Origin of the sequence: Actinophytocola xanthii (genome assembly GCF_001921205.1) — a bacterium.
GTDB classification, from domain to species: domain Bacteria; phylum Actinomycetota; class Actinomycetes; order Mycobacteriales; family Pseudonocardiaceae; genus Actinophytocola; species Actinophytocola xanthii.
In genome coordinates this window covers 1-56906 of record NZ_MSIE01000013.1, presented here as the reverse complement: position 1 = coordinate 56906, position 56906 = coordinate 1, and the positions used below count along the sequence as shown (strand labels likewise).

General features: G+C 72.7%; 51 protein-coding genes and 1 pseudogene (1 of these 52 running past the window's edge). 28 read left to right on the top strand and 24 right to left on the bottom strand.

The window, feature by feature from the left end; all coding sequences use genetic code 11:
• The 8 genes from BU204_RS08850 to BU204_RS08815 all read right to left on the bottom strand — a co-directional run.
• Positions 1–686 carry the 5' portion of a lysine N(6)-hydroxylase/L-ornithine N(5)-oxygenase family protein gene (locus BU204_RS08850; RefSeq protein ID WP_075125101.1) on the bottom strand. 616 nt of this gene lie to the left of the window's left edge, so only the first 686 of its 1302 coding nucleotides appear in the window; its start codon is at positions 684–686; its stop codon lies off the left edge, out of view.
• A complete protein-coding gene (locus tag BU204_RS08845; protein WP_075125100.1) occupies positions 683–2242 on the bottom strand; it encodes a pyridoxal phosphate-dependent decarboxylase family protein in 1560 nt (519 codons plus the stop codon). The genes BU204_RS08850 and BU204_RS08845 overlap by 4 nt, the downstream gene beginning before the upstream one ends.
• 50 nt (positions 2243–2292) lie before the next feature.
• Positions 2293–3240 carry an LLM class F420-dependent oxidoreductase gene (locus tag BU204_RS08840; protein ID WP_075125099.1) on the bottom strand — a complete coding sequence of 316 codons (948 nt, stop codon included), beginning with the start codon at positions 3238–3240 and terminating at the stop codon, positions 2293–2295.
• Entirely contained in the window at positions 3237–5360 is a 2124-nt protein-coding gene (locus BU204_RS08835; RefSeq protein ID WP_075125098.1) for a S9 family peptidase, read from the bottom strand. Before BU204_RS08835 ends, BU204_RS08840 begins: the two co-directional genes overlap by 4 nt.
• Before the next feature lie 36 nt (positions 5361–5396).
• On the bottom strand, positions 5397–6311 hold the full coding sequence (locus BU204_RS08830) for a S1C family serine protease (RefSeq protein WP_075125097.1): 915 nt from the start codon (positions 6309–6311) through the stop codon (positions 5397–5399).
• A gap of 100 nt (positions 6312–6411) precedes the next feature.
• Complete coding sequence (locus BU204_RS08825; protein ID WP_075125096.1) at positions 6412–7281, bottom strand: alpha/beta fold hydrolase; 870 nt, start codon at positions 7279–7281, stop codon at positions 6412–6414.
• A gap of 3 nt (positions 7282–7284) precedes the next feature.
• Positions 7285–8781, bottom strand: coding sequence for a CoA-acylating methylmalonate-semialdehyde dehydrogenase (locus BU204_RS08820; RefSeq protein ID WP_075125095.1), 1497 nt, complete (start codon positions 8779–8781; stop codon positions 7285–7287).
• A complete protein-coding gene (locus BU204_RS08815; RefSeq protein WP_075125094.1) occupies positions 8778–10079 on the bottom strand; it encodes an aspartate aminotransferase family protein in 1302 nt (433 codons plus the stop codon). The genes BU204_RS08820 and BU204_RS08815 overlap by 4 nt, the downstream gene beginning before the upstream one ends.
• Before the next feature lie 75 nt (positions 10080–10154).
• On the opposite strand from BU204_RS08815, the gene BU204_RS08810 reads away from it, so the two are divergent.
• From BU204_RS08810 to rocD, 7 genes are all read left to right on the top strand, one after another.
• Positions 10155–11762 (top strand): PucR family transcriptional regulator, encoded by a 1608-nt coding sequence (locus BU204_RS08810; protein ID WP_075125187.1) that lies wholly within the window; start codon positions 10155–10157, stop codon positions 11760–11762.
• Positions 11759–12595: an NUDIX domain-containing protein gene (locus tag BU204_RS08805; RefSeq protein WP_075125093.1), complete on the top strand. Its 837-nt coding sequence runs from the start codon at positions 11759–11761 to the stop codon at positions 12593–12595. Before BU204_RS08810 ends, BU204_RS08805 begins: the two co-directional genes overlap by 4 nt.
• A 173-nt stretch (positions 12596–12768) precedes the next feature.
• Entirely contained in the window at positions 12769–14310 is a 1542-nt protein-coding gene (locus tag BU204_RS08800) for an NCS1 family nucleobase:cation symporter-1 (RefSeq protein WP_075125092.1), read from the top strand.
• Positions 14303–15145, top strand: coding sequence for a nitrilase-related carbon-nitrogen hydrolase (locus tag BU204_RS08795; RefSeq protein ID WP_075125091.1), 843 nt, complete (start codon positions 14303–14305; stop codon positions 15143–15145). Before BU204_RS08800 ends, BU204_RS08795 begins: the two co-directional genes overlap by 8 nt.
• A gap of 11 nt (positions 15146–15156) precedes the next feature.
• The gene (hydA, locus tag BU204_RS08790; protein WP_075125090.1) at positions 15157–16542 is read left to right on the top strand and encodes a dihydropyrimidinase; all 1386 of its coding nucleotides are present in this window, start codon (positions 15157–15159) and stop codon (positions 16540–16542) included.
• An 11-nt stretch (positions 16543–16553) separates the two neighbouring features.
• A complete protein-coding gene (locus tag BU204_RS08785; RefSeq protein ID WP_075125089.1) occupies positions 16554–17549 on the top strand; it encodes a TIGR03842 family LLM class F420-dependent oxidoreductase in 996 nt (331 codons plus the stop codon).
• Positions 17550–17657: 108 nt separating this feature from the next.
• Positions 17658–18857 carry an ornithine--oxo-acid transaminase gene (gene rocD, locus BU204_RS08780; protein WP_075125186.1) on the top strand — a complete coding sequence of 400 codons (1200 nt, stop codon included), beginning with the start codon at positions 17658–17660 and terminating at the stop codon, positions 18855–18857.
• Between the two features lie 226 nt (positions 18858–19083).
• Here rocD and BU204_RS08775 read toward each other — a convergent pair whose 3' ends face one another.
• Complete coding sequence (locus tag BU204_RS08775; RefSeq protein ID WP_075125088.1) at positions 19084–20706, bottom strand: ABC-F family ATP-binding cassette domain-containing protein; 1623 nt, start codon at positions 20704–20706, stop codon at positions 19084–19086.
• A 135-nt stretch (positions 20707–20841) separates the two neighbouring features.
• On the opposite strand from BU204_RS08775, the gene BU204_RS39960 reads away from it, so the two are divergent.
• Together BU204_RS39960 and BU204_RS08770 are read left to right on the top strand one after the other, a co-directional pair.
• Positions 20842–21012, top strand: coding sequence for a hypothetical protein (locus tag BU204_RS39960; RefSeq protein ID WP_158073421.1), 171 nt, complete (start codon positions 20842–20844; stop codon positions 21010–21012).
• Between the two features lie 34 nt (positions 21013–21046).
• Positions 21047–21796, top strand: coding sequence for a dihydrofolate reductase family protein (locus BU204_RS08770; RefSeq protein ID WP_075125087.1), 750 nt, complete (start codon positions 21047–21049; stop codon positions 21794–21796).
• Here BU204_RS08770 and BU204_RS08765 read toward each other — a convergent pair.
• Positions 21789–22850, bottom strand: coding sequence for an ATP-dependent DNA ligase (locus BU204_RS08765; protein WP_075125086.1), 1062 nt, complete (start codon positions 22848–22850; stop codon positions 21789–21791). The two genes, BU204_RS08770 and BU204_RS08765, sit on opposite strands and share 8 nt — an antisense overlap.
• An 87-nt stretch (positions 22851–22937) precedes the next feature.
• Between BU204_RS08765 and BU204_RS08760 the strand changes: the two genes are divergently transcribed.
• Positions 22938–24482, top strand: a complete 1545-nt coding sequence (locus BU204_RS08760) for an alpha/beta hydrolase (RefSeq protein WP_075125085.1) — start codon at positions 22938–22940, stop codon at positions 24480–24482.
• A gap of 56 nt (positions 24483–24538) precedes the next feature.
• Positions 24539–25372 (top strand): endonuclease/exonuclease/phosphatase family protein, encoded by an 834-nt coding sequence (locus BU204_RS08755; RefSeq protein WP_075125084.1) that lies wholly within the window; start codon positions 24539–24541, stop codon positions 25370–25372.
• On the opposite strand, the gene BU204_RS08750 is transcribed toward BU204_RS08755, so the two are convergent.
• Positions 25360–25566 (bottom strand): hypothetical protein, encoded by a 207-nt coding sequence (locus BU204_RS08750; RefSeq protein ID WP_075125185.1) that lies wholly within the window; start codon positions 25564–25566, stop codon positions 25360–25362. The two genes, BU204_RS08755 and BU204_RS08750, sit on opposite strands and share 13 nt — an antisense overlap.
• Positions 25567–25771: 205 nt before the next feature.
• Between BU204_RS08750 and BU204_RS08745 the strand changes: the two genes are divergently transcribed.
• Positions 25772–26242 carry a hypothetical protein gene (locus tag BU204_RS08745; RefSeq protein ID WP_075125083.1) on the top strand — a complete coding sequence of 157 codons (471 nt, stop codon included), beginning with the start codon at positions 25772–25774 and terminating at the stop codon, positions 26240–26242.
• A gap of 1 nt (position 26243) precedes the next feature.
• On the opposite strand, the gene ligD is transcribed toward BU204_RS08745, so the two are convergent.
• Positions 26244–27299 carry a non-homologous end-joining DNA ligase gene (gene ligD, locus BU204_RS08740; protein ID WP_075125082.1) on the bottom strand — a complete coding sequence of 352 codons (1056 nt, stop codon included), beginning with the start codon at positions 27297–27299 and terminating at the stop codon, positions 26244–26246.
• Positions 27300–27369: 70 nt separating this feature from the next.
• Here ligD and BU204_RS08735 point away from each other — a divergent pair, with 70 nt between their 5' ends.
• Positions 27370–27690 (top strand): hypothetical protein, encoded by a 321-nt coding sequence (locus BU204_RS08735; RefSeq protein WP_075125081.1) that lies wholly within the window; start codon positions 27370–27372, stop codon positions 27688–27690.
• A gap of 9 nt (positions 27691–27699) precedes the next feature.
• Positions 27700–28125 carry a peptide-methionine (R)-S-oxide reductase MsrB gene (gene msrB / locus BU204_RS08730; RefSeq protein WP_075125080.1) on the top strand — a complete coding sequence of 142 codons (426 nt, stop codon included), beginning with the start codon at positions 27700–27702 and terminating at the stop codon, positions 28123–28125.
• Between the two features lie 24 nt (positions 28126–28149).
• Here msrB and BU204_RS08725 read toward each other — a convergent pair whose 3' ends face one another.
• The gene (locus BU204_RS08725; protein ID WP_083661135.1) at positions 28150–30543 is read right to left on the bottom strand and encodes a CHAT domain-containing protein; all 2394 of its coding nucleotides are present in this window, start codon (positions 30541–30543) and stop codon (positions 28150–28152) included.
• A 134-nt stretch (positions 30544–30677) separates the two neighbouring features.
• Between BU204_RS08725 and BU204_RS08720 the strand changes: the two genes are divergently transcribed.
• Positions 30678–31028 (top strand): hypothetical protein, encoded by a 351-nt coding sequence (locus BU204_RS08720; protein ID WP_143229385.1) that lies wholly within the window; start codon positions 30678–30680, stop codon positions 31026–31028.
• 92 nt (positions 31029–31120) lie between these two features.
• A complete protein-coding gene (locus BU204_RS08715) occupies positions 31121–31744 on the top strand; it encodes a DUF3558 domain-containing protein (RefSeq protein WP_075125077.1) in 624 nt (207 codons plus the stop codon).
• Positions 31745–31749: 5 nt separating this feature from the next.
• Here BU204_RS08715 and BU204_RS08710 read toward each other — a convergent pair whose 3' ends face one another.
• Entirely contained in the window at positions 31750–32502 is a 753-nt protein-coding gene (locus tag BU204_RS08710) for a group II truncated hemoglobin (protein ID WP_233159815.1), read from the bottom strand.
• 72 nt (positions 32503–32574) lie between these two features.
• On the opposite strand from BU204_RS08710, the gene BU204_RS08705 reads away from it, so the two are divergent.
• Positions 32575–32940, top strand: a complete 366-nt coding sequence (locus BU204_RS08705; protein ID WP_143229384.1) for a winged helix-turn-helix transcriptional regulator — start codon at positions 32575–32577, stop codon at positions 32938–32940.
• Here the strand turns inward: BU204_RS08705 and BU204_RS08700 are convergent.
• Complete coding sequence (locus BU204_RS08700) at positions 32927–33451, bottom strand: PadR family transcriptional regulator (protein WP_075125075.1); 525 nt, start codon at positions 33449–33451, stop codon at positions 32927–32929. The two genes, BU204_RS08705 and BU204_RS08700, sit on opposite strands and share 14 nt — an antisense overlap.
• Complete coding sequence (locus BU204_RS39955) at positions 33436–33942, bottom strand: hypothetical protein (protein ID WP_075125074.1); 507 nt, start codon at positions 33940–33942, stop codon at positions 33436–33438. The genes BU204_RS08700 and BU204_RS39955 overlap by 16 nt, the downstream gene beginning before the upstream one ends.
• 87 nt (positions 33943–34029) lie before the next feature.
• On the opposite strand from BU204_RS39955, the gene BU204_RS39950 reads away from it, so the two are divergent.
• Positions 34030–34590, top strand: coding sequence for a DUF4232 domain-containing protein (locus BU204_RS39950; protein WP_075125073.1), 561 nt, complete (start codon positions 34030–34032; stop codon positions 34588–34590).
• Between the two features lie 64 nt (positions 34591–34654).
• Here BU204_RS39950 and BU204_RS08685 read toward each other — a convergent pair whose 3' ends face one another.
• The 3 genes from BU204_RS08685 to BU204_RS38970 all read right to left on the bottom strand — a co-directional run bounded on the left by BU204_RS08685 (position 34655) and on the right by BU204_RS38970 (position 38967).
• On the bottom strand, positions 34655–35842 hold the full coding sequence (locus tag BU204_RS08685) for a murein hydrolase activator EnvC family protein (RefSeq protein ID WP_083661132.1): 1188 nt from the start codon (positions 35840–35842) through the stop codon (positions 34655–34657).
• A gap of 86 nt (positions 35843–35928) precedes the next feature.
• A complete protein-coding gene (locus tag BU204_RS08680) occupies positions 35929–36930 on the bottom strand; it encodes an ArsR/SmtB family transcription factor (RefSeq protein WP_075125071.1) in 1002 nt (333 codons plus the stop codon).
• A 93-nt stretch (positions 36931–37023) separates the two neighbouring features.
• Positions 37024–38967: a pectate lyase family protein gene (locus BU204_RS38970; protein WP_143229382.1), complete on the bottom strand. Its 1944-nt coding sequence runs from the start codon at positions 38965–38967 to the stop codon at positions 37024–37026.
• Positions 38968–39208: 241 nt separating this feature from the next.
• On the opposite strand from BU204_RS38970, the gene BU204_RS08670 reads away from it, so the two are divergent.
• Positions 39209–40474: a pectate lyase family protein gene (locus BU204_RS08670; RefSeq protein WP_075125069.1), complete on the top strand. Its 1266-nt coding sequence runs from the start codon at positions 39209–39211 to the stop codon at positions 40472–40474.
• 114 nt (positions 40475–40588) lie between these two features.
• Complete coding sequence (locus BU204_RS08665) at positions 40589–41101, top strand: hypothetical protein (protein WP_075125068.1); 513 nt, start codon at positions 40589–40591, stop codon at positions 41099–41101.
• A 59-nt stretch (positions 41102–41160) separates the two neighbouring features.
• Here BU204_RS08665 and BU204_RS08660 read toward each other — a convergent pair whose 3' ends face one another.
• Complete coding sequence (locus BU204_RS08660) at positions 41161–42981, bottom strand: PQQ-dependent sugar dehydrogenase (protein ID WP_075125067.1); 1821 nt, start codon at positions 42979–42981, stop codon at positions 41161–41163.
• A gap of 198 nt (positions 42982–43179) precedes the next feature.
• Here BU204_RS08660 and BU204_RS08655 point away from each other — a divergent pair, with 198 nt between their 5' ends.
• The 6 genes from BU204_RS08655 (at position 43180) to BU204_RS08630 (ending at position 49054) form a co-directional block, all read left to right on the top strand.
• Entirely contained in the window at positions 43180–43992 is an 813-nt protein-coding gene (locus tag BU204_RS08655; protein WP_075125066.1) for an endo alpha-1,4 polygalactosaminidase, read from the top strand.
• A 120-nt stretch (positions 43993–44112) separates the two neighbouring features.
• Positions 44113–45954 carry an asparagine synthase (glutamine-hydrolyzing) gene (gene asnB, locus BU204_RS08650; RefSeq protein ID WP_075125065.1) on the top strand — a complete coding sequence of 614 codons (1842 nt, stop codon included), beginning with the start codon at positions 44113–44115 and terminating at the stop codon, positions 45952–45954.
• Positions 45951–47378: an MFS transporter gene (locus BU204_RS08645; protein WP_075125064.1), complete on the top strand. Its 1428-nt coding sequence runs from the start codon at positions 45951–45953 to the stop codon at positions 47376–47378. The genes asnB and BU204_RS08645 overlap by 4 nt, the downstream gene beginning before the upstream one ends.
• 18 nt (positions 47379–47396) lie before the next feature.
• Positions 47397–48113, top strand: a complete 717-nt coding sequence (locus tag BU204_RS08640; RefSeq protein ID WP_075125063.1) for a DUF899 domain-containing protein — start codon at positions 47397–47399, stop codon at positions 48111–48113.
• Positions 48114–48118: 5 nt separating this feature from the next.
• Positions 48119–48538: a DUF3224 domain-containing protein gene (locus BU204_RS08635; RefSeq protein ID WP_158073420.1), complete on the top strand. Its 420-nt coding sequence runs from the start codon at positions 48119–48121 to the stop codon at positions 48536–48538.
• A 51-nt stretch (positions 48539–48589) separates the two neighbouring features.
• Entirely contained in the window at positions 48590–49054 is a 465-nt protein-coding gene (locus tag BU204_RS08630) for an RDD family protein (RefSeq protein WP_083661131.1), read from the top strand.
• Here the strand turns inward: BU204_RS08630 and BU204_RS08625 are convergent.
• Entirely contained in the window at positions 49047–49697 is a 651-nt protein-coding gene (locus tag BU204_RS08625) for a response regulator (RefSeq protein WP_075125061.1), read from the bottom strand. The two genes, BU204_RS08630 and BU204_RS08625, sit on opposite strands and share 8 nt — an antisense overlap.
• Positions 49697–50926, bottom strand: coding sequence for a sensor histidine kinase (locus BU204_RS08620; RefSeq protein ID WP_083661130.1), 1230 nt, complete (start codon positions 50924–50926; stop codon positions 49697–49699). Before BU204_RS08620 ends, BU204_RS08625 begins: the two co-directional genes overlap by 1 nt.
• A gap of 131 nt (positions 50927–51057) precedes the next feature.
• On the opposite strand from BU204_RS08620, the gene BU204_RS08615 reads away from it, so the two are divergent.
• A complete protein-coding gene (locus BU204_RS08615; protein ID WP_075125060.1) occupies positions 51058–52749 on the top strand; it encodes an alpha/beta fold hydrolase in 1692 nt (563 codons plus the stop codon).
• 84 nt (positions 52750–52833) lie between these two features.
• Here the strand turns inward: BU204_RS08615 and BU204_RS08610 are convergent, their stop codons facing one another.
• Complete coding sequence (locus BU204_RS08610) at positions 52834–54960, bottom strand: DUF6351 family protein (RefSeq protein ID WP_143229381.1); 2127 nt, start codon at positions 54958–54960, stop codon at positions 52834–52836.
• Positions 54961–55074: 114 nt separating this feature from the next.
• Here BU204_RS08610 and BU204_RS08605 point away from each other — a divergent pair, with 114 nt between their 5' ends.
• Complete coding sequence (locus BU204_RS08605; protein ID WP_075125181.1) at positions 55075–55839, top strand: metal-dependent hydrolase; 765 nt, start codon at positions 55075–55077, stop codon at positions 55837–55839.
• An 82-nt stretch (positions 55840–55921) separates the two neighbouring features.
• Here the strand turns inward: BU204_RS08605 and BU204_RS41145 are convergent.
• Positions 55922–56906 (bottom strand): annotated as a pseudogene (locus BU204_RS41145) (hypothetical protein); the annotation flags it as partial.

Genomic DNA, 56906 nt, shown 5'->3' with positions numbered 1-56906 from the left:
GCGAAGGCGGGCGTGCGGGTCAGCCAGCGCAGCCTCCCCTTGCGCGGCGGCCGGGCGCGGAGCAGGTCGAGGAACACCTCCGCGCCGGACTGCCCGGAGCCGACGACCGTCACGTCCTCGGCCGCGACCAGGCGTTCCCGGGCCGGGAGGTAGTCCGCCGAGTGCAGGACGGCCGTTCCGGCGAGCGGCTCGAGCGGCTCGGGCAGCACGGGCTCGGTGCCGACGCCGAGCACCACGTTCCTGGCGAGCACCCGCCCCGCCGGCTCGACGTCGAGCTCGAACACCTCCCCCGACCAGCGCACCCCGCGCACCCGCTGGCCGTACTGGCAGCTGGCGAGCCGTTGGGAGGCCCAGGCGCAGTAGTCCTCGTACTCGGAACGGGGGATGTGGAACCGCTCGGCGAAGTAGAACGGGAACAGCCGCTCCCGGTCGCGCAGGTAGCTCAGGAACGAGAGCCGGTTGGTCGGGTCGACCAGCGACACCAGGTCGGCCAGGAACGGCACCTGCAGCGAGGCACCCTCGATCATCAGGCCCGGGTGCCAGCGGAACTCGGTCTCCCGTTCGAAGAACGCCGTACGCAGGCCCGCCACCGGCTCGGCGAGCGCCGCGAGGGAGAGGTTGAACGGCCCGATCCCGACACCGACAAGGTCGAGGGTGTCCGCGTCCTGGTTCGCCTCCCGGCTCACGACCGGGTCTCCTCGGCGGTGGCGGCGACCAGGTCGAGCAGTTCGAGGTGGGCGTGCGGGTCGGCGGCGGGGTTGAGCAGCGTCAGCTTGAGCCAGACCCGCGCGTCGACCCGGGCCCGGCCGAGCACGGCCCTGCCCTCGGTGAGCAGCCGCCGCCGGACCTCGGCGACCAGGGCGTCCCCGTCGGGGTCGTCCCCGGCCACGGTGGGCCGCAGCAGCACCGTGGACAGGGTCGGCTTCCCCCACAGCCGCAGCGCGGGGTGGGCCTCGACGGCCTCGGCGAGTTCGCCGGCCATGGCACAGCACCGCTCGACCAGCGCCCCGATCCCCGACCGCCCCAGCGCACGCAGGGTCACGGCGATCTTGAACACGTCCGGGCGGCGGGAGGTGCGCAACGAGCGGCCGAGGAGGTCGGGCAGGCCGGCCTCGACGTCGTCGTCGGGGTTGAGGTAGTCGGCGCGGACCTCGAGCGCGGTGACCGGCACCCGGGTGGCGAGCAGGCCGGCCGCGACCGGCTGCCAGCCGAACTTGTGCAGGTCCACCGCCACCGAGTCGGCGCGCTCGACACCGGCGAGCAGCGGTGCCAGCCGGTCGCTGAACAACGCGGCACCTCCGTAGGCGGCGTCCACGTGCAGCCAGGCGCCTGCCCGCTCCGCGCACTCGGCGATCTCCGGTAATCGGTCGACCGCCCCGGTGTCGGTGGTGCCGGCGGTGGCCACCACCACGGCCCGCTCCGGGATCTCGAGCCGGTCGACGCGCAGCCGCCCGTCCTCGACGTCGACGAGGAGCGGCTCGGGAAGGCCGAGCTGCCAGGCCGCCCGGGCGACGCTGTGGTGGGCGTTGCGCCCGCACACCACCTGCCGCGCGCCGGCCTCTCGCGCGAGCAGCAACCCGACCAGCGTCGACTCGGTGCCGCCGCTGGTGACCAGCGCGTCGGGCGCGGGCTCCGCCGGGAAGAAGAGGTGCGCGAAGGCGGCGGTCAGCTCCCGCTCCAGCTCGCTGGCGACCGGCGCCTGGTCCCAGGAGTCCATGGACGGGTTGAGCATGCTGGCCACCAGGTCCGCCACCGCCGCCACCGCGAGCGGCGGCCCGTGCAGGTGGGCGGCGCACCAGGGATGGGTCGGATCGACCGAGCCCGCCACCAACACCCGGGTGAGGTCCGCGAGCGCCGCGGCCGCCCCCACACCCCGCTCCGGCAACACCCCGGCCCAGGGACTCCCCGCCGTCGAGTGCACGGATCCCGAGCCCGCGGATCCCGAACCCGCAGGCTCGCCGCCCGTGGCCGGTTCAGCGCTCGCTTCCGGTCCTGCCTCGGAACCTGCGTGCAGCTCGCCGGACCCGGCACCGTCGCTCACCCGCACGGCCGCCGGCCGGAGCAGCCGTGCGAGTGAGTCGGCCACGGCGGTCGGGCCGCCGGGTGGGAGTGGGCCGGTGCGGTCCCTCGTTGCCCCGGCCACGGCGTCCAGTGCCACCGCGACCAGGTCGCGGACCGCCTGTTCGCCGGCGGCGCCGCCGGCGAGCGGTGGAGCGCCGGCGGACGTGCCCGAGTCGATCATCTGACCCCATTCTTAGGCTCACCTAACTCGAGCCAGAATACGGCCGGTGGTCAGAGCGCCAGCGACCGCACCAGCTGCAGCGGGTCGGCGCCCGTCGGCAGGACGGAGATCACCGGGGTGTCCACCCCGGACTCGCGATAGGCGGCGACGCGCTCCCGGCACCGCTCGAACGACCCGTGCACGACCAGCTCGTCGACCACCTCGTCCGGGATCGCCGCCGCGGCCCCGGCCCGGTCGCGTGCGGCCCACGCCTCGTGCATGGGCGCCAGCGCCTCGCCGCGGCCCAGCCACTCGTGGAACGCCGCGTACACCGGCACCGTCAGGTACGTGCTGATCAACATCCGGCCCAGGCCCCGGGCGGCCTCGGCGTCCTCGGTGGGACAGACGAAGATCCTGGCCACGAGCTCCCTGCCGGGGCCGAGCTCGGCCCGCACCGTGGGCACGTCCGAGGGCGCCAGCCAGTTCGTGATCGCCCCGTCGGCCTCCCGGGCGGCCAGGCGCAGCATCCCCGGGCGCAGCGCCGCCAGCAGGATCGGCGGCGGCGGGGTCGGCGGGCGCTCCAGCCGGAACCGCGACACCGAGAACGTCTCGTAGTCCTGGGTCACCTTGTCGCCCACCAGCGCCGCCCGCAGGAAGCGGATGGTGTCGCGCGCGCGCCCGTACGGCGCGGCGAACGGCACGGCGTTCCAGCCGGTCACGATCGTCGGCGTGGAGGTGCCGACGCCGAGCACGAACCTGCCCGGCGCCAGCTCGGCGATCGTCGCCGCCTGCATGGCGAGCAGGCCCGGGCCGCGGGTGTGCACGGGGGCGATGGCCGTGCCCAGCCGCAGCCCCGGCGCCCACTCGCTGGCCAGCGCCAGCGGGGTGAACGCGTCGGTGCCCGCCGTCTCGGCCGACCAGACGTCGGTGTAGCCGAGGTCGGGCAGCTCCCGCACCAGATCCCGATGAGCCGCCAACGGCACACCGGTCAACGGCAATGTAATGCCCCAGTTGGTCATCGAGTTGCTCCTGCTGTGGCGGGGACGCGGGTGTCGAGGGCGAGGGCGTCGCGGAGCCAGCGGACCTGCATGGTCATGAAGTTCTCGGCCACCTCGTCGTCCTGGGGGGTCATGTGGGTCACGCCGGGCAGCGGCAGTAGCGCGTGCGGGCGGCCGGCGGCGACCAGGGCGGCCGAGAGGCGCACCGAGTGGGCGACCACGACGTTGTCGTCGGCGAGGCCGTGGATGATCAGCAGCGGGCGGCGCAGACCCGGTGCGTCGTCGATGAGGGAGTTGCGGGCGTAGGCCTCGGGGTTCTCGTCGGGGTGGCCGAGGTAGCGCTCGCTGTAGTGGGTGTCGTAGAGCGCCCAGTCGGTCACCGGCGCGCCGGCGATGGCCGCGTGGAAGACGTCGGGGCGGCGCAGCACGGCCAGCGCGGCCAGGTAGCCGCCGTAGGACCAGCCGCGGATGGCCACCGCGGACAGGTCGAGGTCGTCCGGGTAGCGCTCGGCGGCCGCCTGCAGCGCGTCGACCTGGTCGGTGAGGGTCACCTCGGCCGGCTCGAAGGCCAGCTCCCGCTCCCAGGCCCAGCCCCGGCCCGGGGTGCCCCGGCCGTCCGCGATCAGCACGGCGAAACCCTGGTCGGCCAACCACTGCGGGCCGAGGAAGGCGTTGCGGCTGGACAGCACGCGCTGGGCGTGCGGGCCGCCGTAGGGGTCGAGCAGGACCGGCAGCCGGCGGCTGCCCGGCACGTGCCCGGTCGGGAACAGCAGCGCCGCGCGCAACCGCCGCTCGCCGAGCTCCAGCAGGCGGACGTCGGGCGTGACGCCGGGGTCGACGGCCAGCGAGGCGACCTCGCCGACCGGGGTGTCGCCGCGCAGCACGCGGACCACCGGCCCGGCGTGGTCGAGCGACCAGGAGGAGAGCACGGTCACCTCGCCGCCGCGGACCGCGCCGTGCACGCCGTCCGTTGTGGACAGCCGGGTCACCCGCGGGCCGGTGCGGTAGACGTGCACCTGGGTCGGGTCCTGCGCCGAGGCGGTGAACAGCACGTCCTCGCCGACGTCGAGCACGGCGCGCACCCGCAGCTCGGGTGGGGTGACCTCCTCGCCGTCCACCACCACGCGGTTGGCGTCGGCGGAGGGGACGACCCGCACGAGACGCCCGTCGCTGGTCCAGGCCGGCACGCCGGGCACGATGTCCACCCAGCGCTCGTCGACGTCCTCGGCGAGCAGCTCGGTGGCACCGGTGTCCGGGTCGACCGAGCGGACCTGCATCCGCCGCTGGTCGCGGGTCTGCACGGCGATCAGCGGCGGACCCGCCGCCGACCAGTGCACGGTGACCAGGTACGGCAGCTCCCGGTTGTTCCAGTCGACGTCGACCCGGCTCCCGTCCAGACCCACGACGGCCAGCCGGACCTCGACGTTGTCGGTGCCGGCGGCCGGGTAGGACACGACGGTGGGCGGTGCCTCGGGGTTGGCCGGGTCGGAGATGTGCCAGCGTCGCACCGGCCGGCGGTCGGTCAGCGCGACGAGCAGCCGGTCGCCCTCCGGGGACCACCAGAACCCGCGGGACCGGCCCATCTCCTCCGCGGCGACGAACTCGGCGAGGCCACACGCCCGGTCCGGGCCCTCCGGCTCGGCGAGCACGCGGTCGCCGGCACCGTCCACGCCGACCACCCGCAGCGCGTCGTCCCGGATGTAGGCGACGTGGGTCCCGGTGGGGTCGGGACGGGGGTCGATCACCCCCGCCGCCGTCGGCAGCTCCCGGACCTCGCCGCTGACCGCGTCGGCCACGAACAGCCTGCCGGACAGGGCGAACGCGACCACCCGCGCGGCGGCGTCGGTGGCGTTGCCGACCACGCCCCCACCCTGCTCGCGGCTGCGTTCGCGGCGGGCCCGCTCCTCCGGCGGCAGCTGCTCGCCGCCGCCGCCGAGCAGCACGGCCGGGTCGGCGAGCCGCGTCTCGGTGCCGGTGGCCAGGTCGAGCCGCCAGAGGATGTGCTGGCGGTCCTCGCCGGAGGAGGAACGCAGGAACAGCACGCGCTCGCCGTCCGGCGACACCTGGAAACCGCGGGGGGTGCCGAGGGTGAACCGCTGGGTCCTGGCCTGCAGCCGCAGGAAAGAGCTGTCGTTGGTCACCCCAGCACCCTATGACGTCGGACCGACGACGCGGGCTCAGAGCTGGCTGAGCAGCTGCTGGGCGGTGTTGGCGGGGATCGCGAAGCCGATGCCGACGCTGCCGGCCGAGCCGTCGGGCCCGGACACCGGTGAGTAGATGGCGGAGTTGATGCCGATCACCCGTCCCTCGGCGTCGAACAGCGGACCGCCCGAGTTGCCCTGGTTGATCGAGGCGTCGGTCTGGATCGCGTGGTAGGTCACGGTGTCGGCGGCCTGGCGCTGGGGTTGGAGCGGGCTCTGCCGCTGCTCCTCGCCCGAGACCGTCACCTCGCGGTCGAGCGCGCTGACGATGCCCGTCGTGACCGTGCCCTGCAGCCCGCCCGGGGACCCGATCGCGATCACCTCGTCGCCGACCTCCACGGCGTCGGAGTCGGCGAACGTGGCGGCGGTCAGCCCGGACACGCCCTGGGCCTGGATGACGGCGAGGTCGCTCGAGGGGTCGGTGCCCTCGACGGTGGCGTCCACCGTGCGTCCGTCGGCGAGGGTCACGGTGATCCGCTCCGCGCCGGCCACGACGTGGTTGTTGGTGAGGATGCGGCCGTCGGAGCCCACGATCACCCCGGAGCCGAGGCCCTCACCCCCGGCGAGCGTCACGTTGACCTGGACGACGCTCGCCGCGACCCGCGCGACGACGTCGCTGACGTCGGTCGGCTCGGTGGCCGTGTCGGTGGTGGCGGTGGTCGGGGTCGCCGTCGTGGTCGTCGCGGTCGCGCCGTCGTCACCGATCAGGGCGCCGACGGTACCGCCGATCCCGCCCGCGGCGAGGGTGGCGGCGGCGAGCAGGGCGACCGTGCGGTGGCGCAGGCGGTTGCGCTTGGGCGGCTGCGGGGGCAGCGGCGGCAGGTAGTTCTGGGTGGTGCCGGTCCACGGCGGGACGGGCGGCTGGCGGGGCGGCAGGTAGGTCTCGGTCATGGCTCCACGGTGCGACCGCCGGCTGGGAGTTCCCTGTGAGCCGGCAAAGGGAGCGCCAAGAACTTCCACGGCGTTCGCTGAACCCGCCGCCCCGCGGTGGCTACCGTGGGAGGAAGTCGAGCAGGACCTCGGCCAGCTGCTCTGGTGCCTCCTCGGCCATGTGGTGCCCGGAGTCGATCACCGCGCCGCGCAGGTCGGGTGTCCACGGCCGCCACACCGCCAGCACGTCGCCGTAAATGTCCTCGAGGTCGTCGTGGGCGGACCAGGCGACCAGCGTGGGGCAGGCGACGGTCCGGCCGGCCGCGCGGTCGGCGTCGTCGGCGGCGCGGTCCACGCCGAGGCCGGCGCGGTAGTCCTCCAGCATCGCCCGGACCGTCGCCGGGTCGTGGATGGCCGCGCGGAAGTCGGCGAAGTTCTCCTCGCCCAGCCGCTCCGGGGTGTTGCGCCGGCCCACGTTGTACCAGGCGTCCGGGTCGGCCATGATCGCCCGCTCCGGCTTCTCGGGCTGGGCGAAGAAGAACCAGTGGAACCAGTCGTGGGCGAACCTGGCGTCGCAGCGGGCCAGCGCCTCGCCGATCGGCACGCTGTCCAGCACGGCGAGCGCGGTCGCCGCCTCGGGGTGGTCCATCGCCAGCCGGAACGCGACATAGCTGCCGCGGTCGTGGCCGACCACGGCGAACCGCTCGTGGCCGAGCCCGCGCATGAGTGAGAGCATGTCCCGCGCCATGGCGCGCTTGGCGTAGGGCGCGTGGTCCGGGGTGGTCTCCGGCTTGTCCGACCGCCCGTAGCCACGCAGGTCGGGGCACACGACCGTGTGCCGTTCGGCCAGCAGCGGTGCGACCCGGTGCCAGGTGGTGTGAGTGCGCGGGTGACCGTGCAGGAGCAGCACGGGGGAGCCCTGCCCGCCGTGCCGCACCCGCAGCGTCACCTCTCCGGTGTCGATCCGGTCCAGGGTGAAGTTCTCGAACACGTGTTAATCATTGCGCGGGAAGCCGAGGTTCACCCCGCCGTGTGACGGATCCAGCCAGCGACTGGTGACGACCTTCGTCCTGGTGAAGAAGTGCAGCCCGTCCGGTCCGTAGGCGTGCGAGTCGCCGAACAGCGACGCCTTCCACCCGCCGAAGGAGTAGTAGCCGACCGGGACCGGGATCGGCACGTTCACCCCGACCATGCCGACCTCGACCTCGTTCTGGAACCGCCGGGCCGCCCCGCCGTCGTTGGTGAAGATCGCCGTGCCGTTGCCGTACGGATTGTCGTTGATCAGCTCCACCGCCGCCTCGTAGGTCGGCACCCGCACCACCGACAGCACCGGTCCGAAGATCTCGTCGGTGTAGACCGACATCTCCGGCCGGACGTCGTCGAACAGGGTCGGCCCGAGCCAGAACCCGTCCGGCCCCCCGTCGACCGGGTGGTCGCGCCCGTCCACGACCAGCGAGGCGCCGGCCTCGACGCCGGCGTCGAGGTAGGAGGCGACCTTGTCCCGGTGTCCGCGGGTGACCAGCGGCCCCATCTCGCAGCCCGGGCGGCGGCCGTCACCGACCCGCAGCGCGGCCATCCGGGACCGCACCTTCTCGACCAGCTCGTCGCCGACCGGGTCGACCGCCACGACCACCGAGACGGCCATGCACCGCTCCCCCGCCGACCCGAAGCCGGCCGAGACGGCGGCATCCGCGGCCAGGTCGAGGTCGGCGTCGGGCAGCACGACCATGTGGTTCTTCGCCCCGCCCAGCGCCTGGACCCGCTTGCCGTTGGCGGTCCCGGTCTCGTAGACGTGCCGGGCGACCGGCGTCGAGCCCACGAACGAGACGCCGCGGACACCCGGATGGGTCAGCAGGCCGTCCACCGCGACCTTGTCCCCGTGCACCACGTTCAGGACGCCGTCGGGCAGACCGGCCCGCGCCCACAGCTCGGCCAGGAAGTTCGCCGCCGACGGGTCCTTCTCGCTCGGCTTGAGCACGACCGTGTTGCCGCACGCGATCGCGTTGGGCACGAACCAGAGCGGCACCATCGCCGGGAAGTTGAACGGGGAGATCACCCCGACGACGCCGAGCGGCTGGCGGATCGAGTACACGTCGACGCGGGTCGAGGCGTTCTCCGAGAACCCGCCCTTGAGCAACGCCGGGACGCCGCAGGCGAACTCCACGTTCTCCAGCCCGCGCTGCACCTCGCCGGCCGCGTCGTCGAGCACCTTGCCGTGCTCGGCGGTCACGATCGCGGCGAGCTCGTCACGGTTGCGGTCCAGCAACTCGCGGAAGGCGAACAGCACGCGCGACCGGGCGGCGAGCGAGGTGTCGCGCCAGGCGGGGAAGGCACGCGCCGCGGCCGCCACCGCCTCATCCACCTCGGCACCGGCGGCGAAGTCGACGTGCGCGCGGACCTCACCGGTGGCCGGGTCGTACACCTCGCCGTGCCGTTGCGCGACCCCGGCCCAGGGCTTGCCGTCGATCCAGTGGCTGATCCGCGCCGTCATCGCCCGCTCCCGTCCGCCGCGGCGATGGCCGCGTCCAGTATCCCGAGCGCCTCGTCCAGCTCCTCGGCGGTCAGCGTCATCGGCGGCGCGAGGCGGATGACGTTGTTGTGCAGACCGCCCTTGCCCACCAGCAGCCCCAGCCGCCGGGCCTCCTCGAGCACGGTCACCGCGGCGGCAGGCGCCGGCGTGGTGGTCCCGGGCTCGACCAGCTCGACGCCGACCATCAGCCCCTTGCCACGCACGTCGCCGACGACCGGGTGACGCCCGGCGCTCTCCCGCAGACCCGCCAGCAGCCTCGCGCCGAGCGTCGCCGCGTTGGCCTGCAGGTCGTGGTCGACCAGGTAGTCGAGCACGGCCCGGGCGCCCACGGTGGACACCGGGTTTCCGCCGAAGGTCGAGATGGAGTTGGCGCCGAGGGAGTCCATGACCTCGCCGCGGGCCACCACGCCGCCGATGGCCAGGCCGTTGCCCAGTCCCTTCGCGAAGGTCATCATGTCCGGGGTCACCCCGTGCGCGCCGATGCCCCAGAAGTGCTCGCCGGTGCGCCCCCAGCCGGTCTGCACCTCGTCGGAGACGAACAGGATCCCGTGCTCGGCCAACACCTCGGCGAAGCTCGCGAACAGCCCGTCCGGCGGCAGGGAGAACCCGCCGACGCCCTGGATCGGCTCGACGATCATGCAGGCGACGTCGCCGGAGGTGCCGGTGGCGAGCACGTCGCGCAGGTCATCGGTACAGGCCCTGATGTAGTCCTCGTCGGACAGCCCGGCGAACGGGCTGCGGTAGCGGTAGCCACCGTGCACATAGGACACCTTCACCGGGGACAGGGCGGAGGCCGACCAGCCGCGGTTGCCGGTGACGCCGACCGTGGCGAAGGCACGGCCGTGGTAGGAGTTGCGCAGCGCCAGGACCTGGTTGCTGCGCCGGTACTGGGTGGCGAGCATCAGCGCGGTCTCGTTGGCCTCGGTCCCGGAGTTGGTGAAGAAGACCTTGGCGTCGGGGATCCCGGAGAGCGCCGCGATCCGCTCGGCCAGCTCGACCTGGCTGCGAATCAGGTACAGCGTCGAGGTGTGCAGGATGCCGGAGTCGAGTTGCTTGCGTACCGCGTCGCTGATCTCGGCGACGTCGTAGCCGATCGCGTTGGTCAGGATGCCGGCGAAGAAGTCGAGGTAGGTCCGGCCCGTGGAGTCGGTGACCCGCCGGCCGTGCCCGTGCACGATCTCCAGCGGCTCGTCGTAGTACAGGGCGAGCCAGGTGGGCAGTACCGCGCGGTGGCGGTCGAGGAGACTCGGTTCGGCCATGCCCCGAGTCTGTACGGGCGGGACCCGGCGCGCCATGGACAGTCTGTATCGCCGCGGCCGTAGAGTGTGCACAACATGTACCCGACCGTCTCCGACGTGCTGGCCCTGCCGGTGATCCGGCAGGGGCTGGCGACGGTGGTCGCCGGTACCGCCGGGCTGGACCGGCGCGTGCGCTGGGTGCACGTCGCCGAGATCGCCGACATCGCCCCGCTGCTGCGCGGCGGCGAGCTGGTCCTGACCACCGGGATCGCCCTGCCCGACGACCCGGACGCGCTGAGCGCCTACGTCGAGGAGCTGGCGGGCGCCGGCGTCGTCGGCGTGGTGGTCGAGCTGGTGCGGCACTGGAGCCACGCTCTCCCGCCGGCGCTGGTGGCCGCCGCGGAGCGGCACGGGCTGCCGCTGGTCACGCTGTCCCGGGAGACCCGGTTCGTGGCGGTCACCGAGGCGGTGGTCGGGCTGATCGTGGACGCGCAGGTGGCCGAGCTGCGGGCGGCGGAACGGGTGCACGAGACGTTCACCGCGCTGACCGTCGCCGGCGCCGAGCCGGCCGAGGTGCTCGGCGAGGTCGCGCGGGCCTCCGGGCTCCCGGTCGTGCTCGAGACCCTCGGCCACGACGTGCTGGCCTACGACGCCGCCGGCACAGACCCGCGCGAGCTGGTCGCGGACTGGGCCGCCCGGTCCCGTGCGGTCACCAGCACGGCGCGCACCAGCTACGACCCCGGCACGGGCTGGCTGGTCACGGTGGTGGGCGCGCGCGGCAACGACTGGGGTCGGCTGGTGCTGGTGAGCCCGGAGGAGCCGGCGCACCGCCTGGTCGTGATCGCCGAGCGGGCCGCGTCGGCGCTGGCGGTGCACCGGCTGGTGGCCCGGGACCGGGAGAGCCTGGAGCGGCACGCGCACCGCACGGTGCTGACCGAGCTGCTCGCCTCGCCCGCGGCGCCGGCGGACCTGGTCGCCAGGGCGGAGGCGCTCGGCGTGCCGCTGGAGCGCCGGCAGTTGCTCGGGATGTCGGTGCGGCCGGCGGAGGTGGCGGCCACCCCCGCCATGGCCACCCAGGAGGTGCTGCGGGACCTCGCCGAGGCGACGGCGCTCGCCGCGCGCCGCGCCCGGGTCGCCGCCCTGGTCGGGGTGGTGGACGACATCTCGGTCCGGGCCCTGCTCTCGCTCACCCCGCAGGCCGACGCCGACGCGGTGGTGCGGCGGCTGGCCGCGCAGCTGCACCAGGCCGCCGCGGCGGCGCCCTCGGTCGTCGTCGCGCTGGGCACGACGGTGCACGCGGTGGCCGACGCCCGGCGCAGCCTCGTGGAGGCCGCGCAGGTGGCGAAGGCGGCGCTGCGCGCCCCGCACCAGCGGCCCTACCACCGCCTCGACGACGTGCGGCTGCGCGGGCTGCTGCACCTGCTGGCCGACGACGACCGGGTGGTCGCGTTCGCCGAGCGGGAGCTCGGTCCCCTGCTGGCCCGGGACGCGGCCAACGCCGGCCGCCTGCTCGACGCGCTGCGGCACTTCTGTGCGCACGGCGGCAACAAGTCCGCCGCCGCGGCCGCGGCGCACATGTCGCGCACGGCCTACTACCAGCAGCTGGCCCGGGTCGAGCAGGTCCTCGGAGTGTCGCTGGAGGACCCGGAGTCGGTGCTCTCGCTGCATGTCGCGCTGCTGGTGAACGAGATCGGGGAGCGATGAGCAACGGGGACCGGTTCGTCCGGTGCGGGCGCGGGCACGTCCACTGGGGCCGGTTCGGCGCGGCCGGGCTGCTGCCCTTCTGCGACGGGCACGTCCTGCTGCAGCAACGCGCCGCGATCACCCTGGGCGGCAACACCTGGGGCGTGTTCGGCGGCGCGCGCGAGCGCGACGAGTCCGCCGTCGAGGCGGCGCTGCGCGAGACCACCGAGGAGTCCACCCTGGACGTCTCCGCGGTGACCGTGCACGGCCTGCTGCACGAGGACCACGGCGGCTGGGCCTACGACACGGTGATCGGCACCGTACCCGCCATGGTCGAGGTCGGACCCTCGTCCTGGGAGTCGCGCGGCGCGGCCTGGGTCCCGGTGGACGAGGTGGTCGCGCGGGAGCTGTTCCCGCCGTTCGCCGCGTCCTGGCCGCGGGTTCGCCCCGGCCTGCGCCGGCCGGTGCTGGTGGTGGACGTGGCGAACGTGATGGGCTCGCGGGCCGACGGGTGGTGGCGCGACCGGGCCGGCGCCGCGGCCCGGCTGCGCGACGAGGTCGACGCGGTGCCGGCACTGCGTGGGATGGGGCCGTTCGACCTCGCGTTCCCCGAGCGGGTCCTGGTCGTGGAGGGCCGGGCGCGGGGCATCGGCACCGGCGCGACGACCACCGTCCGGGTGGTCGAGGCCCCGCACGAGGGCGACGACCAGATCGTGGCGACCGTCGAGGAGACGGTCGCCACGGACCCGACCGCGCTGTGCCTGGTGGTCACCGCCGACCGCGCCCTGCGCGCCAGGTGCACGGCGGCCGGCGCCGAGGTCGCCGGGCCGCGCTGGCTGCTCGACCAGCTCTGAGCACGCCGGCCCGCCCGCGTCCTGCCCGTGACCTGGGCGTCGCCCGCCGGTAACACCCGGGCCGGCCGGCACGGAGGAACACCGGGCCGCAATTGGCAGAATGCCCACCGACCATGACAACAGTGAACACAGTGACACTGCCTGCCGGGCCGGGGTGAGCCCACGATGCCGGGATGGCGCAGAGCACCCTCCCGGACGGCCGGGTCGATCTCGACGACCACGCCGGCATCCGTGACAGCCGCTTCTACAACGACGAGCTCGCCCCGGTGCCGGTCGAGCGACGCACCTGGACCACCTACAACTACTTCGCGCTGTGGATGGGCATGGCCCACAACATCCCCAGCTACCTGCTCGCCTCCGGACTGATCCTGCTCGGCATGGACTGGGTGCAGGCGTTCCTCACGATCACCCTGGGCAACATCATCGTGCTGCTGCCGATGCTGCTCAACAGCCATGCCGGGACCCGTTACGGCATCCCGTTCCCAGTCTTCGCCAGGGCGTTCTACGGCGTGCGCGGCGCGAACCTCGCCGCGCTGCTGCGGGCGTTCATCGCCTGCGGGTGGTTCGGCATCCAGACCTGGGTCGGCGGGCAGGCGATCTACGTGATCGTCGGGAAGCTCGCCGGGAGCGGCTGGACCGACACCCCCGAGCTGGCCGGCGAGCCGCTGACGCTGTGGCTGTCGTTCGCGGTGTTCTGGGTGGTCCAGATGCTCATCATCTGGCGCGGCATGGAGGCCGTCCGCCGGTTCGAGAACTGGACGGCGCCCCTAGTCACCGTCGGCTTCCTGATCCTGCTGGCCTACGTGCTGATCAAGGCCGGCGGCCTCGGGCCGATCCTCGAACGGCCCTCGCGGCTGGGCTGGGGCGCGGACTTCTGGAGCGTGTTCGCGCCCTCGCTGATGGGGATGATCGCGTTCTGGGCGACGCTCTCGCTGAACATGCCGGACTTCACCCGCTTCGGCGGCTCCCAGTCCCAGCAGGTGCGCGGGCAGATCCTCGGCCTGCCGACGACGATGTCGTTCATCGCGATCGTCGCCATCCTGACCACCTCCGGCGGGGCGGTGCTCTACGGCGAGGAGATCTGGGACCCGGCGCAGCTCGCGGCCCGCTTCTCCAGCCCGGTCGTCGTGGTCATCGCCCTGGTAGCGCTGGTGCTGGCGACGATCTCGGCCAACCTCGCGGCCAACGTTGTCAGCCCGTCCTACGACTTCTCCAACGCCTTCCCCAGGCGGATCAGCTTCGCCCTCGGCGGGCTGCTGACCGGGGTCATCGGCGTGCTCCTGCAGCCCTGGCGGCTGTTGGCCAACGCCGACGTCTACATCAACGGGTGGCTGGTGTTCTACGGCGGTGTGCTCGGCGCGGTCGCCGGCGTGCTGATCACCGGGTACTGGCTGCGCGCCCGCACCCACATCGACCTCGCCGCGCTGTACCAGGAGGGCGGCCGCTACTGGTTCTCCGGCGGCTGGAACATCCCGGCGCTGGTCGCGACGCTGGTCGGCGCCGTGCTCGCGGTCGGCGGCGCCTACACCAGGCAGGGCGCGGCCGGGCCGTTCCCCACCGACGGGCTGATCCCGTTCCTCAAAGGCTTCTACGACTACAGCTGGGCCGTCGGTCTGGTGGCAGCATCGTTGGTGTACCTGCTGCTGACCGCGGGTCGCAACGGACGTGCCGCGCCGTCACCGGCGCCGGCCAAGGAAGGAGAGGTCAGTGTCTGAGATCGTCAGGGCGGCACTGGTCCAGCAGCGCTGGGCCGGCGACAAGGAGTCGATGACCGCGGCCGCGGTCGCGCACATCGCCACCGCCGCATCCCAGGGCGCCCAGGTCCTCTGCCTGCAGGAGCTGTTCTACGGGCCGTACTTCTGCCAGGTCCAGGACGCCGACTACTACTCCTACACCGAGCAGATCCCCGACGGCCCGACCACGAAGCTGATGTGCGAGCTGGCCGAGCGGCACAACATGGTGCTGGTCGTGCCGATGTACGAGGAGGAGCAGCCGGGCGTCTACTACAACACCGCGGCGGTGATCGACGCCGACGGCACCTACCTCGGCAAGCACCGCAAGAACCACATTCCGCAGGTGAAGGGCTTCTGGGAGAAGTTCTACTTCCGGCCGGGCAACCTCGGCTACCCGGTGTTCGACACCGCGGTGGGCAAGATCGGCGTCTACATCTGCTACGAGCGGCACTTCCCGGAGGGTTGGCGGGCGCTCGGGCTGGGCGGCGCGCGGATCGTGTTCAACCCCTCGGCCACCAGCCGGGGGCTCTCGGAGTACCTGTGGCGCCTGGAGCAGCCCGCGGCCGCGGTGGCCAACGAGTACTTCGTCGGCACGATCAACCGGGTCGGGGTCGAGCCGTTGGGTGACAACGACTTCTACGGCCAGTCCTACTTCGTCGATCCGCGCGGTCAGGCGGTCGGGGAGTACGCCTCGGACACCGAGGACGAGGTCGTCGTGCGCGACCTGGACATGGCGCAGCTCACCGAGGTGCGCGACCTCTGGCAGTTCTACCGCGACCGCCGACCGGACACCTACGGCCCGCTCACCTCGGCATAGGAAGGCAGTAGATGCGGACGCTGATTCGCAACGGGACGGTCGTCAACGCCGGCGGCGCGCTCGCGGCCGATGTCCTGGTGGACGGGGAGACCATCGCCGCGGTGACCGCGCCGGGCCTGTTCGACACCGCAGACCGGGTCATCGAGGCGCAGGGCCGGTATGTGCTGCCCGGCGGCATCGACGCGCACACCCACATGGAGATGCCCTTCGGCGGGACGTTCTCCGCCGACACGTTCGCCACCGGCACCGCCGCGGCCGCGTGGGGCGGTACCACCACGATCATCGACTTCGCGGTGCAGACGAAGGGCACCTCGCTGTTGTCCACCCTGGACAAATGGCACGAGAAGGCCGACGGGAGGTGTGCCGTCGACTACGGGTTCCACATGATCGTCTCCGACGTGAACGACCAGTCGCTCAAGGAGATGGAGTCCTGCATCGACGCCGGGGTGAACAGCTTCAAGATGTTCATGGCCTACCCCGGCGTGTTCTACGCGACCGACGGCGAGATCCTGCGGGCGATGCAGAAGGCCACCGAGACCGGCTCGATGATCATGATGCACGCGGAGAACGGCATCGCGATCGACGAGCTGGTGGCCCAGGCGCTCGCCTCCGGGCGCACCGACCCGGTCGAGCACGGCCGCACCCGGCCACCGGAGCTGGAGGGCGAGGCCACCAGCCGCGCGATCCAGCTGGCCCGGGTGACCGGTGCGCCGCTCTACATCGTGCACCTCTCGGCCCGGCACGCCCTGGAGGCGGTGGCGGCGGCCAGGAACACCGGCCAGAACGTGTTCGCCGAGACCTGCCCGCAGTACCTCTACCTGTCCATCGAGGACCTCGCCAAGCCGGACTTCGAGGGCTCGAAGTACGTCGCGTCGCCGCCGCTGCGGCCCCGGGACCACCAGGCCGACCTGTGGCGCGGGCTGCGCACCAACGACCTGTCGGTCGTGTCGACAGACCACTGCCCGTTCTGCTTCGTGGACCAGAAGGAGCTGGGCCGGGGCGACTTCTCGAAGATCCCGAACGGGATGCCGGGTGTCGAGCACCGGATGGACCTGCTGCACCAGGGTGTCGTGGCCGGCGAGCTGACGCTGGCCCGCTGGGTGGAGGTCTGCTCGGCGACCCCGGCGAGGATGTTCGGCCTCTACGGGCGCAAGGGCGTGATCGCACCGGGGGCCGACGCGGACATCGTGGTCTACGACCCGGTCGCCCGGCAGACGATCTCGGCGCGGACCCACCACATGAACGTGGACTACTCGGCCTACGAGGGCATGGAGATCACCGGCCGGGTCGAGACCGTGCTCTCCCGGGGTTCGGTGGTGGTCTCCGGCGGCGCGTTCCACGGCCGGGAGGGCCACGGTCGCTTCCTGTCCCGCGAGCTGTCGCAGTACCTGGTCTAGGAAGGACACGCATGGACTTCGGAGTGGTGCTGCAGACCGACCCGCCGGCCCGCGAGGTGGTCCGCCTGATGTGCCGGGCCGAGGAGCTGGGCTTCCGGTACGGCTGGACGTTCGACTCCTGCGTGCTCTGGCAGGAGCCGTTCGTCATCTACTCGCAGATCCTGGCCAACACGCGGTCGATGGTCGTCGGGCCCATGGTGACCAACCCGTCCACCCGGGACTGGTCGGTCACCGCGTCGCTGTTCGCCACGCTCAACGACATGTTCGGCAACCGCACCGTGTGCGGGATCGGCCGCGGCGACTCCGCCCGCCGGGTCATCGGGCAGAGACCCGCCTCGCTGTCGGTCCTGCGCGACTCCATGCACGTGATCCGCGAGCTCGCCGAGGGCAGGGAGGCGGTCCTGCACGGCACGCCGGTGCGCATCCCCTGGGTGCGCGACGGGCGGCTGGAGATGTGGATGGCCGCCTACGGTCCCAAGGCGCTGGCGATGGTCGGCGAGCACGCGGACGGGTTCATCCTGCAGACCGCGGACCCGGCGATCGCCCGGTGGACGATCGACGCCGTCCGGGCCGCGGCCCGCGCCGCCGGCCGGGACCCGGGTGGCATCACGATGTGCGTCGCGGCCCCCGCCTACGTCGGTGACGACCTCCCCCACCAGCGTGACCAGCTGCGCTGGTTCGGGGGCATGGTCGGCAACCACGTGGCCGACCTGGTCGCGCGGTACGGCGAGTCCGGGCCGGTGCCGCGCGAGCTGACCGACTACATCCGGGGCCGGGAGGGCTACGACTACGCCCACCACGGCAAGGCCGGCAACCCGTCGACCGACTTCGTGCCCGACGAGATCGTCGACCGGTTCTGCCTGGTCGGCCCCGCCTCGGCCCATGTCGACCGGCTGGGCGAGCTCGCCGAGCTGGGGGTCGACCAGTTCGCCGTCTATCTCATGCACGACCAGCGGGAGGAGACGCTCACCGCCTACGGGGAGGAGATCATCAGCAAGCTCGGCTGACGCAACGAATCGCCGGGGCGGCGCGAAGTTCACGCAACGGAGCGGCGTTTCGCGCAACGGAAAGCGGATGAATCAACCGGCGGAGGGCTCTAACCTGTCGGTATGCCGATGAATGCCGCCGACCTGGTCGCGCTCGACGACGAGTGGAGCACCCACAACTACCACCCGCTGCCGGTCGTGCTCTCCGAGGGCGAGGGTGCCTGGGTCACCGACGTGGAAGGCCGGCGTTACCTGGACTTCCTGGCCGGCTACTCGGCGCTCAACTTCGGCCACCGGCACCCCGCCCTGGTCGCCGCCGCGACCGAGCAGCTGGGCCGGCTGACGCTGACCAGCCGGGCGTTCCACCACGACCAGCTCGGCCTGTTCTGCCGGGAGCTCGCCGAGCTGACCGGCACCGAGATGGTGCTGCCGATGAACTCGGGCGCGGAGGCCGTCGAGTCGGCGATCAAGGTCGCGCGGAAGTGGGCCTACCGGGTCAAGGGCGTGCCGGACGGCAAGGCGGAGATCGTCGTGGCCGGGTCCAACTTCCACGGCCGGACCACCACGATCATCTCCTTCTCCACCGACGAGACCGCCCGCGCGGACTTCGGCCCGTACACGCCCGGTTTCCAGGTGGTCAAGTACGGCGACGCCCAGGCGCTGGAGGCCGCGATCTCCCCGCGCACCGCGGCCGTCCTGGTGGAGCCGGTGCAGGGCGAGGCCGGCGTGCTGGTGCCGCCGCCGGGCTACCTGCGCGAGGTCCGCCGCCTCTGCGACGAGCACGACGTGCTGCTGATCGCCGACGAGATCCAGTCCGGGCTGGCCAGGACCGGCACCCTGTTCGCCGCCGAGCACGAGGGCGTCCGGGCCGACCTCTACACGCTGGGCAAGGCGCTCGGCGGCGGGATCCTCCCGGTCTCCGCGGTGGTCGGCCGCCGCGCGGTGCTCGGCGTGCTCCGGCCCGGGGAGCACGGCTCGACCTTCGGCGGCAACCCGCTCGCCTGCGCGGTCGGACGTGCCGTGATCCGCCTGCTCGCCACCGGCGAGTTCCAGGAGCGCTCCCGCACCCTCGGCGCCCACCTGCACGCCCGCCTCAGTGAGCTGGTCGGCAGCGGCGTGGCCGAGGTCCGCGGCCGCGGGCTCTGGGCCGGTGTGGAGATCGCCCCGGGCGGCCTGGCCGCCAGGCAGGCCAGCGAGACGCTCATGGCCAGGGGCGTGCTCTGCAAGGAGACCCACGACACGACCCTGCGTGTGGCCCCGCCGTTGGTGATCTCCCAGGAGGACCTCGACCACGGCATCGACACGATCGCCGACGTCCTCGCCCGGTGATGAGCCGGGTGCACCCGGTGGTGTGACGGAACGGCCTCGAGTTGCTGGGGCACGTCCGCGCCCTACGGCACGTCCGCACAGCCCTCGATCGCGGTCTTCGCGCCCAGCTCGCCGCTGGCGGCGTTGTCGGGACAGGCCGAGTACGACCGGTACGGGGCCTGCCCTCCGCCTTGCCAGCGACGACCTGGATCACGAAGCCCATCGACCGGGACTGCGCGGACGCGCCCTAGCGTGCCCGCCGCACCCGTCCCGCGTCCCACACCGGACCGTCCTTCTCGGACACCACACCGTCCGAACCGAACACCAGGAACCGGTCGAACGAGCGGGCGAACCAGCGGTCGTGGGTCACCGCGAGCACGGTCCCGGTGAACTGCTCGAGCGCGGCCTGCAACGCCTCGGCCGAGGTCAGGTCGAGATTGTCGGTCGGCTCGTCGAGCAGCAGCATCGTCGCGCCGGACAGCTCGAGCAGCAGGATCTGGAAGCGGGCCTGCTGCCCGCCGGAGAGGGTCTCGAACCGTTGCTCCCTGGCCGCGGCCAAGCCGTAGCGGGACAGCGCTGCCGACGCGGTGCCCTCGTCCATGCCGGCGCGGTCACCGTCGCCGTGCCACAGCACGTCGGTCAGGGTGCGCCCGGTCCACTCCGGGTGCCGGTGGGTCTGCGCGAACAGCCCGGGCACCACCCGGGCGCCGAGCCTGGCCACGCCCGTGTGGGCGACCTCCTCCCCGCCGAGCAGGCGCAGGAAGTGGCTCTTGCCCGATCCGTTCGAGCCGAGCACGCACACCCGGTCGCCGAAGAACACCTCGAGGTCGAACGGCTTCATCAGGCCGGTGAGCTCGAGGTCGCCGCAGGTGAGCGCCCGCAGTCCGGTCCGCCCGCCGCGCAGGCGGGGGCGCACGGTCTGTTCCCGAGGCGGCAGCGGCGGCGGCCCGGGCTCGGTGAACTTCCGCAGCCTGGTCTGCGCGGCCTTGTACTTCGGGGCCATGGCCGGGCTGTTCTTCGCCGCCTGGCGCAGCCAGTTGACCAGCTCGCGCAGCTTCTCGTGCTCCTCGTCCCAGCGCCGGCGCAGCTCGGCCATCCGGTCCCAGCGGGCCAGCCGCGCCTCGTGCCAGGTGGCGAACCCACCGCCGTGCACCCAGGTCGTGCCGCCCTCCAACGTGACGACGTGGGTCGCGGCGCGGGCCAGCAGCTCCCGGTCGTGGCTGACCAGCAGCACCGCCTTGGGGCAGGCCACCAGCCGCTCCTCGAGCCAGCGCTTGCCGGGGACGTCGAGGAAGTTGTCCGGCTCGTCGAGCAGCAGCACCTGCTCGGGGCCACCCAGCAGCGCCTCGAGCACCAGCCGCTTCTGCTCGCCGCCGGAGAGCGAACCGACCTCGCGGAAGCGTGCCCGGTCGAACGGCACGCCGAGGGCGGCGACCGTGGCCTCGTCCCAGCGGACCTCGGCCTCGTACCCCCCAGCCTCGCCGAACGCGTGCAGCGCGTGGGCGTAGCGCAGCTGGGTCGGCTCGTCGTCGGTCTCCATCAGCGCGAGCTCGGCGGCGTCGAGCTCGGCGGCGGCCGCCCGCAGCGCCGACGGCGCCACCGCCAGCAACAGGTCCCGCACGGTGTCGTCCCCGCCCGCCGTCCGGCCGACGAACTGGGGCATCACGCCGAGCCCGCCCTGCACCACGACGGCCCCGGAGCGGGGTTCGAGCTCTCCGGCCAACATCCGCAGCAGCGTGGTCTTGCCCGCGCCGTTGTCGCCGACGAGGGCGACCACCTGGCCCGCCCCCACCCGGAAGGTGACCTCGCCGAACAGGTGCCGGCCGTCATCGAGGCGGTGGCTCAGCCCGCTCGCCTCCAGGAACCCCATACCCACCCCCGGATCCTGCGGCATCGACCGGGCCACACGCGAGCGAGTTTCCCGCCTGCCCCGGGGAGTCCTTGCGTCGAACCGGAGCCGAAGCGGTACCCTCCGTAGCCTGCGGGGGACCTGCGAGGGGAAGGGATGGCGTTGACCGACACCCCGATCTACGACCAGATCCGCCAGGAGCTCGAGGCCGGCACGGCACGGGGCGAACGCCTCACCGGACGGCGCTCCCGAGCCGCGGACGAGGGCGGCCAGACCGTCTCGGTGTGGTCCCTGGTGAACCAGCACGGCTCGGGCAAACGCCGCTGAGCCTCGGCCGGCGCGGCCGTGGTGGGATGATCGAATGCACCTGCTGCGGCTGGACGCCGACACCCCGCTGGGTGACCGCGAGCTGGAGGAGCTCTACGCCTATCCCCCCGACCTGACCCGTCCCTGGATCCAGGTCAACTTCGTGGCCAGCGCCGACGGCGCGGCCAGCGCCGGTGGGAAGTCGGCGGGCCTCTCGCACCCGGCGGACAAGAAGATCTTCGCCCTCGGCCGCGACCTGGCTGACGTCGTACTGGTCGGCGCCGGCACCGCGCTCGTCGAGGGGTACCGCGGCGTCAAGCCGACCGAGGTGCGTGCCGAGCGCCGGACCCGCCTCGGCCTCGGCGAGGTGCCGCCGATCGCGGTGGTCTCCGGGCGCTGCTCGGTCGGGCCGGAGTCCCCGCTGGTCACAGACACCCGGGTGCCGACGATCGTGGTCACCACCGCGACCGCGCCGGCGGCACGCCGCGCGGACCTGGTGGCGGCCGGCGCCGACGTCGTGGTCGCCGGCGAGGACCGGGTGGACCTGCGGCGCGCCCTGGACGCCCTGGCCGACCGCGGCCTGCTGCGGGTCTGCTGCGAGGGCGGCCCGACCCTGTTCGCCGACATGGTCGCCGCCGGGTTGGTCGACCAGCTGTGCCTGACCGTCGCCCCGCTGCTGACCGGCGCCGGCGCACCCCGCATCGCCGAGGGCGTGGCCGGGCGGGAGCCGCTCCCCCTCGAGCTGGTCTCCGCGCTGACCGAGGACGGCTTCCTGATGCTGCGCTACCGGCGACCGGCTAGCTGAGGATGTCGGCGATGTCGAACCGGACCGGCTGCTCGAGCTGGGCGTAGGTGCACGAGGCCGGCTCGCGGTCCGGGCGCCAGCGCACGAACTGGGTGGTGTGCCGGAAGCGGGGCCCCTCCATGTGGTCGTAACGGACCTCGAGCACCCGCTCGGGGCGCAGCGGGACGAACGACAGGTCCTTGCCGGCGTTCCAGCGGCTGACCTCGTTGCGGCGGGGGGTGCGCTCCCCGGCCTCGTGTGCCGCCCACGCCCACGGGTGGTCGTCGAACGTGGTGACCAGCGGTTGCAGCTCGACCATGAGCTCCTTGCGGCGGGCCATCGGGAACGCGCCGACCACGCCGACCGAGGCCAGCCTGCCCGCGTCGTCGTGGAGGCCGAGCAGCAGCGAGCCGATCGCGTCCGGGCCCGACTTGTGCACGCGGTAGCCGGCGAGCACGCAGTCGGCCGTCCGCTCGTGCTTGATCTTCCGCATGATCCGCTTGTCCGGCTGGTAGGGCTCGTCGAGCGGCTTGGCGACCAGCCCGTCCAGCCCCGCGCCCTCGAACAGCTCGAACCAGCGCCCGGCGACCTCGGCGTCGGTCGTGCCCAGCGTGAGGTGCACCGGCGCGGCGGCATCCGCGAGCGCTCGCTCCAGGGCGGCCCGCCGCTCCCCGAACGGGCGGTCGAGGTAGGACTCGTCGTCCAGCGCGAGCAGGTCGAAGGCGATGAAGCTGGCCGGGGTCTGCTCGGAGAGCAGCGTCACCCGGCTCGCGGCGGGGTGGATCCGCTGCTGGAGCGCGTCCCAGTCCAGCCCCTTCTTCTCGGTGCTCGCGATCACGATCTCGCCGTCGACCACGCAGCGCGGCGGGAGGTTCGCCTTGACCGCCTCGACGACCTCGGGGAAGTACCGGGTCATCGGGCGCTCGTTGCGGCTGCCGATCTCCACCTCGTCGCCGTCGCGGAAGATGATCGACCGGAAACCGTCCCACTTGGGCTCGTAGAACTGGCCGGCCGGGATCGTCGGAACCGACTTGGCCAGCATCGGCGACACGGGGGGCATCACAGGCAGCTGCACGCGGCCATTGTTGCTCACCCGGGCCTCACCGGGGGCGTGCGACGCTGCCGGTGACGGGAGCCGAGGGGAAGGCGAGGACGAAGGCACGTGACCGGCCAGGGCTGGCGGAGGCGGATCGCCCTGCTGTGCGTCCTCGTGGGACTCCTCGCGTCGTGCACGGCCGGCCCCTCCGCGCGCCCCGAGATCGTCGTCAACGACGCGCCGAACCCGAGCGAGCAACCCACCGAGCAGGCCCAGCGCGTCCCACCGCTGGAGGAGATGAGCGACTTCGCCTGGCGCGAGTGCGCCGAGGACGTCCAGAGGCGGGTCGCCGAGCAGCGCCTGCCCGACTGGCTGCCGGTTCAGTGCGGACGGATCAACGGCGTGCTCGACTCGCCGTACGCGCCGGGGCGTGGCGTGGCCCGGCTCCAGCTCCTGCGCGTCGGTCGGGGCGAGGTGCCGGTGGCCGTCGTCAACGACGTCGGCGGGCTTCCCGGGACCCTCTACGCCGCGCGCCTGGCCTCGACCATGCCCAGGGAGTTCTTCGACACGTTCTCGCTGGTCGGCATGGACCGCCGGGGCACGGGCGACTCGGGGCAGGTCGACTGCCTGCCCGCGGAGGTCCGGGAGCGGATCGTCGAGCCCGACCCGGCCGCGCTGCCGATCGACCTGTGGCTCGAGGCCGCGCAGACCGCCGGCCAGAAGTGCTCGATCTCGCTGGAGAGCCTGCTGCCCGCGCTGGACACCTGGCGTACCGCCGCCGACCTGGACACCCTGCGCCAGGAGCTCGGCCAGTCGCGGCTGAACGGCATCGGGCACGGCGAGGGCTCCCGGGTGCTGTCGGTGTACGCCGACCGGTGGCCCGACCGGGTGGGGCGGATGGTGCTCGACGGGCTCCCCGACCCCAGCCAGGACGCCACGATCGCGCTGGAGGGCCAGGCCGAGGGCGCCGAGGCCGCGTTCGACGCGTTCGCCGAGGACTGCCTGCGGCGCGGCTGCGGCCTGGGTGAGGACCCGAAGCAGACCCTGCTCGAGCTGCTCGGCCGGCTGCGGGCGAGCCCTCTGCCCACCGAGGGCGGGAGGCTGGTGACGGCCGGGGTGGCGACGCAGGCGGTGCGGACGGGGCTCGCCGACCGCGACGAGTGGCCGGCGCTGGCCACCGCCCTCGCCGAGGGCCGCGACGGCGACCCGACGGCGCTCGCGGCGTTGCTCAAGCCCCTCGTGGGGTCGGTCATGGAGCGGCCCTCGCTGGACGCGGAGCTCGTGATCGGGTGCAACGACACCAAGACCCGGCTCTCCCCCGAGCAGATCGAACGGCTCGGCACCGACTGGAAGGACCGCTTCCCGATCTTCGGCCCGCTGGTCGTCCGCTCGCTGGCCCTGTGCAGCCCGTGGACGGTGCCCAACCAGCCCCTGCCGACGCCCACCGCGAACGACGCGCCGCCGATCGTCGTCGTCGGCACGGCGACCGACGCGGTGACCCCGCACGAGGGCAGCGAGCGGGCGGCGCAGCAGCTGGCGTCGGGGGTGTTCCTGTCCTGGCAGGGCGGCGGCCACGGCGCGCTGGGCTACTCGCCCTGCGCCACCGACGCCGCCGTCGCCTTCCTCACCGACGCCACGGTGCCCGGCAACGGCACGGTCTGCCCACCCTGACCTCTCCGGGTTACCGTTGCACCATCAGGTGAGAAGGTGACCACGCCGGAGGCCTCATGCGTCGCTCGCTGCTCTCGCTCCTGGTCCTGGTTCTGGTCGCCACGCCGGGCGGTGCCGCGGCGTCCACGCCGCCCCGGCCGGTGCCGCTCACCGTGCTCAGCTTCAACATGCACACCGGCATCGGGGCCGACGGGGTGCTCGACCTCGGCCGCACGGTCGAGGTGATCCGCCGCAGCGGCGCCGACGTCGTCGGGCTCCAGGAGGTCGACGTGCACTGGGCGGACCGCAGCGAGTTCCGCGACCAGGCCCGTCTCCTCGCCCGCGCACTGCGGATGCGGGTGTTCTTCGCCCCCGTCTACGACCTCCCGCCGCTCACCGAGGGTGCGCCCCGCCGCCGCTACGGGGTCGCCGTGCTCAGCCGCTACCCCGTGGTGCACACCGAGAACCATCTGCTCACCCGGTTGTCCACACTGGAACCCACCCCCACCCCGGCGCCGATGCCCGGGTTCGCCGAGGCCGTCGTCCTGGTTCGGGGAACGCCGGTACACGTGTACTGCACCCACCTGGACTACCGGCCGGACCCGGCCGTGCGGCGGGTGCAGGTGGCCGAGACCCTGGAGATCCTCGCCGCGGACCGTCCCGGGGCGAACCAGGTGCTGCTCGGCGACCTCAACGCGGAACCCGCGGCACCGGAGCTCGCTCCGTTGTGGACGGTTCTTGAGGACACCGGCGACGGCGACCCGACCTACCCGGCGGACGCACCGGTCAAGAGGATCGACTACGTCACGGTCTCACCGAACATCCGGGCGACGCGGAGCGAGGTGCTCGACTCGACGGCGTCGGACCACCGGCCGGTGGTCGCCGACCTGGTCGTCGGTCAGCCGTCCTGATCCTCCTCGCGGACGCGGTACTCGCAGCCGTACTCCACCGCGTAGCAGAGGTCGTAGTGATGCACGATCTTCGGACCCTCGTGCAGGTGCACGTGGGTCACCGTGGAGCGCGGCTCGTCGGGCAGCTCGGCCAGCGTGTCCACCCGACCGTCGAGTGGCCCGCCGACATAGCGCACGACGTACGGCTTCGTCACGACGACCTCGGTTCCTCCCACTCGGGTTCGACCAACCCTTCCGATGCTTCCTGCTGCGCTGGTGGAAATCAACCGCGGTTACCGCAGGTCTGGTCGCACCGGGGTCAAACCACCTGGTGGAACGGCATCGAACAGGAGAAACCCCGAAGTTCGTCACGCTCCGGTATCGTGTGGCGACTGCCAGCAGCAGCTTGAAGGAGTCACCATGACGACCACGCCGGGGCGCAGGTGGCCGATCTGGCCGTGGGTGGTGCTCGCCGTCGCCGGGATCGGCATCACAGCGGTCTCCGCGTTCGCCGGCGCGGCGGCCACCTCGGCGGGGGACACCACCGCGGCCTCCGCCCCCGCCACGGTCACGGTGACCCAGGTGCAGACCCGGCCCTCCACGGTGACCAGGACCGTGACCGCGACGGTGAGCGCGACGGTGAGCGCCCCACCCGCGTCGACGACGCAGGTCGACGACGGGTTGTTCGAGGTCGGGACGGACCTCGCGCCGGGCACCTACCGCACCGACGGCCCGGACGGCACCAACCGGACCGGGTGCTACTGGAGCCGCATCGGCCCCTCCGGCGAGGCGGTCGACAGGGGTGTCCTGCGCCGGCCGGGAACCGTCACGCTGCGGGAGGGCGAACGCTTCGACACGGCGGGCTGCCGGCCGTGGGCGCTGGTGACCTGAGCTACTGCTCTGGCCGCGCGCGGGAGGGCTGGACGCGCTTGGGCTCGCCGGCCATCTTGGGATACTCCGGCGGGTAGGGCAGCTCACCCAGCCCGTCCTTCTCGTCGCGGGCCGCCAGCTCCAGCAGCGGCTCCAGCGAGAAGGCCTCGTCCGCCACCGCCGCGTGCGGGTCTCCGGCCTCGGCGAACCGGCTCGGCATCGTGTGGATGTCGAAGTCCTCGGGCCGGGCGTCGTCGAGCTCGGCCCAGTGCAGCGGCGCGGAGACCAAGGCTCGCGGGGTGGGGCGGACCGAGTACGCGCAGGCGATCGTGCGGTCGCGGGCCGCCTGGTTGAAGTCGACGAAGACGCGCTCGCCGCGCTCCTCCTTCCACCAGTCCAGCGTCACCTGCTCGGGCATCCGCCGTGCCAGCTCGCGGCCGAGGGCGATCAGCGCGCGCCGCGCCTCGACGAAGGTCCAGCGCGGCTCGATCGGCACGTACACGTGCAGGCCCCGGCCGCCGGAGGTCTTGGGGTAGCCGGTCATGCCGAGCTCGTCGAGCACCCCGCGCAGCTCGTGGGCGACCCGGACCGCGTCGGCGAAGTCGGTGCCCGGCTGCGGGTCGAGGTCGACGCGGAGCTGGTCGGGGTGGTCGACGGCGGGGCGGCGGACCGGCCAGGGGTGGAAGGTGAGCGTGCCGAGGTTGGCCGCCCAGACCACGACCGCGAGCTCGGTCGGACACACCTCGTCGGCCGGGCGCCCGCTGGGGAAGGTGATCCGCGCGGTCTGCACAAAATCGGGCGCGCCCTTGGGCACCCGCTTCTGGTAGAAGGCGTCGCCGCGGTGGTCGGCGCGGGTGGAGAGCGTCGCACCCTCGAACACGCCGCCGGGCCAGCGTTCCAGGGTGGTCGGCCGGTCACGCAGCGCGGCGAGGATCCCGTCGCCGACCGCGAGGAAGTAGTGGACGACGTCGAGCTTGGTGACGCCCTTCTCGGCGAAGTAGACCTTGCTGGGGTTGGACACCCGTACCGACCTCGGCCCGTCGGGACCGTCCACCGTGATCTCCGTCGCCTCGGCCACGGCGTCAGCCTACCCACCCGGCCGGCGGAAACGGTCGCCTCGACACGACCCGCGCGGTTACCGTTGGGGCATGCCCCTCCAGACACCCGACGACGACCGCCGGCCGGTGGACCCGCTGGCCAAGCGGTTCGACGAGGATCTGCTCGGGCTCGACCCCGACGACCCCGAGGCCAGGGCGTTCGCCGAGCACCTGGAGCGGCAGCAGCGCGTCCGGCCGGGCTTCACCGTGGAGGGCTACCTGTCGGGTATGGACGACTTCGCCGCCTCCGCGAACCGCCTCGGCGGCCACCGCAAGCTGATGGCGAGCCTGCTCGCGATGCTGATCCTGCTCGGCGTGATCGTCGCCGCCTGGGACGCGCTCGTCTACGTCGTCAGCACGTTCGCGAACTAGTCTGGAGTCATGAGTTCCGACGTGGGTGCGACACCCCGGGTGGTCAAGTCCGAGCAGGAGTGGCGCGAGCAGCTGACCGCGGAGGAGTACGCGGTCCTGCGGCAGGCCGGTACCGAGCGGCCCTGGACCGGTGAGTACACCGACACCAAGACCGTCGGTGTCTACCAGTGCCGCGCGTGCGGCACCGAACTGTTCCGCAGCGAGACGAAGTTCGACAGCCACTGCGGGTGGCCGTCGTTCTACGACCCGCAGAGCTCGGACGCGGTGATCCTGAAGGAGGACCACAGCCTGGGCATGGCGCGCACCGAGGTGATCTGTGCCACCTGCCACAGCCACCTGGGCCACGTCTTCGAGGGCGAGGGCTACCCCACCCCGACCGACCAGCGCTACTGCATCAACTCCATCAGCCTGCGACTGGTACCGGCGGAGAGCTGAGACGAGCACGCCGGGTAGCTGACGTCACGCGCCGACCGCACCGGGCGCGCCGATCGAGACCAGCGGAGCCCAGTGGATCAGCGGCGGACCGCCGCGGTTGGCCAGGTACTCGCGTTGGGCCGCACGCAGCGCTGCCGGAGCCGGCTTTCCCTCAGCCAGGCCGCGGTAGGTCGTTGCCAGGATCTGTCCTGTGGCACGGTCGGGCACGACGTGGAGTGCGGCAACCACGGCACGCGCGCCGCGCAGCAACGCCACGGTGGGCAGCCCGACCGGTTCCTGGCCCGGCTCGTTGTTCACCCTGCCCGACCAGCAGGCGCCCATCACCCACCACAACGGCACGTCGCACCGCAACAGGACACCGGCGAACAGTCGGGCTTCCTTGCCGATGCGCAGTGAGTGCGCCAGGCCCCGGACGTTGTCCCCGTGGGCGCTCACCACACCGAGGTCGAACTTGTTCCTCGGCCCCAACGCCGTGACGATGTCCGAGGCGAGCGGCGGCACCTCCCTGAGCCTGAAGTGCCGCTTCAGGGTGGCCCTTTCGGCCGATGTTCCGCGCAGCCTCGTGTCCAGCACCGCCAGCGCCCGTCGCACCGGTCGGATCCGGCGGGTACTGGCGGTCGCGGCGACCCCCAGCGACGGCGAGAGCGAGAGCGTGGCGAGGTCGAGCAGGGGCGTCTCCGCGACGTGCAGCGCGGCGAACGGGATCGCCCACAGCTCACCCGTGGGAACGATCACGAGATCGATGCCGTCCTGGTGCCGTTCGGAGCCGGTCAGGATGTTCCGCAGGCCTTGCGGGACGAGGGATGAGAGTCCCGTCTGCCACCCGTGCGACGGATGGTTCAGCAACGTCGTCGCGGTGTCCTGGTCGGCGAGCGTACGAACCCACCGCGACTGCTCCGCGGTCAGGTTGATCCGGTCGACGGTGGGCGCCGCTGGCAGCGGCGGCACCCACACCGCGTACACCGTGGCCCGACTGCCCTGCCATTCGATGTCATAGGCGAGCGTGTGGGTCCTGGACGGCAGCATGGCGCGGTGGTCAGCGATGGTCTCGGGCGGTGCCGCTTTCCGGAGCAGCTCCGTCCCGATGAGGTTGGCGAGTCGCTCGTGGTCCTCCTCGAGCGCGGTCGCCATCATCGCCGTCCATCCCGAGCGTGCTTCGGGCGTCAGGTTCCCGCCCGTCCTGAACACGTCCGGAGACTCTTCGAACGTCGAGATCCGCCGCAGGAGCTGGTCGAGCTCACCGTCGAAGTCGAACGCGTTGTGCGCGATCAGTTGGGGGTCGCCGCCCAGCACGGCGGTCAGCGCCTGCGCGCGACCACTTTCCAGCACCTCCAGTGCGGCCTCGCCGTCGCCGGAGGTGGCGGCGAGGTCGAGCGCTCGCCGATAGACCGGACGGTTCTTGCGATAGGCCCGAGCCTGGTTGCGGGAGTTGCCCAGCCGCCGCCTCTCGCGCTCGAGCAGCCTCACCTGCTCGAGCGCCTCCCGTGTTGCCTTGTCGGTGCGTCCCTGGATGGTCAGGCCGTCGGCCGCAGCACCATGGGCGGCCGCGCTGCTTCCTGCCCAGTCCTCCGAGTGGTAGTCGAGGGCATGGCGGTTGCTGCGCTCCGCGGCGGCGACGTCACCGCGGCTCAGGGCAAGGCTCCCGAGCATGCTGTGGATGGTGATCGCCATTCCGGGATCGACGAGCCGGGGAATCAGGTCACGGGCCGCGAGCACGTACTTCTCGGAGAGCTCGACGTCGCGCCGGGTTGTCATGACGTGGCTCGCGAGTCCGATCAACGTTCCGGCCTCACCATCGACATCTCCGCATGCCCTGGCGACGTCCAGCGCCTCCCGCAGGTGTTCTCCCGCCTGTATCAGGTCACCTCGCTCCTTCGCCGCGATCGACATGATGTTCAGTGCGAACAACCGGCCCTTGTCGTCGCCGATCTCGGCGTAGATCCGCGCCGCTCGTTCCGCCCGTCCGTGGTCGTGCTTCTCCTGGGCGTCCAGAGAGCCCAGTCGCGCCAGCGTGTCGGCCTGCCCCTTCAGGTTCCCGTGCGCCTCGTACACGGCGAGTGCCTGCTCGAAGAGCGTTCTGGCCAACGAAGGGTCGTCGAGTTTGCGGCCCAGTGAAAAGAGGGAATCAGCGAGCGTCTCGGTCCCTTCATCCCCGCGCTCCAGACTCGCCTTTGCCACAAGGGCCATCTCGCTGCCGATGCGGCCGACTATCTCGTCTTTGGCTCGCGGGTCGCCACTCTCGACATAGAGCCGGATGGCGGTGTGGAGCGCTTCGTCTCGGACCTGTTGGTCGCCCAGCGGGAACAGTTCCGATGCCAGCTCCAGCAACGCCTGCGCTTTGGCCTTCTTGCCGAGTTTCGAGTCGCGCAGGAGGGCGTGTAGTCGCTTTGCGTCCGACCGTGAGCGGCTGCCAAACATGTGCACCTCCGCCGTGTTACCGCGCGTCGGTCGCAATGCTAGCGTGGGGTGTGGGTTCCAGTACGGAAAGTAGTTTTGGCGGTCGAGTGCTCGTCGGCGCGGGTGTCGCTTTCGTAGCTCTCGCGGCAACCGCGATGCTCACCAACCACGAGGCTCTGGCCGGCACGTTCGGTGTGCTGGGCCTGCTCGCGTTCACACTGGCCGCGCTGGCGCCGCGCATGCACGGACAGGTCACGGCCGGCCTGAGCGGCTTCCGGTTCGAGCTGGTCCGGCAGGTCGTCGACGTAGGCGAACGGGAGGGCACCTCCGACGACGTGATCCTCGCCGCGGTCCGCAAGGCACTGCTGGCCCAGACCGACGATCCCGCCGACGGCGAGCTGTCCACACAGGACGACGAGCCCGACGACATCTTCCGCGGTCCCCCCACCGCGCGCTCGGCCGACGACCTGCTCGCCGAGGCGCGCCAGGCGCTCGACCGCCGCTGAACGCGCGGCGCTGTCGGAACCGGCACGTCGTGACTACGGCGGCCGTAGCTGAGGGCCGTCGCGGTGCTCCTGGCATCGGCTAGGTTGTCGCCATGCGGTTCTGGGGCTGGTGGGGTGTTGTGCTGGTCGGCGTGTTGGCGACGGGGTGCTCCGGGAGCGAGAGCCCGGACGACGGTGCCGGCGACGACAACCGCGCCACGGCAGGCGCCACCGCGACCGCGGAGTGGTCCACCCCCGACGGCACCGCGCCCTCGTCCTCGGCGAGCCGGCACGAGGAGCTGACGGTCGACCGCGCCCGGCCCTGCGACCTGCTCACCGAGGACCAACTCGGCGAGCTCGGCCTGACCGGTGAGCAGACCAGCGACCTCAGCTCCACCTGGAGCACTGACACCTGCAGGACCTGGGACGCCGACAAAACCCTGTCCGCGTCGGTGACCGCGGTGTCCACAGAGGGCGTGGACGCCTTCTACCGCGGCCGGTTCGCCAACATGCGGTACCGGCCGACCGAGGTGGCGGGCTTGCCCGCCTTGTTCTACCGGTTCGACGGCGTCGAGCACGCCTGCTACCTCGCCATCGATGTCGCCGACGGGCAGCTGCTCGACGTCGCCTTCGGAGCGAACGCCCCGGAGAGCACCGACGCCTCGCTGGACGAGCTGTGCGACACCGCCCGCCGGGTCGGCGAGGCCGCTGTGCGGACCCTGCGCGCGGCCGGCTGACCCTCCTACCCGCGCCAGGGCGGGCGGGCCCAGCCCCAGGTCGGCACCGGCTCGTCCGGCGGAACGTCCGTGCCGGGGCGGGACAGCATGACCGCCATCCGCGTGCCCCATTCCAGGTAGCCGACGAACGACGCGCGGAACTCCGGGTCGTCGGGCAAGCCCACCTCGTCGGCGGCGTCGATCAGCAGCTCGACCCAGCGGCGCCGCTGCCGCTCGGTGATGGCCCTGCCCAGGTGCTGGGCGACCATGTTCGCGTGGCCGCCCCGTTCCCGGGAGTACCGGTCCGGTCCGCCGAGGACCTCGCCCAGCCACGCGGCGACGTGCCGCGGGTGGCCGGGGTCCATGCCCCGGAACACCGGCTCCAGCTCCGGGTCGGCGAGCACGGTGCGGTAGAAGACCTCGGTCAGCTTCTCGAACGCCGCGGCGCCGCCGGCCCACTCGTACAGCGTGGGGACCGCGCCCCCGGCGCCGGCGACGGTCGTCGGCTGGTAGTGCCGCATCTCCTCGATGGCGTCCACGTACGGCCCGACCTCGGCGAGGAAGGCGCGGAACGCGGCGCCGCGCCGGAATCCCTCCAGGTGCGCCCGGGTCGAGGTCCAGGTGATCCTCAGGACGTAGGACCCCGGGTCCTCCTCGCACCGGCTCAGCTCGTAGTCGACGCACTCCTCGGCACCGGCGAGGGACGGCGCGGCGCGCCGGTAGGCGGCCTCGAACCGCTCGGCGTCGGCCTCTGGTATCCGGTATCGGACATACTCCACTGTCACACGGGCCAGTTGACCAGCGCGGGCCGTGCCGGACAAGTACGCACCTCGTGGTGCGTGGAGGTGATCGTGGGCTTGCGGCGAAGGCGGTACTACTGCCCGGTGGAGGTGACCGTCGACGTGCTCGCCGGGCGCTGGACGCCGGTGATCCTGGCGCACCTCAAGGAAGGCGTGCACCGGTACGGCGAACTGCGGCGCCGGATGCCGGCGGTGAGCGAGAAGGTCCTCACCGAGCGGCTGCGCGGCCTGGAGCGGGACGGGCTGGTCGAGCGCACCGTGCACGACGGGGTACCGGCGCCGGTCTCCTACCGGCTCACCGAGGAAGGCCGCAGCCTCGCCCCCGTGTTGGCCGCGCTCTACGACTGGGGCACCGCCCGTGCGGCCCGCATGGGGGTGCCGGTCGAACCGGTCGACGGCCCGGTCACCCCTCGATGAGGCCGGGAAGCTCGTCGAACCAGCGCAGGGCGGCGCGCTCGTGGTGGATGCCGAAGCGGAGGGTGGCCAGCCGGGTGGCCTGACCGGGCGCGCCCACCAGCAGCTTCTCCGCGGCGCGGTACTCCGCCAGCCGCTGGGCGTGCGCGGCGCGCTGGCTGGCGATGATCTCCCGGAGCCGGTCCGGCGGGAGGTGGTCGGCGAACTGGATGGTGAGCAGCAGCGGGACCCGGACCTGCTCCCGGGCCGGCTCCTGGTCGATCCACCCGGCGAAGGCGGCGCGGCCCGCGTCGGTGATCGTGTAGGGCTTGCGGTCACGCGGGCCGGGGTCGCCCACGGTGACCAGCCCGGTCTCGGTCATCCGGGTCAGCTCGCGGTAGACCTGGCTCTGGGTGAGGGTCCAGAAGTTGCCGATCCGCTCCGCGGCGGTGCTCACCAGGTCCCAGCCGGTCATCGGGCCGTGGTGCAGCAGGCCGAGCAACGCCGCGGCGGTGGCGTTCAGCGCACGGGCCATCGGCGCCCTCCCCCTGGTGCACCCGCCGCGGCGACCTCGGCCGGTCGGGTGAGAGCGGCCTTGACCCACCGCAGCACGAAGTGGCCGGCGAGCGCGACCCCCACGCCGGTGCCCACGACCAGCCAGAGGGGTGCCCCCGCGTTCAGGACGGCGACGACCGCGAACCCGTCGGACAGACCCACCAGCGTGAACCCGACATGCTCGAGGTAGCTGTCGGACGGACCTCCCGCGCTCGGGCGGTCCCGCCGGGCCAGCACGGCCCGCCAGACCATGACGGCCGCCAGGCCGGCCAGCGCGGTGAACAGCACCCGCGCGACCGAGTCGGTCTCGGTCCAGGACACGGCGAGCGCGAGCACCAGGAACACCCCCATCCCGGCCAGCGCGCCGAGGTAGACGTCGAACAGCCGTCCGCGCCGCAGGGCGAGTCCGCCGGTGACCAGAGCGAGGAGACCGGCGGCCGCGTGCGCCGCCACGAACATGTCGTGAACCATGCTACTGACCTTCCACTGTGGGATGTTAAGAACCCAGGCTTGACCTATCACTGTGGAATGTCAATAGCCGCTTGCTACGCTCGCCGGATGCGACGGGTGGTCCTGGCGGTCCTGACGTCGGCCGTGCTCGCCGGGTGTGGCGTGCGCGAGGTGGCGCTGCCGGCCACGCTCGGCCCGAGCACGCCGCCGGCGCCGCCGGTGGTCACCTGCTGGCCGGAGGGCGTCGTGTTCTCGGTCGCCGGCACGGACGCCGCGATGGGGGTTCGGGTGCTCACCGTCGAGATGACCAACTGCGGCTCCGCTCCCTACCCGGTGAACGGCTATCCGAGCGTGCGCCTGCTCGACGAGGGGCGCCGGCCGCTGCCGGTGACGCTCGCCCGGGGTTCGGCGTCGATCGCCGCCGTGCCCGGCTTCGACGCCCCGCCGACACCCATGACCCTGCGGCCCGGCGAGAAGGCCCGTGCGGGGCTGCTCTGGCGCAACCTCGTCACCGACACCACGGTGGACGCCGTGACCGCCGTCCACCTCGAGGCCGCGGCGACCCCGGACGGACCCTGGCGGTCGGTCCCGGCAGCCGACGCCGGCGGCGTGCACATCGACCTCGGCACCACGGGGCAGCTCGGCGTCCAGGCCTGGCAGGAGGCGTGACGCGACGACCCGGTAGGCGTCCGACGTGGACTCCTACCGGGTCGCCGCCCCCAGTGGCGGTGGGTCAGGACAGGTTGCCGGCGACGGGGAGGTCGCCGGCCTCGCCCCAGTTGCTCTGCATGATCACGCCGACGCGGTGCCAGGTCTTGGTGGACGGGCGGAACACGGCGGGCTCGTCCCGGCCGTCGGCGTTCCAGTCGCCGACGAACGGCCGGTCACCCGGCTCGCCCCAGTTGGACAGCAGGACCCGGCCCGGGATGTGCCAGTTGCCGGTCGAGGGCCGGAACACGCCGATCTCGTCGGCGCCGTCCCCGTTCCAGTCGCCGGCCACCGGCCGGTCGCCCGGCTCGCCCCAGTTCTCGGCGAGCACGCGGCCCCGCGCGAACCAGGTCTTCGCGGACGGACGGAACACGGCGACGTCGGTGATGCCGTTGCCGTCCCAGTCGCCGGTCACCGGCAGGTCACCCGGCTCGCCCCAGTTCGAGTAGACGACGCGGCCGGGGGTGTGCCAGGTGCCGGCCGAGGGCCGGAACACGCCGATCTCGTCGTAGCCGTCCCGGTTGAGGTCGGCCGCGAACGGCAGGTCACCCGGTTCGCCCCAGTTGGACGCGATCGTGCGGCCGGGGGCGAACCAGTCGCCGGTGGACGGCCGGAACACGCCGAACTCGTCGACCGCGGTCCCGCAGTTGCGGCTGGTGATCTGCCAGGTCTGCGAGTTGCTCTGGCCGTAGGTGACCCCGTTGAACACCGGCGTTGTCCGCTCGTTGTTCGCATAGCCCCACTCGGCCTGGCCGTCCCCGTTGCGGTCCACGGCCATCTCGAAGTGCAGGTGCGGCACGCCGTTCGAGGTCTCGCCGGTGTGCCCGACGCGCCCGATCGTGGTCCCCCGGACCACCCGGTGGCCGACGCCGACCGCCCGCGACTGCAGGTGGATGTAGGTGGTGAACCACCCGCCGCCGTGGTCGATCTGGATGATGTTCCCGGCGCCGGCGGGGTTGCTGTAGGACTGGTTCACCACCCCCGGCGCGGGCGCCACCAGCTGCGCGCCCTCGGTCGCGCTCGTGGGGTTGCGGAAGATGTCCAGTGCCGGCGCGTGGCCGAACGACTCGGCCCGGATGGCCGTGCCGCAGGGGAACGGCGCCTGGAAGTTCGGGCGGGCCGACGCCTCCGGCGCGAGCACGGTGAGCAGGACGGCTGGCACGGCGGCGATCGTGGACACGGCCAGCGGGTTACGCCATCGCCATCGGCGCATACCGATCAGTCCCTTCGTGGTTGGTGAGTTTCTTCCCACGCCCAAGAAGGGTGACCGGGCCGGCCGTCTCCGGCGAGACCATTCGGTCAAGCCCGAAAGGTCCGGTGCTGGCCGGCCAGCACCGCGACCGCGAGCGGCGTCAGCGTGTGCCGCACGGTCCGGCCGGCCCGCTGGCTGGCGACCAGCCCGGCGTCCCGCAGCACCCCGACGTGCTCGCTGGCGGAGGCGGTCGAGATACCCAGCCGCGCCGCCAGCTCGGTCGAGGTGGCCGTGCCGACCAGTGCGGCGAGCACGGCCGCCCTGGTTCGGCCGAGCAGCGCCTCCAGCGCGCCGCGGCGGCCCGCGCTGACCCCGTCCACCCAGCTCGGCGGGTGCTCGACCGGGTAGACCAGGACCGGCGGCAGGGCCGGGTCGACCAGCGCGACCGGCTTGCCCCAGCAGAAGTAGGACGGGATCAGCAGCAGCCCTCGGCCGCCGAGGTGCACCTCGAGCGGGATCGGGTAGTCGGCGGACAGGACGGGCCGGTCCCAGCGCAGCACCGGCCGCATCGAGGCGAGCATGGCTTCCACACCGCCGTCGAGCAGGGCCGCGCCGCGCAGCGAGCGCTCGACGCCGACCGCCGCCTCCACCTCGTCCCACACCGGGCGGACCAGCGCACCGTGGACGAGGTCCATGGCCTCCGCCAGGTCCTCGAGCACCAGGCGGTCACCGCCGGCGAGCCGGTGGGCCCAGGACGGCAGCCGGCGGGACCGGCCCGCGTAGCCGATGTCCCGCGCCAGCCGCTCCCCCGGCGTGTCCCGGACGGCGGCGAGCCCCGCGGAGAGCCCGTCGCGGGCCTCGGCCGGGGTGAGGAAGTCCGGGAAGTACCCGACCCTGGGCACCAGGTCGCGCAGCATGCCCACGGCCCCGCGCAGCCCGTGCTCGTGCACCGCGGCCCGTGCCCGCCGTTGCCAGCCCGCGAACACGGGAACGTCGGCCGGGTCGGCGCCGAGCCGGTACAGCCCGAGAACGGTCTCCCACAACGGGTCCGGTGCCCTGACCACCCGGACCCGGGACAGGTCGGCGTCCTGGAAGTAGATCCGCAGCACGGGACCCGACCCTACGCGAGGACGGGTACGTCCCACTCGCGCGCGGGAGCGCGGCGTGACCGGCCGGGCCGGTCCGCCGCGCTCGGCGTTCGCTCAGATCTTCCCGGTGCCCGCGCCCGCCATGACGACGGACTTCACGTCCGCGCCGGGGTCGAGCGAGTAGGCGTAGGGGATGGAGTTCACCGTGCCCGCCTGCTCGGGCGCGCCGGAGTTGACGAACACGTTGCCCCGGTGCACGAGGCTGCCGGGGTCCGACTCGAACACGCCGACCGCGAGCGGCCTCGTCACGTTCTCGAAGTAGTTGTTCTCGACGAGAACTCCTGCCTCCACAGTGGAGGCGACACCGTAGTCGGCGTTCGCGACGTAGTTGTTGAACACGTGCACGGGGTTGCCGAACCGGACGCGCGGGTGGCGTTCGGCCGTGCCGTCGTACCAGTTGTGGTGGTAGGTGACCCGCAGGTGGCCGCGGTCCTGACTGCCGTTGCCGTCGGAGTGACCCAGGAGCATGTCCTTGGTCTGGCCGTGCGTGTGGTTCCAGGACACCGTGATGTAGTCGGCGGCGCGCTTGATGTCGATCGTGCCGTCGGAGGTGCCGGAGATGTCGTTGTGGTCGATCCACACGTGGTGCGCCTCCTCCTCCACGTTGACCCCGTCGTCGTCGGAGCCGCGGAAGTTGAGGTTCTGGATGATGACGTTGCTGACCCCGTTCTCCACGGTCAGTCCGCCGCCGGAGAACCCGGAGTTGGCGCCGACGCCGACGATCGTCTTGTTCGAGCCGACCTCGACCATGCCGTCGATCCCGATCGTCCCGGTGACCCGGATGACCTGTCGGGTGTCGCTCTCCACGACGTCGAGGAACTCGCTCTCGGTGTCCACGTCGACGACCTGCCCGCCCTCGCCGCCGGTGGTCCCACCGGCCTGGGTGGCCCACCCGACCAGGCCCTCGGCCGAGGGATCGGTCGGGTCGGGCCCGGGCTGCTGGCTCACCTTCCCGGTGCCGGCCCCGGCCTGGACGATCGACTTCACGTCGCACGCGGGGTCGAGCGTGTAGGCGTACGGCGGGTTCCCGACGCTGCCGCCGGTCTCGCCCTGCTCGGAGTTGACGAAGCAGTTGTTCCGCGCGACCAGGCGGCCGTTGCCGGAGTCGCCCTCGCCGAGGTGGTACGGGTCCTCGACGTTCTCGAAGTGGTTGCCCTCCACGAGAACGCCGGCGTTCTCTGTGGACGCGACGCCGTAGTCGTCGGTGTCGAGGTAGTAGTTGTTGTACACGTGAACCGGGTCGCCGAAGCGCACGCGGGGGTTGCGCTGGCTGGTGCCGTCGAAGAAGTTGTGGTGGTAGGTGACCCGGAGCCGGCCGACGTCCTGTGCCGCGTTGTCGTCGTCGTGCCCGAGCAGCATGTTCTTGTCGGTGCCGTCGGCGTGGTTCCAGGACACGGTGATGTAGGACGAGCCGCGCTTGATGTCCACGCCGCCGTCGCCGCCGGTGGTCCACCGGTTGTGGTCGATCCAGACGTGGTGGGAGAACATCTGCACGTTGATCGCGTCGTCCTCCCAGTCGTTGAAGTTCATGTTGCGGATGATCACGTTCTTCACCGCGTTCGCCGGCGGCGAGGTGATGTCGTCGGACAGCGGCAGGCCGATGTTGAGTCCGCCGCCGGTGATCCCCGAGCCGCTGCCGACGCCGACGATCGTCTTGTTGGAGGTCACGTCGTGCATCGGCCCGGGCAGCGAGAGCATGCCGTTGACCCGGATCACGAGCGGGCTGGTGTTCGCGATCGCGGACAGGAACTCGGCGGGGGTGTCGACGTCGACCGTCTGGCCACCGGCACCGCCCGTCGTGCCGTTCTGCCCCCACTCGTTGACAGTCGCCCAGCCGACGAGCTCGTCGGCCATGGGCCGAGGAGCCGGCACAGGGTCGGCACCGGTGACCGGTGCCGCGACGAACGACCCGAACACCACCGCACCGACCGCGGTGAGCACGGCGAGCATCGAGCCAGCGGGCCGAACCGGCCGGCGTGGTCGAGCTTTTTCGGACATGGCAAACCCTCCCGTGGGAATGCACGGACAATGGACAGTCCTCTTGAGATTCGAGGCGCGTTGCGAATAGGAAAGCGCTTACCGCAAGCTAAAGCCGGAACGGTGTCGGTGTCAAACCATCAACGGGAGCGGGTCTGGGGAACGGAATCCTTCACATGGTTGCCGGAATCGTGCACCCGCGCGTAATTACGCTGCATCTGGTTGGCCTACGGGAAACGTCCGGATCGGCGAAAGGACCGCCATGGGACGAGGTCTGGTATACGCGGCCGCGCTCGTCGTCTGCACCGGCCTCGTCGGCCCGGCGCCGGTCCTCGCGACACCCGCCGCCGCGGCGGCGCCCGCCTTCCCCGGCGCCGTCGGGTTCGGCGCGCACGCCACCGGCGGGCGCGGCGGCGAGGTGTACCACGTGACGAACCTCGACGACTCCGGTCCCGGCTCGCTGCGCGACGCCGTGAGCACGGGTCCGCGGATCGTCGTCTTCGACGTCGGCGGGTACATCGACCTGCGGTCCCCGCTGGGCGTCGCCAGCGACATCACGATCGCCGGCCAGACCGCGCCGGGGGACGGGGTCGCCACCCGCGGCTACCAGGTCTCGACCTCCAACGCGAGCAACGTCGTCATCCGGTACCTGCGCTTCCGGCACGGCCTGACGCCGAACCAGAACCGTGACGGGGTGACGATCAACGAGGGACGCGACCAGATCTTCGACCACGTCTCGGTGTCGTGGGGACGTGACGAGAACTTCTCGATCAACAACAGCACCGGCATCACGGTGCAGCACTCGATCATCTCCGAGGGCCTGGACCCCCACTCCTGCGGCGGGCTCGTGCAGAGCGACGGGGTGACGATCTACCGCACCCTCTACGCGCACAACAAGACCCGTAACCCCAAGGTCAAGGTGCGCAACCAGTTCGTCAACAACGTGGTCTACAACTGGGGGTCCGACGCCTACATCGAAGGCGACTCGGCCGGGCGCAGCGACGCGAACGTGGTGGGCAACTACTTCGTCAAGGGGCTGTCGACCGGCTCGGGCGGTCCGTTCACCCGGGGGAACCTCAACTTCCACATCTTCGCCGAGGACAACCACCACGACGCGAACCGCGACGGCGTCCTCGACGGGGTTCCGGTGACCACCGCCGACCTCGGCGAGGTCGTGGTCGAACCGGCGCCGTTCGCCTTCCCGGCCGCACCGGCGGCACCCGCCGCCCAGGCCTACCGGGGCGTGCTCGCCACCGCCGGGGCGTCGCTGCGCCGCGACGCGATCGACCGGCGGGTGACCGCCGACGTGGCCGCCGGCACCGGTGCGATCATCACCGACCCCGCCGCGGTCGGCGGCTTCGGAACCCTCGCCGGCGGCACCCCGCCCGCCGACGACGACCGCGACGGCATGCCGGACGCGTGGGAGCGGGCGAACGGGCTGGACCCCGACGACCCGGACGACTCCGACGACATCGGCGCGGATGGTTACTCCACTGTGGAGAGATACCTGAACGGTCTTGTCCCCTAGCGTGAACACGCGGGCGCGGATCCCTGGTGACGGCGCGGCTTTCATCACTTGTCACGTTGACCGCGACACGGCGGTGGCGGGACGCTGACGCGCACGCCGACTGGGAGGGGTTCCATGAGAACCAGGGCTCGTTCACGCACCTTCGGAAAAGTCCTCGCGACCGTCGTCCTCACCGCGCTCGCCATCGTCGCCGTTCCCGCGACGGCGACGGCGGCGCCAGAGGGCCAGATCCTGCTCACCAGGGAGTCGTGGGCCACGGGCCCGCAGTACATCATCTGCACCGGGACCGCGTTCCCACCCGATGTCCTCTACAACTCCGGGATCATCCTGACCATGGCGAGGATCGACTGCCGCGAGCCCAACGGGAATCCCGCCAGGGTGGCTGGCCTCGGTGTCGACACCACCATCATGCTGCAGAACGGCACCGTGGCGGGGATGCGGGGCACCATCAGCCAGGCCAACTCCAGCAGGGCCGAGGCGGCGGTGTACGAGTCGTGCGTCTACGGCGCCACCGGCCTGACGAAGACCGCGTCCACCCGCGCGACGTTCACCACCATCGCCCCCGGCTACCAGCCCGCCGTCGCCTCGCTCACCGTCGAGAGCGCGACGATCACCGCCAGCTGCTAGGTACAGCTAGGGCCAGGGCACCCTGCCGCGAGGGGTGAGCCGCGGCAGGGTGCCGACCGTCAGGACCCCAGGGCCGCGACGAGCGCGGGGTACCAGCGGGAGGCGATCTTCTGGTCGCCCGAGGCGTTGGGGTGGACGCCGTCGTAGGTGTCGCTCTGGGTCGAGAAGCCGGTCCACTGGTCGACCACGACCACCGGGGACCGTTCGGTGCTGACCGACTCCGCCCACGCCGGGATCGCCGCGTCGAGGTCGACCACGCGGGCCGCGCACTCGGCGCAGCCGCTCGGGTTCATCGGGATGATCTGCGCGACCAGCACCGCGATGTCGGGGTTGTGCGCCCGCATCTGGTCCACGAGCGTCCGGTACGCGGCGAGGATCGTCGCGGTCGGCCGGTTGCTCCAGACGTCGTTGGTGCCGAAGTGCATCAGGACGACGTCCGGGTCCGCGGCATCGAGCCAGGGCGGTAGCTGGTTCTGCTGGGCCACGGTGGTCACCAGCGCGCCGCCGTGCCCCTCGTGCTCGCCGTCATAGGGAAAGCCGCAGCCCTGCGGTGCCTGGGTGCCCACGAAGTCCACGCCGGTGACACCGTTGACCCGCAGCTGGTCCCACAGCAGAGCGCGCCAGCACCCCGGCGAGCCGGTGATCGAGTCGCCCAGCGGCATGACCCGGACCGGCTCCGGCGCCGCGACCTGCTCGAAGGACACCCTGTGCAGCCCGCCGGGCAGGTCGTTGACCACGTACAGCTCCCCGTTCGCGTCCTCACCGAACGACGTCACCTGGGTGGGGAACTCACCGATCGTGCCGGTCGTGTACGTGCCGTCGCCGTCGGCCCGGATCGCCCACGCCGTGCTCGAGCAGTAGTCGGTCGCCACGTAGGTGCCTTCGACCAGGTCGGCGAACTGCTGACCGCGGTACACGTGGCCGCCGATCACCGAGCAGCCCTGCGCGGAGGACTGGTACTCGAACACCGGGTCGGTGTACTCGACCTCCGGGTCGCAGCGCTCGGGGCGGAACACGGTCGTCCCCTCGCGGCAGGACCAGCCGAGGTTCGCTCCGCCGTCCTCGGGCCCGAGGTGGTCGACCTCCTCGCGCGTGCCCTGGCCGACGTCCCCGATCCACAGTGAACCGTCCGCGTGGTCGAAGGAGAACCGCCAGGCGTTGCGCACACCGGACACCCAGATCTCGGGTCGGGCTCCGGAGACCCCGACGTAGGGGTTGTCCGCTGGCACGCAGTAGGGGCGGGACTCGCAGGACCGGTTGACGTCCAGGCGCAGGATCTTGCCGAGCAGGGTGCCCAGGTTCTGCCCGCTGCCGAACGGGTCGCCGAAGCCGCCGCCGTCACCGAGCACCCAGTACAGGTAGCCGTCCGGGCCGAAGGTGATGTGCCCGCCGTTGTGGTTGCCGTACTCGGCGTGCTCCTGGGTGAGCACGATCTGCTCGCTGCCCGGGTCACCCAGCCTGACCCGGGACAGCGTCAGCGCCCCGTCGGGCAGGCTGGTGTACGCCACGTACACCAGCGACGTCTGGGCGAAGTCCGGCGCCGGCGTGATGCCGAGCAGCCCGCGCTCGTTGTCCGAGCTGTCCACCCGGTCGCGGAGGTCCAGTACCGGGTCGGCGGCCAGCCCGCTGGTGGGGTGGTAGGACCGGACGGTCCCCTGCTTCTCGGTGACGAGCAGCCGGCCGTCGGCCAGGCCAACGACGGTGGTCGGGCGCCGCAGGCCGGAGGCGACCTGGGTGGTGGCGACCCGGACCTGCTCGAGCGGGACGTCCCGGGCCGGCGCGGCCTCGGGTTCCGCCGCTGTCGAACCGGCCCCGAGCAGGGGCAGGGCGAGTGCGGCGCCGACCACCACGCCGGCAAGGCGACTGCGTTGTCGCTGCATTTCCAACTCCTCGGAAGCAGGGGGAATCCGGAGATATTTGGGAGCGCTCCCATAGCGTACGACTCAGGCCCCGCCGGAGCCACCCGCTGACTCCTCGCGCCCGGCCGGAGGGCGGCGCGAAGACCGCGACCGTGAGTCCTGAGGGACGCGGCCTAGGCTGGCCCCTGTCGGACGGCGAAGGAAAGGCCAGCTCAGGTCATGCGGGTGTGGACGGCGGTACGACGGGCGGCGCCGGCCGCGCTCCTCGTCCTGACCGCCTGCGCCGGCCCGGCCGGCACCGACCCCACCCACCCCGCGTTCCCCGAGGACCCGGCGTTCGACTACCAGCTGGGCGGTGCCTACCCGCCTCCGGAGGGGACCGCGGTCGTGGTCCGGGACGCGGCGGCCGACCCCGCGCCGGGGCTGTTCAACGTCTGCTACGTGAACGGGTTCCAGACCCAGCCGGGCGAGCGTGCGGACTGGCTCGCCCACCGCCCCGAGCTGGTCCTGCACGACCCGGCCGGCGACCCGGTCGCGGACGAGAACTGGCCGGACGAGCTGCTCCTGGACACCTCGACGGCGCAGCGGCGGGACCGGATCGCCGAGGTCGTCGGGGAGACCGTGCGGGGGTGCGCCAGGGCCGGCTTCGACGCGGTCGAGCTGGACAACCTGGACTCCTACCTCCGCTCCGGCGGTGCCCTCACGATGGCGGACAACCTGGCCCTGGCCACGGCGTTGATCCGTATCGCCCACGACAGCGGGCTGTCGGTCGGCCAGAAGAACACCGCCGACCTCGGCGTGCGCGGCCGTGACGAGGCCGGCTTCGACTTCGCCGTGGTCGAGGAGTGCCGCCGCTGGGACGAGTGCGACGCCTACCGCGAGGCCTACGGCGGACGGGTGATCGACATCGAGTACACCGACGACTGGCCCGAGCCCGCGCAGGCCTGCGCCGGCGACGGCCCGGCCACGATCCTCCGTGACCGGGCGCTCGTGCCGGCCGGGGAGCCCGGCCACTTCTACCGGCACTGCTGAGTCGCGCCGCTCTCACCGGTTCCGGTGTTGACCACCGCATTCTGGAAGATGCCGTGGACCACCCCCTGCGCCACCGTGGACTCGCGTCCTGTTTTCCACGAGCCCATGGGGAGGTGCGAGATGTGTGGGATCACCGGTTGGGTCTCCTTCGGCCGCGATCTTCGCGGGGAGACCGCAGTCCTGGACGAGATGACCGACTCGATGGCCAGGCGGGGCCCGGACGAACGCGGCACCTGGGTGGACCGGCACGCCGCGCTCGGGCACCGCAGGCTCGCCGTCATCGACCTGCCCGGCGGGCGGCAGCCGATGACCGTGGACACCCCCCGGGGCGCGGTCACGCTGGTGTACTCGGGCGAGGCGTACAACTTCACCGAGCTCCGTGAGGAGCTGCGCGGCCGGGGCCACCGCTTCCACACGCGCTCGGACACCGAGGTCGTGCTGCACGGCTACCTCGAATGGGGGCCGGCCGTCGCGGAGCGGCTCAACGGCATGTTCGCCCTGGCCGTGTGGGACGCGCGGACCCGCACGCTGGTGATGGTCCGCGACCGGCTGGGGGTCAAACCCCTCTACTACTACCCCACCCCCGACGGGGTGTTGTTCGGGTCCGAGCCCAAGGCGATCCTGGCCAACCCGCTCGCCGACCGGGTCGTCGGGGCCGAGGGCCTGCGTGAGCTGTTCGCCTTCGTCAAGACCCCCGGCGACGCGTTCTGGCGGGGCATGCACGAGGTGAAGCCGGGCACGGTGGTCATGGTGGACCCGGCCGGGATCCGCGAACGGACCTACTGGCGGCTGCGCACCCGGCCGCACACCGACGACCAGGACACCACGGTCGCGCGGGTGCGGGACCTGTTCGAGGACATCGTGCGCCGCCAGCTGGTCTCCGACGTGCCCCGGTGCACGCTGCTCTCCGGCGGCCTGGACTCCTCGGCACTGACCGCCGTCGCCGCGGCCCAGCTCGGCGAGCGGGGGGAGACCGTCCGCAGCTTCTCGGTCGACTTCGAGGGGCGCACCGAGGACTTCGTCGAGGACGCCGTCCGCCCCCAGGCCGACACGCCGTTCGCCCACGAGGTGGCCCGCCACGTGGGGTCGGAGCACCAGGACATCGTGCTCGGGGCCGCCGACCACGCCGACCCGGCCGTCCGCGCCGAGGTCCTGCGCGCCCGGGACATGCCGGGTGGCAACGGCGACCTGGACACCTCGCTGTACCTGCTGTTCCGCGAGATCCGGAAGCACTCGACGGTCGCGCTGTCCGGGGAGTCCGCGGACGAGGTGTTCGGCGGTTACCTCTGGTACTTCGACCCGGCCGTCCGGCAGGCGGAGATGTTCCCCTGGCTGGTGCGCTGGGGCGAGTACTTCGGCGAGGACACCGAGGTCCTCACCCACGACGCGCGCAAGGTCCTCGACCTCGACGGCTACCTCCGCGACAGCTACGCCACGGCGGTCGCCGAGATCGAGCGGCTGGACGGGGAGAGCGAGCTCGAGTGGCGGCAGCGCCGGATCAGCCACCTGCACCTGACGCGGTGGGTGCGGGTGCTGCTCGACCGCAAGGACCGCACGAGCATGGCGACCGGGCTCGAGGTCCGGGTGCCGTTCTGCGACCACCGGCTCGTCGAGTACGTCTACAACGCACCGTGGGCGCTCAAGACCTTCGACGGGCGGGAGAAGAGCCTGCTGCGGGCCGCCACCGGGAGCATGCTGCCCCGGTCGGTCCTGGAGCGGGCCAAGGCGCCCTACCCGTCCACTCAGGACCCCGGCTACGCGGCCGCGCTGCGCGCCAACGCGAAGGACCTGCTCGCCGCGCCGGAGCACCCGGTCTTCGAGCTGGTCAGCTACGACTGGCTCGAGGCGAAGGTGCGGGAGCCGGACCCGCAGACCACCTACGCCGCCCGCTCGTCGCTGGAACGGGCGTTGGACATCGCCCTGTGGTTGGACACCTATCGGCCGAGAGTGGAGCTGACATGACCCCCGATCCCCGACGCTGGAAGGCCCTGTCCCTGCTGTGCGTCGCCAGTTTCTTCATCACGCTCGACTCGCAGATCGTCACGCTCGCCCTGCCGTCCATGCAGGAGAACCTGGGCATGAGCGGCCCGGGCGCGCAGTGGGTGCTCAGCGGCTACCTGGTCAGCTTCGGCGGGCTGCTGCTGCTCGGTGGCCGCTGCGCCGACCTGCTCGGCCGGCGCCGGGTGTTCATGGCCGGCACGCTGCTGTTCCTGGTGAGCTCCCTGCTCTGCGGGCTCGCCTGGGCGCCGGCCGTGCTCATCGCCGCCCGGGTGGTGCAGGGTGTCTCCGCCGCGGTGATGGCGCCCAGCGCACTGTCGATCCTGATGACCACGTTCCAGATACCGGCCGAGCGGAACAAGGCGCTCGCCGTCTGGTCGGGCACGATGGGGTTCGGGGCCAGCGCCGCGCTGCTGATCGGCGGTCCGATCACCGACTTCCTCGGCTGGCCGTGGATCTTCTTCATCAACATCCCGGTCGCCGCCGCGCTGTTCGCCCTGTCCCCGCTGCTGCTGCGGGAGAGCCGGGCCGAGGGCGACCGGCGCGGGCTCGACCCGGTGGGAGCCGTGACGATCACGGCCGCCCTGGTGGCCGCGGTCCTCGCCGTCGTCGAGGCGCCCCGGGCCGGCTGGACCGCCACGACCACGCTCGGGCTGCTCGCCGCCGCGGTCGCCCTGCTCGCGGTGTTCGTCGTCGTGGAGCGGCGTGCGCCGGCCCCGCTGGTGCCGCTGCACGTCTTCCGGGCCCGCGGGATGGTCGGCGGCAACCTCGTCATGCTGCTGCTGGGCGCCTCGGCCTTCGGCGTGGCGCTCGGCGCCTCGCTCTACGGCCAACAGGTGCTCGGCTACTCGGCCGTCGCGTTCGGACTCGGCTTCCTGCCGATGACCCTGGTCAACATCGGAGGCTCCGCGCTCGCCCAGTCCGTCGTGGGCAGGGTCGGGGTCCGGGCGGTGGCGGTCGGCGGGCTGGTCCTGGTCGGCGTCGGCGCGCTGCTGCTGACCGGGGTGTCCGAGCGGGGAACCTACTGGGGCGACCTGTTCCTCGCACTGGTGGTCTTCGGTCCCGGCCTCGGCGCGTGCTTCGTCGCGTCCTCGATCGCCGCGCTGAGCACCGTCCCGCCCCGGGAGTCCGGGCTCGCCTCCGGCATCAACACGGCCGCGTTCCAGATCGGCGGGGCGCTCGGGGTCGCGGTGGTGACCTCGGTCAGCACCGCGTTCGCGAGCGGTGACACCCCGCGCGCCGCGCTGACCGAGGGGCTGGGGGCCGGCTTCGGCGCGGTCGTCGTCTTCGCCGCGGTGGCCGTCGCGGTGGCGGTCACGCTGCTGCGGCCGGCACCTCGGGCCAGGATGGAGACGCCGGCGGAGGAGCCGGTGAGCAACCAGGCCTGAGCAGGAGGAGGAACGGCTGTGGAGCTGCCGAGGATCACCTCGCGCGAGGAGTGGCTGGTCGCGCGGAAGGCGCTGCTCGAAAGCGAGAAGCGGTTGAGCCAGGAGCGGGACCGGGTGGCCGCCGAGCGGCGCGAGCTGCCGATGGTGGAGCTGGACAAGGAGTACGTCTTCGAGGGGCCCGCCGGGCGGTGCACGCTGCTCGACCTGTTCGAGGGCCGGCGCCAGCTCATCGTCTACCACTTCATGCTCCCGCCAGGAGCCGACCACGTCTGCCCGGGGTGCACGTTCCTGTCCGACAACATCGGGCACCTCGCCCACCTGCACGACCGGGACACCTCGTTCACCGCGGTGTCCCGGGCACCGCTGGCCGAGATCACGGCCGTCAAGGAGCGCATGGGCTGGACCTTCCCCTGGCACTCCTCGCACGGCAGCGACTTCAACTACGACTTCCACGTGTCGCTGGACCCGGCCGTCGCTCCCGTGGAGTACAACTACCGCAGTGCCGAGGAGCTCGAGGAGGCCGGCCTCGGCTGGATCCTCGAGGGCACCGACTGGCACGGGCTGAGCGTGTTCCTGCGCGACGGCGGGCGCGTCTTCCACACCTACTCGACCTACGCGCGGGGTACCGACCTGCTCAACGGCACCTTCAACTACCTCGATCTGACACCGCTCGGCCGCCAGGAAAGGGGTTTCTCGTCCCCGTCCCGGTTCCGCGAGCCCGACACGAGAGGGTGACACCCGTGACCGCGACCCACACCGGCTTCGCCGAGGGCACCGTCGAGGTGGTGAGCTACGCCGACCACCCGCTCGGCCCACCGGACCCCGGCGGAACCGAGCTGCTGTACACGCTCACCGAGTTCCACTACACGGGCGGGATGGAGGGCACCGGCTACCACGCCTACCTCCAGCGGCTCACCCCCGACTCCGGGCCGTTCCGGGTGATGGCGAGGGTGGTCGGCAGCCTCGGCGGCAGGCCGGGCACGTTCGTCACCGAGGGCGCCGGCACGCGGCTGCCCACCGGGCCGGTCGACGTGGACTGGCGCATCGTCGAGGGGACGGGGACCGGCGAGCTGGTCGGCGTGACCGGCACCGGCACGGTCACCACGACCGAGGAAGGCGTGGTCAGGTACACGCTTTCCTACGCGTTTCCCGGGGGCTGAGGCGCCCGCCCGACGCGCGGTCTGCCCGGCGGGTTGGCATGATCCGTTGGTGTGGCGGCGATCGCGGACCCGGGGACGCAGGTTGTGCTGCGGCGGTTCCTGCAGTACGTGCTGGACCGCCTGATCGTCTTCATGGCCGCGCTGGTCGCCGCCGCGCTCTGCGTCCGGGCCGCGATCCCGCTGATCGTCTCGGGCGCACCGCCCATGCTGTTCTTCTGGTTGCCCGTGGGCGGTTTCGTCGTCGGGGCGCTCGCCGCCACGGTCTGGGTCGAGGTGGTGGCGCCGCTGCGCTCCGGCGGCGCCACCCCGGCCATGGGCTGGCTGGGGCTGCGGATCCAGACGGTGCGGGGCAACCCGCCCTCGCTCGGCGACCTGCTGCTGCGCTCGCTGCTGTTCGCCGTCGACGGGCTGCTGATGGGTCTGGTCGGCGCGGTGTTCATCGCGCTCACCCCCCGGCACCAACGGGTCGGCGACATCGTGACCAGAACCGTCGTCGTGCGGGCCGACCTCAGCTGACCAGGCCGCGCTGCCAGGCCCAGACAGCGATCTCGGTGCGGTTGCGGGCTTCCAGCTTGGCCTGCACGCTCGCCAGGTGTGACTTCACCGTGGACAGGGAGATGTGCAGCCCGGCGGCGATCTCGGCATTGGTCCGGCCGCGGGCGACGGCCAGCACGACGTCGAGCTCACGCGCGGTCAGCGGCACGTCCACCCGCCCGCGGTCGCGCCGGCCGGCCCGCGCGAAGTGGGCCAGCAGGCGCACGGTCACCGACGGCGAGACCATGGCCTCCCCCTTCGCGGCCGCGAGCACGGCCTCGACCAGCAGTCGCGGACCGGCGTCCTTGAGGAGGAACCCGCAGGCCCCGGCGAGGAGCGCGGCGTAGACGTTCTCGTCGATGTCGTAGGTGGTCACGACGACCACGCGGAGCGGGTCGGCGACGTCCGGACCGGCGAGCAGCTCGGTCGCGCGCAGACCGTCCAGCCCCGGCATCCGCACGTCCATCAGGGTCACGTCCGGCCGCAGGGCCCGGGCCAGCCGCACCGCGGACTCCCCGTCGGTGGCTTCGCTGATCACCTCGATCCCCGGCTCGGCGTCCAGGATGAGCCGGAACCCCGTCCGCACCAGGGCCTGGTCGTCGGCGACCAGCACTCGGATCGACATCAGACACCCCTCGGCAGGTTCTGGAACGGCGCGTTCTCCGGCCCCAGCGGCAGTCTGGCGGTGGTGTGCCACCGCCCGCCGGAATTCGGCCCGGCGGCAAGCGTCCCGCCCAGCGCCGTGACGCGCTCGGTCATGCCGGTGATGCCGTAGCCCGGCGGGCTCGCCGGCCCGGCCGACCGCCCGGTGTCGTTGCTGACGTCGAGCACGAGGTCGTCCTGCTCGACCCGAACCTCGACCCGGACCTTCGTCTCCTGTGGACCGTGCCGGACCGCGTTGGTCACCGACTCCAGCACGACCCGGTGCACGGTGGCAGCCAGTTCGGGCGGCACCCGCAGCGTCTCCAGCTCCTCGGCAACCCGCACGGCGGCGCGGCCGGCGGCGGCGGCGCGCACGACGTCGCCCAGCCCGGAGCCGGGCGGCGGGAGGATGTTCTCGTCGCGGCGCAGCATGCCCACGAGGGTGCGCATCGCGGCCAGCGCGTCGGCGCCCGCGCGCTCGATCTCCCCGTAGACCTCGGCCGGGTCCTGCTCGGGCGCCGCGGGGTTCCCGTGCAGCGACCGCGCGGCCTGCGCCCGCACGACGATGCCGCTGATGTAGTGGGTCACCAGGTCGTGCAGCTCCCGCGCCAGCTGGAGCCGTTCTCCCGTGCGCACCCGGCGCAGCTCCGCGCGGTGGCGGCTGTCAGCGTCGCGCAGGACCAGCCCGACCGCCAGGGCGACACCCCACAGCAACGCGGCCGGCGCCGCGAGCAGCGCCGCGGGCGAGCCGACGCCGAAGCGCACGACCGGCGCGGCGACGACCGCCGCACCCGCGAGGAGCGCGAGCGTGACCGCCCGTCCCCGTGGCAGGCGCCGGACACCGGCACCGACCAGCAGGACGACCGCGAGCACCTCGGCGACCACCGGCTGGCTCAGCTGTCCGATCCCGACGAGCTCCGCGACCGCACTGGCCCCGGTGTCCAGTACGGAGAGGCCGACGACCGCCGCCCCGAGCCAGCCGATCCGGTGCGGGAAGCGGCGGCGCAACACGGCAAGGATGGCCATCGCCGTCCCCGCGTAGGGCACGACGCTGACCAGCAGCGTCGCACCGATACCGGTCGGGCGACCGTCACCGAGCGCCAGCACGGCGTCCAGTACCGACGCCGCGACCAGCACGGCGACCTCGGCCGCGAACACCCCGCGCCGCGTCGGTGTCGCCTCGGGTGCTCCGACCACCGTCGGGGTAGCCATGATCGAAGCCTATTGCCGAGTGGAATCGCTTGCACGCCAACGGAAATCCAGATCGTACTTTCGGCCGATGGCTCCGGTCACCCCGGCACTGGTGGGATCGGGAGGTCCTGACCTGAACCGAGAGGAGAACCGTGCGCCGTCTCATCGGGGGCACGTTGACCGCGGCCGTCCTGCTCACCGGAGTCGCGGTGCCGGCGGGAGCGGCCGTCGACCCGTTCGACACCTACGACAACCAGCAGCTGGTGTGGGGCCCGTGCCAGTTCGAGCCCGTGGAGTCCGCGCCTCCCGCCGAGTGCGCGCTCGTCACCGTCCCCCGGGACTGGGCACGGCCCGGCGCCGAGCTGCGGGTCTCCATCAGCAGGGTGGCGGCGACCGGCGAGCGCCTCGGCGCACTCCTGGTCAATCCGGGCGGACCGGGTGTGCAGGGCACCTCGCTCGCCCCCGCGGTCGCCGCGTTCCAGCCGTCGGTCGCCCAGCGCTACGACATCATCGGGATGGACCCGCGCGGCACCGGGCAGGAGGGCAACGCCGACCTGCCGGGTTTCGCGTGCGAGGTGCCGAAGGACCGGCTCTCGACGTGGACCGACCTGGACGCGCGTGACCGGTCCCGGGACAGCATCGCCGAGCACCGCAAGGCGCCCAGGGCCTACGCCGAGGCCTGCCAGAGCGAGGCGCTCACGCCCTACGTCACCACCTGGCAGACCGCGCACGACATGGAGCTCGTCCGGCGGCTGCTCGGCGACACGACGCTGAACTACCTCGGCTACTCCTACGGGACCTGGCTCGGGGCGAAGTACGCCTCGCTGTTCCCCGACAGCGCCGGCAAGCTGGTCCTGGACTCCAGCGTCAACTGGCAGGGCAGGCTGCAGGCGGCGTTCGAGGACTGGCCGATGATCAACCAGCGACACTTCGAGGACATGTTCCTGCCCTGGATGAGCCGGCAGTTCCCGGAGATCGTCGGCGCCACCCCGCAGGAGGCGGCCAGCACGTGGGAGCGGGCGCGTGCCTACGTCCCGACCGTCGGCGTCGCGCCGGACACCTACGACAGCGTGTTCACCGGGATGGGCAGCCAGATCAGGTGGGTCTTCGGCGCGCTGCTGTTCACGCTCGCCGCTCAGGAGATGAACGGTGAACAGCCGCCGCCCGCGTCCTCCTCGGCGGTGTCGGGGCGGCTGGACACCATGGCACGCGAGACGTTCGGGGTGCCGATGTCGGAGCTGACCGTGCGGCGGGTCGCCGCAGCGCTGGACGAGGACGACTACCTGCTGGTGAGCGGCACCCGGTACGCCGTCGCCTGCGGGGACCAGGTCACGCGCTCGGCGGCCTGGTACAGGAGGCTGAGCGACCGGCAGGGGCCGCGCTACCCCCTGTTCGGGTGGGCCTACGGCCTCGGTGAGCCGTGCGGCTACTGGTCCGACGCCCCGCGCCAGGCCCTGCCGACCCTGCCGCGGCGGGTCGCCGGGAACGTGCTCGTGATCCAGGGCGAGCTCGACCCGCAGACCGGGTACGAGCAGGCCCGCGCGGCGGTGCGCGCCGCGCCGGGGGTCAGCATGGTCTCCGTCGACGACGCCGCCTACCACGGCCAGTACGCGTTCGAGGAGAACCCGTGCGTGGACGGCATGGTGAACGTGTTCCTGCTGCGCAACTCCCGCCCGGGCAACGCGACCTGCCCCGGCGTCCCGCTGCCCGGCGAGTCGCGGGTGTACCCGGTGGACGGCCCGGTCGAGAGTGGACCGGCGTCGCGGTCCGCGGCCCGCACACCGCCCTCGCGGCTCCAGGAGGAGGTGCGCGACCGGATCTCGACCGGCAACCGCCCCTTCTGAGGCAGGTACGTCGGATCTCCTGGCCGCCCGGTCCCGGTTTCGCGGGACCGGGCGGCATCTCTCAGACGCGGTGGAGCAGCCCGCTCAGTAACGCTGCCACGTACCGGCCGGCCGGGTCTGCTCGACGCCCGGCCGGCCGTAGTCACACACCCCGCTGGGGAAGGCGCGGCGCAGCTGGTCGCGCTGCGCGGCGGTGAACCGGACCGGGTAGTCGTCGAAGGAGATCGGGCGCAGCCGGCAGGCGAGCCTGGTCATCGCGAGGTCCTCGCCGGCGGCGACCCGCGGGTTCGTCGACAACGGGTACAGCTGGGCGCACCGACCCGTGCCGGGGTGCTCGAGCGGCTCGCGCACCCGCTCCCCCGAGGGCAGGTAGCAGCCGTCGCCGAGATCGGCCGGGCGGTTGGCCACGACCTTCGCGGCCCGGTCGCGGTCGGAGGGGTCGGCGCGGATCGCGGTGAGCCAGCGGTCCATCGCGTCCAGCTCGTAGGCCAGGGCCTGCGGCTGGTGGCTGGGCGCGTTGATGATGACGACCTGGTTCGCGGCCGTGCCGTTGGACGCGCGCAGCCGCTCGCGCATCACGAACGACATCTCCGCGGTGTGGATGTCGGCGACCTGCCCCGCCCGGTCGAGGTACGTGCGCTGGTCGATGATCGGCGTGTCGCGCAGGCCCTGGCCGGCCGTGTTCAACAGGTCGCTGCGGTAGGCCGCGGCCAGCGCCCTGCGGTCGGCAGCCGTGCGGTGCCCGACCCGCGCGCCGAGGATGTTGTACCCGCCGACGCCCGCGTTGAGGGCGACGAACTGCTCGGCGGAGATCGCGCCGGACTCCAGCGCCGCCAGCCCGTACTGCACGCCCGTGTTGTCCAGGACCGAGCGGACGAACCCCGTCCGGGGATCCCGGCCGAGCTGGTTGACCCACTGCTCGGCGGCCGAGCACCGGACCCCGCGCGGGTTGGTCGTCATGTCCCAGCGCGCCTCCACCGGGATCGCCGGCGGGCAGCTGCCGGTGGGCGTGCTGCGGTTGAGGAACGTCGCCTCCCAGGACCGACACGTGCTGTAGCTGCCGTAGCCGGACACCGCCCGGCGCTGCTCCTCGGTGAACGAGGCTCCCTGCCCGGCGAAGAAGGCGTTCAGCAGCCCGCAGTCGGTCACCGACTTCGTCACGGTCAGCGGGTCGGGGTAGGAGACGCCGGGGACGATGCCGTCCAGGATCCCGGGGTAGGCGTCGGCGATGTCGTACTGCTGGATGCCGCCACCGGAGCCGCCCCACCCGATGGTGTGCATGATCGGGCCGTAGACCTCGGCGAACCGCTCCTTGACCATCATCGCGGTCTCGGCCGAGAGGACCGGACCGCAGTTGTTGTCCAGCACGTTCAGGGTGGACGAGGCGACCCCGTAGCCGCGGGACAGGAACAGGTCGTTGAGCACCCAGCCGGTCACCGCGCCCTGGTGGTGCCCGCCGTTGCAGCCGCCGCCGAAGGTGTAGACGAGCTTGCCGTTCCAGCCGGGCTCGAAACCGGGGGCCGTGGCGGAGGGATCGGCGCCGTACAGGGCCGCCGTCTCGTAGACGGCGCGGTTGATCGTGCCGGTCTCGAGCCGGATCACGTAGGGCACGGTGCGCCCGTCGACCGTGGCCGTCGCCAGGTCGGCCGGGCGGTCCGCCGGGTCCGCCAGCGGGCGGAACTCCCCGCCCGTCGTGCGGTAGCGGTAGGCCACCGTGGTCGGCGCGGCACAGTCGGGCTGCTCGGCCGGCTCGAGGCCGAAGGCAGTGGTCTCACAGAAGAACGGCCGCTGCTGCGGGCCGGAGAACACCGGGCCGGTGCGGTCGCGGTTGGTGACCGACAGCATGGTCAGCGCCAGGCCGGACCGCGCGATCACGGTGTTGCTGCCCTCGCGCAGGCCGGTGACCAGCCCGAGCAGCGACCCGTCCGGCTGGGCGGTGAACCGCGAGGTGACGTCCCGGCCGTTCGCGCGGACCCGCAGGTCGGGACCGACCCCGCCGCGGGCGCGGACCCGCAGGAGCACGTCGCCCCCGCTCACCAGGTTGGCGTCGAGCGCGGACGCGGTCTCGATGCTCAGCCGCCGCGCGGCGGACTCGGAGGTCGCGCTGGTCGAGCCGGCCAGCACGCCCACCCCGGTGACCGCCGTCACCGCCACCGCGCAGGCGAGCCAGCGGCGCGCGGATGTCCTTGGCTGGAAAGGAGGTTCGGCCACGCTCGGATCCTGCCACCCGGCCGCCGGTCCGTCGAGCCGCGGCGTGGCGCACCGGTTCGCCGGCCCGTGCTCGGTAAGATCATCTTCGGTGCCGTGTCCCGGGGGGAGCCGACGATGATGGGTCACAGCCACGCGCTGACCGGCTGGTGCGCCGGCCTGGTCGCCGCTCCGATGGTCGGGCTGCACACGCTGCCGGAGGTGATCCCGTTCGCCACGGCGGCGGCGGGCTACGCGCTGCTGCCGGACCTGGACCACCCGCACGCCACGGCGTCCCGGTTCCTCGGCCCGGTCACCCGGCTGCTCTCCACGGTGCTGCGGGCCTGTTCGCGCGGGCTGTACTCGCTGACCAAGGGCCCGCGCGACGAGCGGTGCCGGGGCACGCACCGGCACCTGACGCACACGGTGGCGTTCGCGGTGTTCCTCGGCTGGCTCGCCGCCGGGCTCTCCGAGCTGGGCGGCGGCTGGACGGTGGGCGGGATCATCGCGTTCGGCCTGCTCCTGGCCGCCGACGTGCTCGGCGACTGGCTGCTGGTGGTGGCGGTGACAGCGGCCGGCTTCACCGCGTACTTCGGCGGTCTGGACGACGCGCTGACCGCGTCCACCGGCTGGGTGGGGGCCGCGATCACGATCGGCTGCGTCGCACACTGCCTCGGCGACGCGGTGACCAAGTCCGGGTGCCCGTTCCTGTGGCCGATCCCGATCGCCGGCGAGACCTGGTACGAGCTGCGCCCGCCGAGGTGGCTGCGCTTCCGCACGGGCGGGAACGTCGAGCGCCTGCTGGTGGTGCCGGTGTTCACGGTCGCGGGCGTGCTACTGCTGCCCGGCGTGTGGGGCCAGATCATGTCGGTACTGAGCCGGTTCTCGCCGCCGAGCGGCTGACCGCCTCGGAGCACGGCGGCCGCGGCGACGGGACTGGCTGCCCCGGTTTCGCGGCCGCCGTGCGGGACCCCGTAGCGCAGGCCTACCGGGCTGGCCGCCTGGGCGTCGGGATCTCGAACAGAGCCTCCTGGTGGGGGAGGTCGAACAGCGTGGCCTGCATCGGGTCGACGGGCGTCGGTCCCTCTCCCGCGGCGTGCCCGTTCGCCGCCGCCGCCTCGGCCGGGTAGGTCGCCGAGGACGGCGCCCCACCCGCATCGCCGACGAGCTCCGTGGGCAGCGCGACGATGGCGGGCGGTTCGCCGGCGGACAGATCCGCGGCAGGCGCGTCCGTGGCAGCCGCGTCCGTGGCAGGCGCGTCCGTGGCAGGCGCGTCCGTGGCAGGCGGGTCACCAGCGGCCAGACCCGGGACGGGCGGCTCGCCGGCGGACAGGTCCGTGGCAGGCGAGTTCGTGGCAGGCGCATCCGTGGCAGGCGCGTCCGTGGCAGGCGGGTCACCAGCGGCCAGACCCGTGACGGGCGGCTCGCCGGCGGACAGGTCCGTGGCAGGCGAGTTCGTGGCAGGCGCATCCGTGGCAGGCGCGTCCGTGGCAGGCGGGTCACCAGCGGCCAGACCCGTGACGGGCGGCTCGCCGGCGGACAGGTCCGTGGCAGGCGAGTTCGTGGCAGGCGCATCCGTGGCAGGCGCGTCCGTGGCAGGCGGGTCACCAGCGGCCAGACCCGTGACGGGCGGCTCGCCGGCGGACAGGTCCGTGGCAGGCGAGTTCGTGACGGGCGGGTTCGTGACGGGCGGGCTGGCGGCGGGCAGGCTGGCGGCGGGCGGCTTGGGGGCGGGCGGCAGCGCCGGGGGTGGCGGGGTTGGCGGCTGGCTCGGCGGCTGGGCGGAGCCCGGCTGCCACACCGGGTGCGAGGTCGGGCCGGGGGGCAGCGGCATGGGGTGCCAGGCCGGGTAGGGCGAGGGGCGCGGGGACGGGCGCGGGGTCAGGCCGACCAGCGGCGCAGCCGCGGTTCGGGGCGGTTGGTAGGGCTGCGGGCCCCAGGCCGGCGGTGCCTGGCGCGGGGCGGGGACG

Excerpts from the sequence above, each read along its gene's own strand:
- rocD (WP_075125186.1), top strand. The coding sequence starts at position 17,658 with ATGAATGCCGCCGACCTGGTCGCGCTCGACGACGAGTGGAGCACCCAC.
- BU204_RS08665 (WP_075125068.1), top strand. The coding sequence starts at position 40,589 with ATGAGAACCAGGGCTCGTTCACGCACCTTCGGAAAAGTCCTCGCGACC.
- BU204_RS08840 (WP_075125099.1), bottom strand. The coding sequence starts at position 3,240 with ATGACCAACTGGGGCATTACATTGCCGTTGACCGGTGTGCCGTTGGCG.
- BU204_RS08645 (WP_075125064.1), top strand. The coding sequence starts at position 45,951 with ATGACCCCCGATCCCCGACGCTGGAAGGCCCTGTCCCTGCTGTGCGTC.
- BU204_RS08770 (WP_075125087.1), top strand. The coding sequence starts at position 21,047 with ATGCACCTGCTGCGGCTGGACGCCGACACCCCGCTGGGTGACCGCGAG.
- BU204_RS08605 (WP_075125181.1), top strand. The coding sequence starts at position 55,075 with ATGATGGGTCACAGCCACGCGCTGACCGGCTGGTGCGCCGGCCTGGTC.
- hydA (WP_075125090.1), top strand. The coding sequence starts at position 15,157 with ATGCGGACGCTGATTCGCAACGGGACGGTCGTCAACGCCGGCGGCGCG.
- BU204_RS08725 (WP_083661135.1), bottom strand. The coding sequence starts at position 30,543 with ATGTTTGGCAGCCGCTCACGGTCGGACGCAAAGCGACTACACGCCCTC.
- BU204_RS08720 (WP_143229385.1), top strand. The coding sequence starts at position 30,678 with ATGCTCACCAACCACGAGGCTCTGGCCGGCACGTTCGGTGTGCTGGGC.
- BU204_RS08700 (WP_075125075.1), bottom strand. The coding sequence starts at position 33,451 with ATGGCCCGTGCGCTGAACGCCACCGCCGCGGCGTTGCTCGGCCTGCTG.
- BU204_RS08670 (WP_075125069.1), top strand. The coding sequence starts at position 39,209 with ATGGGACGAGGTCTGGTATACGCGGCCGCGCTCGTCGTCTGCACCGGC.
- BU204_RS08785 (WP_075125089.1), top strand. The coding sequence starts at position 16,554 with ATGGACTTCGGAGTGGTGCTGCAGACCGACCCGCCGGCCCGCGAGGTG.
- BU204_RS08745 (WP_075125083.1), top strand. The coding sequence starts at position 25,772 with ATGACGACCACGCCGGGGCGCAGGTGGCCGATCTGGCCGTGGGTGGTG.
- BU204_RS08820 (WP_075125095.1), bottom strand. The coding sequence starts at position 8,781 with ATGACGGCGCGGATCAGCCACTGGATCGACGGCAAGCCCTGGGCCGGG.
- BU204_RS38970 (WP_143229382.1), bottom strand. The coding sequence starts at position 38,967 with ATGTCCGAAAAAGCTCGACCACGCCGGCCGGTTCGGCCCGCTGGCTCG.
- BU204_RS08715 (WP_075125077.1), top strand. The coding sequence starts at position 31,121 with ATGCGGTTCTGGGGCTGGTGGGGTGTTGTGCTGGTCGGCGTGTTGGCG.
- BU204_RS39960 (WP_158073421.1), top strand. The coding sequence starts at position 20,842 with ATGGCGTTGACCGACACCCCGATCTACGACCAGATCCGCCAGGAGCTC.
- asnB (WP_075125065.1), top strand. The coding sequence starts at position 44,113 with ATGTGTGGGATCACCGGTTGGGTCTCCTTCGGCCGCGATCTTCGCGGG.
- BU204_RS08625 (WP_075125061.1), bottom strand. The coding sequence starts at position 49,697 with ATGTCGATCCGAGTGCTGGTCGCCGACGACCAGGCCCTGGTGCGGACG.
- BU204_RS08775 (WP_075125088.1), bottom strand. The coding sequence starts at position 20,706 with ATGGGGTTCCTGGAGGCGAGCGGGCTGAGCCACCGCCTCGATGACGGC.
- BU204_RS39950 (WP_075125073.1), top strand. The coding sequence starts at position 34,030 with ATGCGACGGGTGGTCCTGGCGGTCCTGACGTCGGCCGTGCTCGCCGGG.
- msrB (WP_075125080.1), top strand. The coding sequence starts at position 27,700 with ATGAGTTCCGACGTGGGTGCGACACCCCGGGTGGTCAAGTCCGAGCAG.
- BU204_RS08685 (WP_083661132.1), bottom strand. The coding sequence starts at position 35,842 with ATGCGCCGATGGCGATGGCGTAACCCGCTGGCCGTGTCCACGATCGCC.
- BU204_RS08755 (WP_075125084.1), top strand. The coding sequence starts at position 24,539 with ATGCGTCGCTCGCTGCTCTCGCTCCTGGTCCTGGTTCTGGTCGCCACG.
- BU204_RS08805 (WP_075125093.1), top strand. The coding sequence starts at position 11,759 with ATGAGCAACGGGGACCGGTTCGTCCGGTGCGGGCGCGGGCACGTCCAC.
- BU204_RS08815 (WP_075125094.1), bottom strand. The coding sequence starts at position 10,079 with ATGGCCGAACCGAGTCTCCTCGACCGCCACCGCGCGGTACTGCCCACC.
- BU204_RS08620 (WP_083661130.1), bottom strand. The coding sequence starts at position 50,926 with ATGGCTACCCCGACGGTGGTCGGAGCACCCGAGGCGACACCGACGCGG.
- BU204_RS08830 (WP_075125097.1), bottom strand. The coding sequence starts at position 6,311 with ATGACCGAGACCTACCTGCCGCCCCGCCAGCCGCCCGTCCCGCCGTGG.
- BU204_RS39955 (WP_075125074.1), bottom strand. The coding sequence starts at position 33,942 with ATGGTTCACGACATGTTCGTGGCGGCGCACGCGGCCGCCGGTCTCCTC.
- BU204_RS08810 (WP_075125187.1), top strand. The coding sequence starts at position 10,155 with ATGTACCCGACCGTCTCCGACGTGCTGGCCCTGCCGGTGATCCGGCAG.
- BU204_RS08735 (WP_075125081.1), top strand. The coding sequence starts at position 27,370 with ATGCCCCTCCAGACACCCGACGACGACCGCCGGCCGGTGGACCCGCTG.
- BU204_RS08660 (WP_075125067.1), bottom strand. The coding sequence starts at position 42,981 with ATGCAGCGACAACGCAGTCGCCTTGCCGGCGTGGTGGTCGGCGCCGCA.
- BU204_RS08800 (WP_075125092.1), top strand. The coding sequence starts at position 12,769 with ATGGCGCAGAGCACCCTCCCGGACGGCCGGGTCGATCTCGACGACCAC.
- BU204_RS08845 (WP_075125100.1), bottom strand. The coding sequence starts at position 2,242 with ATGATCGACTCGGGCACGTCCGCCGGCGCTCCACCGCTCGCCGGCGGC.
- BU204_RS08655 (WP_075125066.1), top strand. The coding sequence starts at position 43,180 with ATGCGGGTGTGGACGGCGGTACGACGGGCGGCGCCGGCCGCGCTCCTC.